Source organism: Dyella sp. NPDC103356, from assembly GCF_055584465.1.
Map to the genome: position 1 here is coordinate 747,629 of NZ_JBVJLZ010000002.1, position 54,677 is coordinate 802,305.

Sequence of the window (54,677 nt, forward strand, 5' to 3'; positions counted from 1 at the left end):
GCTTCAGCCCGCCGAACAACGGCGCCAGGGCGAGGTGCTGTTCACCGAATCGTTCGCCTGGGTGGCTGCGGTCGATTGGGAGTTGCGAGCGGGGCAGCCGTTGCCGCTGTCCACGCAAGGCGAGTCGTGCAGCATTCGGGCGGGAGCGGTGAATGCGCTCGATCAGGCAGGCATTGCCTGGACCGAGGTCTTCGTGGGCAAGGGGTCGTCTGTCGTGGGTGCGGCCGCTTCGGCGGGACTGGCTGTCGCGGTATTGGCGCGACGAGCGGCACCCGCAGGCACGATCGATATCGGTCCGGCACTGTCATTGCCGCCGTTACCGACCCAGGAAGCCGTGATGTATACGGCCCTCAATGATCGTCGTTCGCGCAATGCATTACACACGCTGGGAATCGCTTTCAAGAGTTTGACCCAGGTCTGACAAAGCCGATTTGCACGAGGATACGTGGGCGGTTTGCAGCCCGCGTGGGGACGCGTGCGGCCAACGATCCGAACGTACATCACGGGACGGGGATACGATGAAAATAGAACGATGGTCGATGATGGCTCTCTTGCTGGGCTCCGTCGTTTGCGGAGTTTCGGCGCGGCCCGTCGATGTATCGACGCGTTTGAAGTCGCTCGATGCATTGCTGGCAGAGCAGTGGGAGCACCAGCTGGAAGCCAATCCCGAGTCGGCTACGGTGCTTGGAGACCTGCGCTACAACGATCGCTGGACGGACGCCTCGCTGGCGCATGTGCAGAGCGAGCGCAAAGTCACGGAAGACTTCCTCAAGCGCTTCGATGCCATCGATACCACGGGTTTTCCGGGCGAGGCGAAGCTCAGTCAGGCGCTGATGGTGCGTCAGCTCAAGGAAGATCTGCGCAGCGTCGATTTGAAGTTGTACGAAATGCCGCTGGATCAGATGAGTGGCGTGCAGGTTCAGCTACCCAGTCTTATAAGCTCGATGCCCTTCAACACGACCAGGCAGTACGAGGACTATCTTGCTCGCCTGAAGGCGATACCGGTTGTGTTTGAGCAGACCATCGAGACGGCACGACAAGGCCTGAAGGATGGCCTGATGCCTCCGAAGTTCGTGTTGGAAAAGGTGCTGACACAGATCGATAGCATCGCCAAGCCTGCCGGCGAGGACAACACGTTCGCCGGCCCGTTGAGACAGTTTCCGGACAGCGTGTCGCCGCAAGATCGCAAGCGTCTGCATGACGCCATCATCGCGGCCATCGACAACGATGTGCGACCGGCATACTTAAAACTGGGCAAGTTCGTCGCGCAAGAGTACGCCCCGCGTGGACGAAGCGAGCCTGGCATCTGGCAGCTGCCCCATGGGGATGTCATCTATCGTTTCCGCATCGAACAGCAGACGACAACGACGGCAAGTCCGGAGAGCATCTATCGACTCGGTCTGGCGGAGGTTGCGCGTATCGAGGGGGACATGACGGTGATCGCCAGGTCCCTGGGTTATCAGGATCTGGCCAGTTTTAGAAATGCGCTCAAGAACGATCCCAAGATGCATCCCCGTTCGCCCGAGGATCTACTCGATCGGTATCGCGTATATATTGCGGGCATGGAGCCGGCGCTGCCCAAGTGGTTCGATTTGCTGCCTGAAACGAAGCTCAAGGTCGTGCCGTTCGAGAGCTATCGCGAAAAGCAGTCGCCACCCGCATCGTATCAACAGGGGACGCCGGATGGTTCGCGGCCTGCGCAGCTTTATGTGAATACGGGTGACTTCACCCATCGCACGACGATGGAGATCGAATCCATTGCCTACCACGAGGGTATCCCAGGGCATCATCTGCAGTTCTCGATCGCGCAGACGTTGCCGGGTTTGCCGCCGTTCCGCCAGCAGGCGGCCTATACCGCTTACATCGAGGGCTGGGCGCTGTATGTCGAGGGCCTTGGCAAAGAGATGGGATTTTACAAAGACCCCTTGTCCGACTATGGCCGGCTCTCTGGCGAACTGCTGCGTGCCGACCGTCTGGTGGTGGATACCGGGGTGCACTACAAGCATTGGACACGCCAGCAAATGGTGGATTACCTCCACGCTCATTCCGGCCAGGACGAACCGGATATTCAGGCCGAGACGGATCGATACATCACTTGGCCCGGTCAGGCACTCGCCTATAAGGTCGGCCAGTTGAAGATGGTCGAGTTGCGTGAGCGGGCACGGAAATCGCTCGGCGATCGTTTCGATATTCGCGCGTTCCACGATCAGATTCTCGGTAGCGGCGCCTTGCCACTGGATGTACTTGAAGAGCGCGTCGATGCCTGGATTGCGTTGGTGAAAAGCGGTGCGGCTGGAGCACATTCGGTGGGGCGGGCTTCGTAGCACTGATCTATTGAAACCTCGAGAAACCCCTCCTATTCGTCATTCCGGCGCAGGCCGGAACCCAGTGGCTTTGTGATGGGTTGTCGCGAGCACATGCAAAGCCGGCTTTATCGCGACAACTGAAAACCGATGCCACTGGGTCCCGGCCTGCGCCGGGATGACGAGAATTAAAACTGAGATTATTCGAGGCTCCCTTCAGTCGTGACAAGTCGCGACGGAATCGTATGTCGTGTTTGAAGCCTCTCCTGCAACGATTGCCTTTTCCGCCACAACGCCGAACGGTCATTTCTATGCACTGGAAAAAGAGCATATACATCGCCACCGCCCTGGCCGCGCTCATCATCGGCATCCGTTTCGTGGGAGGCGACCGATCGGCCAGCACGGTGGCTCGTACGGTAGATGCCGGTGTACCCGTCAAGATCGCTGTCGCCACGCTCGATGACATCGATCTTTCATTGACCGTGGTCGCCCGTACGGAGGCCTGGTCGACAGTGAACGTTCGCGCCCGCGTCTCCGGCCAACTTGAATCGCTGGGATTCAAGCCGGGTGCGAAAGTACACAGGGGTGAGTTGCTGGCGCAGATCGATCCGCTGCCGTTCAGGGCACAAATTGATCAGGCACGCGCAAACGTAGCCAGCGACCAGGCGAAGCTCGACAAAGCGCAGGCCGATCTACAGCGTTACGCGAAGGTTCTGGCCAAGGGCTTTGTGTCGCGTACCGACTACGATACCTACAAGGCGAACGTGGAGGTCAGCCATGCCAGCCTTCAAGGTAGTATCGCCGCGCTGGAGCTGGCCAGGCTTCAGCTGAGTTACGTGCATATCGTAGCGCCGTTCGATGGCGTTGCCGGCCTGCCACAGGTATGGCCTGGCGCCCAGGTGAGCGCCAACGCGACCGACATCGTCGTTCTGAACCAGATCGAGCCGATCCGGGTGACTTTCAGCCTCCCCGAGGGGAGCCTGGATGCCGTTCGCCAAGCGCAGGCGCAAGGCAGTGTCCCCATACAGGCACAACTGCCCGGCGACGGGAGTGTGGCATTGCAAGGAATGTTGGATTTCATCGACAACACGGTAGATCCAACGACCGGCACGATCGTGCTCAAGGGCCGTTTCGAGAATGGCGATGACCGCCTCACTCCGGGCCAGTTCCTGCAGGTAAAGCTGCCCACCCGTCGACTCAATCATGTGGTGAGCGTGCCAGCGTCCGCACTACAGAGCTCGGACAAGGGCGACTTTGTGTTTGTGGTGGGTGTCGACGGTAAAGCGCATCAACGCTATCTGGCCGCCGGGCCGGGCAGTGCAGGGCGAATCATCATCAACAAAGGCTTGCAGGCCGGCGAACGCGTGGTGACGGATGGTCAATTGCTATTGACCGACGGTACTGCCGTGCACGCGTCGGACGGCGTATGAGATCGCACCTGTGAATCTATCGGAACTGTGCATTCGTCGCCCCGTTATGACGACGCTGCTGATGGCGGCGCTGGTGATCTTCGGCATCGTTGCTTATCCCAGGTTGGCGGTAAGCGAGCTGCCGAACGTTGATTACCCCACCATTCGCATCAGTGCGAGCCTGCCGGGCGCAGCACCCGAGACCATGGCCTCGGCGGTAGCGACGCCGTTGGAATCGCAGCTCTCGACCATCAGCGGGGTAAGTTCGATGAACTCGTCCAGTTCGTTGGGTACCTCGACCATTACGCTTACCTTCGATCTGGGCCGCAATATCGATGCCGCCGCCCAGGATGTGCAGTCGGCTCTTTCCGCGGCGCAATTGCAGCTACCCAAGGACATGCCCGCGCCGCCGGTCTTTCGAAAGGTGAACCCCGCTGCCGCACCGGTGCTGCTCCTGGCCATGACCTCGTCCACGCTGCCGCCGGCACAATTGGATGAGTACGCGGAGACTCGATTGGCGCAGCGGCTGTCCACGATCGACGGCGTTGCCGAGGTGCACGTTTATGGCTCGGCCAAATACGCCGTGCGCATCAGTGTCGATCCCGACCGGTTGGCGCTTGCAGGTATTGGCCTTGACCAGGTGCAGAAGGCCGTTGCGGATGCCAATGTGAATCAGGCTACCGGGACGCTCTACGGTGACAGCCAGCAGTTTGTCGTGCGAAACGACGGCCAGCTCCTGCGCGCGGCGCCGTATAACGATGTCGTGGTGGCTTATCGCAACGGGGCGCCCGTCCGTCTGGGAGATATCGGCGAAGCCAGGGACAGCGTGCAGAACGACCAATTGGCGAGCTGGTATAACCATGATCGCTCGGTGCTGCTCGCCATCCAGCGCCAGCCGGGTGCCAATACCGTCGATATGATCGAGCATATCAAGGCAGTGCTTCCCGGCTTTATCGCAAGCCTGCCGCCGTCCGCGAAACTGTCCGTGCTTTACGATCGATCGCAAACCATTCGAGCTTCCGTAGCTGATGTGCAGTTCACGCTGCTGTTGGCCGGCATACTCGTCGTGCTTGTGATCTACCTGTTTCTCGGTAACCTCTCGGCAACATTGATCGCCGCTGCCGTCTTGCCGATTTCCATCGCGGGCAGCATCGGCGCGATGTATGTACTTGGCTACAGCCTGGACAACCTCACGCTGTTGGCACTGACGCTGGCCGTTGGTTTTGTGGTCGATGACACCATCGTGATGCTCGAAAACATCGTGCGTCATATCGAGGCCGGCCTGCCGCCGTACGACGCCTCCATCAAGGGGGCGCGCGATATTGGCTTTACGATATTTTCGATGACCTTGTCATTGATCGCGGTATTTATCCCGGTGATGTTCATGGAGGGGATTGTCGGACGCCTGTTTCACGAGTTTGCGGTAACCATCAGCGTAGCGATTCTGATCTCAGGTCTGGTCGCCATGACGCTGACCCCTATGTTATGCAGCCGGTTCATCAGGGCGCATTCGCCGGAGCATGGTCACCGATGGATCGTGGCGTCCGATCGTGGTTTTGCCGCCATGCGGGAGGCATATATCCGCAGCTTGAACTGGTGCCTTGCGCGGCCACGATGGGTGCTGGGCATGTTTGCTTTGAGCCTGCTCTGTACGGCATGGTTGTTCTACGACGTTCCCAAGGACTTCATCCCCGCCGGCGACAGCGGCCAGTTGCGCGTAGTGACGGAAGGCCCGCAGGACGTTTCCTTTGGCGGCATGGTGACACGCCAGCAGCAGCTGGCCGAGATCGCAGGCAACGATCCGAACATCGATGCCTATATGTCATCCATCGAAGCGGGAGGGTCGACGATCAACGATGGCGACATATTGTTGAGGTTGAAGCCGGCCAGCGAGCGCAAACTTACGCCGGAAGAGGTCATTCAGGAGCTCCGACCAAAGTTTGCCAAGGTGGTTGGCATGCGCGCTTACATCATCAATCCGCCGCTGATTCAAATCGGTGGCCTGCGTTCCAAGTCGCAGTACCAGTACACGCTGCAATCGCTCGATCTCAACACGCTGTATGCGTGGTCCAGTAAAGTGACTGCCGCCTTTGCGGCGTTGCCCGGTTTTCAGGATGTTGCCAACGACTTGAACCTCAACAGCGCGGCCGTAGCGGTCGAGGTGGACCGTTCCAAGCTTGGGCCGCTGGGCTTGACCATGGCGCAGGTGCAGTCCGCCCTGGGGGCTTCGTTCGGGCAGAACCAGATATCCACCATTTACGGCACGGCCACCCAGTACTGGGTGGTGATGGAGGTCGAGCGCAAGCTGCAAAACGACCCGTCCGTACTGTCGAAGATCTACGTCACCTCAAACAATGGCAAGTTGATTCCATTGAGTACGTTGGCCAGCTTTGTGCGCAAGGCGCAGGTGCTTACGGTCAACCATCAAGGTGAATTGCCCGCGGTGACCGTTTCCTTCGGCCTGGCACCAGGCGTCAGCTTGAGCGATGCCGTGAAAGCCATTCACGGCGCGCTGGATCATATTGGCTTGCCCGCGAGCGTCGGCGGCAGTTTTCAGGGGACGGCCCAGGCGTTTCAGCAGTCTATGCAGGGTATGGGTTTGCTATTGCTGCTGGCCGTGCTGGTTATCTACGTGGTACTGGGCATTCTCTATGAGAACTTTATTCATCCGTTGACTATTCTTTCGGGCCTACCCGCGGCGGCGGTCGGCGCGTTGCTGACGCTTCTGCTGTTTCATAAGCCGCTCGACTTGTTCGGCTTTGTCGGTATCGTGATGTTGATCGGTATCGTGAAGAAGAATGCGATCATGATGATCGACTTCGCACTGGTTCGTCAGCGCGAGGGAGGACTGTCATCGGCTGATGCGATTGTCGAAGCCTGCGCGGCGCGCTTCCGGCCCATCATGATGACAACGATGGCGGCGTTTGCCGGCACCTTGCCTATTGCAGTGGGCGCCGGTGCGGGGGCGGAATCGCGGAGGCCTTTGGGGTTGGCCGTAGTCGGCGGTCTGCTTGTCTCGCAGGTACTCACCTTGTATCTCACGCCGGTCATCCACCTGTATCTCGATCGCATACAGCAGCGCTTTCGTGCAGGCGCCTTACGTGGCGATGTCCCCCGTCCCGGTGTCTCCGCCCTCGAATAATTGAGGGCGGAGACATCGATAGCGCTATTGGACGATATTTGCCGTGACGTGATAAACGCGCCCACCCCAACCATCGTTGGGGAAGGAGTCGGACACCTTCAGGTAAACCGGCTTCGCCCCATTCGTGGCGGCGCCAAGGTACGGTGTCAGGTCGATGCTGCGGTCGGCTTTGTTCGAACCGTCGGTGACGGGCTGGTTCTCCTGCAGCACGGTCGTCCAGTGTGCGTTGTCGGTGCTGACCTGCACCAGGAATTCGGCGTCGATGGTCAGGGTGACTTGCGCCGAGGTGGTGTCGGCGGGGAAGGGGAACCGATAGGTGAAGTGCGCATTGCCGTCGGCGAAACGGTTCTGCACACCGTTGCTTTGCGAGCCATCGGGATCGAACAGCCACGGAGTTTCGTTGACGGTGCCCGTATCGAAGTCGATCTTGTGCGCGACCAGCACGTCAGCCTGAGTAGTGAAATGCAGTCCTGCTGCCATCAGGTTCGCGGTGACCATGTGGTGTCCATCCGTTGCCAGGCTTGGCACGGCGACGCTCAGCGGAATGGTGTCGCTGACCGGCGTCGCGTTGCCGTGCGGCTGCAGGCGCACCAAGGTGGCTCGTGGTGAGACGCTCCATCCAGCGGGTGCATCGATGGAGGCAAGCGTTTGCAGCGGGAAGAATCCGGTGGCCGATACGCCGAGATCGATAGCGATCGTTGTGACGCCCGAGGCGGTCGGCATGATCACCGGTTGCGCCGGCGACATGGTCGCGGCCAGCGACTCCAGCGGTGTCCTGGTGGGTATGTCGCCAATCAAGGCGCTGAGCGCGCTGGCCTGGGTGCGCCAGTCGAACACATTGGGGTGATCGTCGGTGGTGGCACCGGACCAGCGCGTGCCGAGTCGGCCGGCGGCGTCGCGATCGTTGCTCCAGATGCTCTCGGCTTGCTGATCGAGGAACGCTGCGTACTGACGATCGTGAGTGGTATCGACAAGGTCGGTCCAGTAGCGCATGAAGATGCCCTTGAACTGCTTGCCGTTGTCGTCGCAGGTCTGGTCCGTGGCATCACAGGTTTCGGTCAGGACGCCATCGGTGACCAAGGCGCTCGAACTCATGGCGGCATCGGCCAGTCGTTGCACGCTCGCCAGGATGTGCGGATCCCTGGTGGCACGCCATAATTCCAGGCCGGCGCCTATCGCCATGCCCTGGTTGTAGGTCCATACGTTCTGGCCGTTGTTGGTGCAGGTATCGGTGAGGCCGTCGTTGACCAGACCGTTGGCGTTGATCATGCCGCTGCCCTGAAACCAGTCCCATGCGGTGCGCGAGCGAGCCAGCCACAGCGTGTCGCCAGGTATCCGGTTGTGCAGCTCGGCGGTGAGCCGGATCCACAAGCCGTTGGTGACGGCGTTCTTGTACGTGCGCTCGGCGTTCCACCAGACACCGCCGCCGCAGGTGCTGGTGTCCCAGTAGCCATTCACGTAGTTGGCGATAGTGACCGCCATCGCCAAGTACTTCGGGTCTCTGGTCAGGTCATAGGCCTGCAGCCAGGTCAGGCCCCACCATTCGGTGTCGTCGATGGCCCGGCTGGTGAAGTTGCCCAGCAGAGGATCGCCCGACAATACGCCGGCAGGGAACACGCCTTTGTCTTTTTCGAACGTGTTGTTCAACTGGGCGAGATAGCGGCGATCGCCAGTGCGTTGCATGTAGTCGCCAATGGTTTGCAGGGCGACGGCCGAGTTCCACCAACTGGACGGAAACCAGGCCTTGTCCGGGTCGTAGGAACTCATCAATACGTCCGCTGCCACCCGGGCACGTGCGACGGCTGTCGGACCATCGGTTCGTGAACTAGCTGCTTGATCGGCCGCTGCCGCAGGAAAGGCGGCAATCAGCGCCGCCAGGCCGGCTGCGGCCAGCAGTGTCCTCATTCGTATGCGTATTGCTTCGAGATTCATGATCGGAAGCGCTCCTCACAGATACCCACGAAGGGGAGGGAGGTCATATCTCTCCCACTATTCCAAGACCGGACTGTGGGCGGTGATCCGGCTCGAAAACGTGCAGGCATGGAGCCGTCTAGATGGCCATGTCTTGTCTAAATGCATCCGCAAATACGCCCAGCAGCACACACTGCCGCGTGGCTTGTGCTCCCCTGCGGACCTGCGTGATTCCTGGGTTTAGATCGATCTAAATTAAATCTCAAAAAAAAGGTCAATGACCCGATGGACGCAGTGTCCGAATGCTGAGCGATCAATGCCTGTGATCCACTGTAACCCGCTTTTGCGGTGTGATGCTTGCTGCATCGCAGAAGGGCGCAATGAGAGCGGGAATAGGGAGGAGCTGTGTCGTGTGAGGTGCGTATACGTTTGCTTGAGCGGCGCGTACTCGAAACGTCCACTAAATATACGGTGTTCCTGCTAGCGCAACGTTGACGCCAGCGAAGCCGCGTTCCATTACGCGCTCAAACGCCAGCTTGGGTTTTCGGCCTTTACGAAAGTCGGCAAGCGCCTCGCCATACGCCACCACCAAGGTGCCCATGAGCATGGTGGCTGCAAGGCGGGCATCGGAATCCGGCGTCGGCCTTTCGACGGCGTCAGCAAGCATGTCAGCGAGATCGTCGGCGAGTGTTCCCTGCAGTTCGCGTGCGCGAATCGTAAGCGCCGGGCTTTGTGCAACCGTTCGCCAAAACTGGACAGGCCGCTCGGACATTCTGAAGAGTGGATGATCCTCTCTCAGCAACGTAAGCATCAGCGCCTCAAACGCATGCACCGGAGATTGCTTGCCACGCTCGGCCAGGGATCGCCGAACCAGATCGCGCAATTCGTCTTCGCGATCGAAGACCAGGTCTTCCTTGCGAGGGAAGTAATTGAACACCGTCTTTCGCGCGACCTCGGCTTCACGCGCGATGTCGTCAACCGAGACGTTTTCAAAGCCTCGTTCGACGAAAAGGCGAGTGGCGATGTTCGAGATACGTTGCCGGGTCTCCGCTTTCTTGCGGGAGCGGAGGCTGTCCTGGGGGATGTCGCTGCGAGTCATGGCATTTATTTTACACTGAGTGTAATATTTTCACTAGAGTGGCGATGACCCCAACGCCTGACCTATCGAGAAGACATTCCCATGATCCATGACGTCGTGATTGCCGGAGCCGGTCCGGTCGGCCTGTTCCTCGCATGCGAATTGCGTCTTGCCGGCCTGTCCGTTCTGGTATTGGAGAAATCCTCAGACCCTCGAACGCCCCTGAAACGCTTGCCCTTTGGCATGCGTGGCTTATCGATACCCACCATGGAAGCCCTCTATCGTCGTGGTCTGCTGAGCGACATCGCTTCATCGTCACCGCCGAAAGAGGGGGCAGCCCGTAGTGGGGGCGCACATTGGATGAACCAGTCACGCGGCCCCGGCGGCCATTTCGCGGGTATCCAGTTTTTTCAGGATGCAGTCGACGAGTCGGCATGGCCATACCGCTTGCCCAATCCAGCCGACTCGACGATGGTGGTCGAGCTGGAGTCGTTCGAATCCGTGCTTGCCCGTCGCGCGATCCAGTTGGGGACGGACATCCGGCGCGGCGTGAGCGTCGAACGTTTCGAATCTTCAGATGACGGGGTCACCGTTTTCACCGGCGAAGACACCTTTCAGGCGCGTTGGCTTGTGGGTTGCGATGGTGGTCGCAGCGTGGTTCGCAAGGCTGGCGGTTTCGCGTTTACGGGGACTGATCCTGAGTTCACCGGTTACTCCGTGGACGTGGAACTGGCTGAACCCCACCCGTTACAACCCGGCCGCCATTACACGGACAGCGGCATGTACACCTTTGCATCGCCCGGAACGATTGCGATGGTCGAGTTCGATGGAGGCGCCAACCATCGCATCGCGCCGATCACGCTCGAACATGTGCAGGCGGTGTTGCGCCGGGTCTCGGGCAGCGAGATCGTTGTTTCCGCTCTGAAGCTTGCCACCACCTGGACCGATCGGGCCTATCAGGTCAGCGCCTACCGCAACGGCCGCGTGCTGCTTGCCGGCGATGCCGCGCATATTCATTCACCACTGGGTGGTCAGGGTCTCAACCTGGGGTTGGGCGATGCGATGAACCTTGGCTGGAAACTCGCTGCCATCGTGCGTGGCGATGCACCTGAGAGTTTGCTCGATACTTATCAAAGCGAACGTCAGCCGGTCGGGGCCAGTATCCTGGATTGGTCACGCGCACAGGTCGCCATCATGCGGCCGGGTAAGAGCTCGCGTGCACTCGGAGCGATCATTCGCGACCTGATAGATACGCGCGATGGCGCGACCTATTTTGCCGAGCGCGTATGGGGCGTATCGCTGCGCTACGACCTTGGCGCAGCGCATCCTCTGGTTGGGCGAAGCGTTCCTGATTTCGAGTTTTCCGATGGCACTAGAGTGGGCGAATGGCTTCGAACAGGAAACGGCCTACTCATTGATTTCGAGGCGAGCGAAGCACTAAAAATGCTGCCGACTCGATGGAGCAGGGGAGTCACTTATATCGCCAGCGACACAAAAGACCAACTGGGCTTAAAGGCCATCCTTGTGCGGCCCGATGGCGTCGTTGCCTGGGCCACCGATGCCGCGCCAGAACTTGATGAGGCTGCCAATGCCATGGCGCGATGGTTTGGCGCCCATTGATCGAGGCACACTCTGGCGCTGCTAGTTCGTCGGTACCGAGCCAGGATGCAGCTATAGCCCGCCAGGATGGGGTGCGATGTTGTAGTTCACACGAAAGAAGTTGTGCGGGTCATACTGCTCTTTAACTTGCCCAAGTCGGGCGTACTTCTCTGGGCCGCCAAAAGCTTCAACCACTCGATCCATCTCGTCGAAATTAAGCAGATTGACGTAAATCCCCTTGCCGATCCATGGCGCAAGGGTGCTGAGGATTTTTCGGGTTCTATGGATATAGTTCAGATCATCACGTGGGTCATCCCACTTCATGCCGAGAACCAACCACATTGGGTACTGCCGGTTCGAGAACGCGCTTTCGTCTTCTGCAACGTCGCCAATTGCCCCACCCAAGGCGATGATCTCGATTTCACCGCACATCGGCATCGTTTTCCAGAAGTCAACGAGGATATCGATCGCCTCGTTAGTTAACTTCGAAATATGCGCTTCCTTGGTGTAGTAACGGTGACCATTGGCGAACTCTTCGTCGATGAGGCGTTGGACAGTGCCCGCAAACGGTAGCACCGCTGCGGACTTCGCGCATGGCCGACCAACTTCGCCGAGGCGTTCAACAAGCGCCACACCGTCATGATCATTGGCATCGCCGAGCCACATGGCGATCAGCATTAATAATCGTTTTCCGACGAGTTCTGATGGCACGAACGGTAGGGCCGGCATGTGACGTTTGAACGCGACATGCCAGCCCACATCGCGGCCAAGCGAAGGAAAGAGCGACGCGTAGCCGCGTAACGCTTCGGCAGCATCTTCTGGTTCATATAGGGCTACGCCGACGCGCATCATCGGCCCGAAAACGTGGGCTCGAAACGTGAATCGTGTGACTACTCCAAAGTTACCGCCGCCGCCTCTTAGAGCCCAATACAGGTCGGGATGATGAGTCGCCGAAGCGATGACGATGTCTCCGCTGGCCAGCACTACTTCCAAGGACTCGAACTGGTCGCAAGTCAGGCCGTACTTGCGGGCGAGCCAGCCTATGCCGCCACCCAGGGCCAGGCCGGCAATGCCGGTTTCAGACATGACTCCAGCCGGCACGATCAGTGCGTGGCTCGCCGTAGCCTCGTCGACATCACTTAGCAGGCAGCCTGCCTCGGCATGGACCAACCGACGTTCAACATCTACCGTGACGCGACGCATGCCGCTCATGTCGATGGTCACGCCGCCGTCGCAGAGCGCTTGGCCCGACACCGAGTGCCCCCCGCCGCGGACGGATAACGCCAATCGGTGGACGCGAGCAGCATTTATCACCGCGACCACATCCTCCGAACAGGTGCATCGGGCGATCAGGCTCGGGCGCTTGTTTACCATGGCGTTCCATACTGCGCAGGCGGCTTCGTACTCAGGGCTTTCCGGGCCGATCAGTTGCCCCCTAAAAATGGGGGCAAGATCGGCTATAAGCTCAGCGCGTAATGCATCATCAATGGTGCGTTGCTCGCTGAGGGCAGGGTGGGTCCGATCCCGGGATTTCATATCGATCTCGTGTGTCGTTGTTCAGATGGCTTTCTCATCCCAATTCAACAAGGCATCCAAATCGGGGCGAAGAACGACGCTTTCCTGCTCATTCGGATCAGTCCGAGCGACAATGACAACAGCGGGCTCTTTGTCACTGATATTGCGCTGCGCGTGAGGTGCGCCCGCCGGAATGTAAAAAAAGTCGCCGGCCTTGGCTGTGTGGCTTCTTTGCAGTCGATCTCCGTATCGTTGCTCCACGGCGCCGCTCAGCACATAGACCGCTGACTCATGGCCGTCATGAACATGAGCGAGCGCCTTAACGCCAGGCGGGAACGACACAACATGCATGCAGAGCCCCTTTGCTCCAACGGTGTGAGTGGAAATTCCATCGAAATATGAAATGCCTTGGATGCCAGCTATTTTCTCTTGACTCGAAGCTGCTCCTTGGACTAACACACAAGAAGGTTCTTTATCCTTCAAAAATTCTGGAGTTTTCATCACATGCTCCCGCGGCTAAAAATTCAAACAGACGTCGAAGCTGCACGCAATTTTGGCCAGCCTTAAAATCGGCAGCCAGCATTGTATTTATCACCACTAATAAGGCTATACCGATACTTTCATCACGCATGCGACTCTATCCTGTAGAAGACAAGGAAGATCGAGATTATTTAGTAAATTGAATTTTTCCTGATTTACTAATCTCTCATCGCCTACAGGAAATAGTGGACTTTGAAGGGGCGATGCAGCTCAGACGTGGTAGATAGATAATCCACCGATCTAGGCGACCATGGGTTTTCATAAATACTCCACGGCGCCTTGATGTGATGTTTACGTTGGATAGACAGACAGGTGTTATAAAACGATCACCGTGGCGACGGAGAGTTGCGGTTGATGACGGCTGAAATCCCACTCGCGTGCGGGCCTTTGACTGTGTTGCCGCGCATGCGCCATCCGGTCCATGGGCCTTGGCAGCCGAGCCATCTTGAGTATTGGGATAACCCGACCGGCCGGCGTGACGGCACATGCAGGCGATCCGTGGGCAAGGGAGTTGTCGTCTTTCCCTTGAACTTGTCATCCGCCTTGATCAATAGATTTATACATAATAATCAATATGTTATAAAATCAAAGGGCCTGCCCAGGAACCCATTCGGTGAAAAGATGACACTGTTACCGGGATGATCGGGGAAAAGTGACATGATTTGAGGGCAGTCCGATCACCCGGATCTCAAATCGCCCATCTGACCAGATGAATGCGGCCTCTGGAGCTCATCGATCCTGCGTTACCAGCTCCCGAGCCACAAATGGAACCTGGCCCGCCGGTGTACACCGTTCTCCTGGTAGTCGATCGAGAGGCGCTGCGTGTTCTGGCCTTGGCAAATGAGTAGGTGGTGAGGACGATCTTCCAAGAACAATCGGCTATGACGCCCTCGCGACAAAGGCCGCGATTCATCGACCTTTGTGCTGGTCGAAATATTTTGATCGCCAAATACTGCTTAGCAGTGTCAGGCGACAGTTACGGCAGCGTCCCTGTCGATGCCCACAGGTAAAGAAATCTGGCAGGTAGCCGATCACCAGGTCGAACTGGTCAACATGGTGCCATCTTGAATACTTTCTTGGCTCGCGTTTGCGTTAGCGTTAGGGCATTTTCTGTAAGGCATTTTGCCGAGTTTAACCGCTTTGATTTTCTTCCTATCGAGGCGATCCGCAACGGGCTGACTCTATTTTTTTCGTGGTCCTTGCCTACTGCTTTTTTGGTGTATGTCAGTACGAAGTGGGCTTCGTTGGGGTACTTCCAGTATGTTGAAACTGCAATCCCGGAAGGCCTGGGCCCGCACTTGTGGAACATAACGGGCTCGTTAGCGGCAATTGTGTTTGGGCTCGCACTCTTGCTGCCTCGATGTCTACGCATTGCTTGGTTGGCTAAGTATCTATTCCAAAATACTTTTGTTGCCGGGTCTCTAATGTTAGGCATTCTTATTGGTCAGCTGTTAGCGCTGTCCTTTCCTGGCGCGTGGGGTCTGCTTGAAAGAACTTTTGCTGGGCTTTTTGCTTCATTTTTGACTGTAGTTGTCTTCTTCTTAAATTTCCTACTCTGGTACCTCGCGTCGCTCCTTCCAGAAAAGACTCGGTTGGTTTCAGCGTGCGTCAGTGACGACGCGCTGCAACATGGCGTATCCTCGCATCAAATCATGCATAAGTGGCGGCGAGTTACATGGAGGATTCGAGTTCCCATTGCCATTGTAGTCATGGTTCTTCCAATAATTTTTACACTTTCCGCGACCGCCCCAAAACCGTTGGACTCATGCGTGCATGAAAGTTCCGGGCGCTAGAAATCTAGCGTCGTGAAACCGCTTCTCGATCGAAGTCCTCTCGGATATCTAATCATGCTCGCTTGCTCGTTGGCGTCTGCTTTTGAACGCGTCTGAGTACCGCGTAATGAATTCGGACATGGCACCACGGTACCGAAGCACATCAGAGTTGAGTGATAAACCCAATTCTCGTGTGATTACCGTGGCGTAACGCACCTGAGCTTCCGTGGGCGGCTTGAGGTCGATGTCTAGACATTCTTCTAGGCTGCGACCAAAGCAGAGTGCTAGGCGCACTCTTAGCGCATCCATTGAACCCGCATGCGAGGCTCGGTCAAGCTGAAGCTCCCATGCCTCCCGGACGCTCTCTTCTATCGGGAGAGGGATCTCGCTGTCTTCGCCAAATACGAGTAACACTGGCATATATAGAGAAGCCCGGGTGAGCGCCGGCGCGGCTTGCGGAAATACTACGAAACTCGTAGTATCGCGCGCAAGGCAAAGTTACGAATCTCGTAGGCATCAAGCAGCGAGTTCGTGTCATGCCCCGTGAGCCCGATATCCAGGCGATCTTCCAGCACCGCCTAAAGTGGGCCCGCGAGAGAAGGGAGCTGTCTCAAAAGCAGCTAGGCATTCTTGCAGGACTGGACCCTTTTGTGGCTAGCACACGTGTGAATCGTTACGAGCTTGGTGTTCACAAGCCCGATCTGGCCACCGTGAATCGATTGGCGGATGTGCTTGAGGTGCCCGCCGCCTACTTCTTTGCTCATGATGATCGGCTCGCACGTATGATCTTGGCATTTGATCAGCTGCCGGTCAGTCAGAAGGATGACCTTCTTAAGAAGATTGAGCCGCAATAAATCGGTCTCGGCTCGGCCGCGCATGGTGCTAGAAAGCGAGCGTTGAACGAAGTTTTGCTTTGAAGCATCAAGCCGGTGGCACCTGCCACGGGTCACCAAACCAGCCGGCCGACAACGTGTGCTCAGTTTTGTTGCGCTCGGTAAAAACGCCGGCCAGCACAAGTCCGATGTCGCCTGATGCGCGATCCACCACGATACGAAGGCAAGGAGAGCCACTCATTCCTTGCAGGCGCGGTGCGTTGTGGTTAGTCGGTGCCCACGACTCTGTCAAGACTTCACCAGAGTAGGCAAAGCGCAGGACGCCGGGGTCTGTAAGTTCGGGCGGTGTGTGAAGCGCCATGCCCAAGATCTGTCGGTCTGGTTCTTTGCCTTGGCGAAAATCCAACACCTTATTCCGCGATGCGGGGTAGCCCATAATTACGAAAGACTCTGTACGGATAAATTTGTCACGGGCTGCGCGAGGATTCCATAGTGAGAAGCCTTCGACGTTGGTGATGCCGTAACTTAAAAAATGCGATGCCGGGATTGACCATACGGCTATATCGCGGCTTACGTCGAGATTTCGTTGGCCCACATCGCCAAGTGCGATGCGTAGTTTGCCAATGGTGACGTGCCCTACCTCGAAGCTAAACTCCTCAAACACGTGAGCGGCAGTGATGAGCCTCACTACGTCTGGATTTTCCGGCCATACAACGTAGAAGCCTGTGCCTACTGAATGAAATTGGCCAGGATGATGCGGTTTGGGCATGAGAAAGGAGGCGAGGGCATCTCGATGTGGATCTGCCAAGTCCAGGATGACATTTTTCTTAATGGCATCCGGGATAAGGTGAAATAGCGTGAGAAAAGGGGAGGTGGGGGCGCTTACTGGCATGATCGGGGTATCGGCAAGCCGGTCCTGTGCTTAAGCGGCCTGGACGTGAGTCCTTACGTAACGACGATGAAACTGTCTTGCCCAATTGGTTCTTGCTGGCGAAAAGTTGTCGAAGTTTTCCAAGATTGAGTTAATTGGATTACCAAAGATGGATATCTTGGAACGCCAAAATGTGCGTTTCTTTTACGACGCTAGCCTGATTACTGACGACGCAAAAAAAAAGCCTAGACGATTGTGGGAATTTGTGTAAATTTCCGTCACTTAGAGAGTGTTAGATGATGTGCCAGATCGTGCCCACAATGGTCGCGAGTCACGGGTATTGTCTCTCCCCGGATCCTGAGCACGTCCTCAATCCGTTTCTAGCCACGATCCTGAGGAGTATCTCGAAGCCGAGCAATCAATATAGGGCTGCACCATTTGAGGCGCTAAAAACGACTACGCCCGAGGCTTTTGCCGAGCCTCGGGCGTATAGAAAGCGGTAAAGCGACCAACTTTTCCGAAGTCTCCCCCTGAAGCCAGGGGTGTGTCAAGCGCAAATCGGCCAAATCGAGCATTTGGCGGGGGGCGCGCGTCTCTCCATCGGTCGTAACGGACGAGGTTGCAGTCGCCTCGCGGATGTCCGTGCGCCTAATTTTGGAGAACTTCTATGTCTAGCCACTTTGTTAGTTGGGCCAATGGGCCCTTCAGCGTGCTTCAACTCGAAGATTGGTTGTATGAGGCGAGAGCGACTTCTCGCTTGATACGGTGGATGGATGATATCGAGCGCTCGGGTTTAAGGAGGCCCCTATGAAGCGCGCAATAATGCCCGGAGATCGCTACGCCGTTGATGGCCATGTTGTCGTTATCGCGGGCGTTCATTCCTTGCACGTTGTCGAGGTGCGATATGAGGCAACCGGTGGAGTCGCTACCGTGCCTCGATACAAACTTGAACCTCTTGCAGATGTTGGGCGTTCCTCCGATCCAACAGTCATCACAGATGATGAGTGGAAGCGGGCGTTAGGACTATTCAAGGCGCTCAGTCCTTATAACGAGACATCTGCACTACCTCGCGATGTAGCACGAGCGATTAGTGCTCAATTTGGCATATCGACGCGCCACGTTCAAAGATTACGTGCAAGGCTTATCCGGGAGCCTGTAGTGAGCGCGATGGCCAGGCAAGGGGGAGGGCGCCCTGTCGGCTGCATGACGCTGCCAAAGACAACCGAGCGTGTCATTGCACATTGTATCCAAAAACACTACGCGCGCAGAGAGCCCATTTCAGTTGCGCTTCTTGCGCTGCGTATTCAATCGCTGTGTCGACGTTTAGGAATAAGAAAGCCCAGCGCCAAGGCCGTGCTCTCCCGAGTCAAGCACGAAGAAGGGTTGAGCCTTGATATCAGGCGCTTAGGGGTCAAGGCCGCTAAACAGATCGGAGAGCCGCGGGTAGGACGCCTACGCATCACACAGGCGCTCGCCATGGTGCAGATCGACCATACATTAGTCGATTTAATGGTGCTTTCGCCGGATCGAAGTGAAGTGTTGGGTCGCCCATGGCTTTCGGTTGCTTTCGACATAGCAACCCGGTGTGTGGTCGGCATCTATCTCTCAATGGATGCGCCGTCCTCTGTTTCAGTAGCTCTCTGCATTGAGCATGCTGTCCTCCCTAAGCGAGAGAATGAGCGCGATAGGGAACTGTGGCCGATGCACGGGCTGATGGAGAAATTACATCACGACAATGGCAAGGACTTGCGTAACCAAGGCTTAAAGCGTGGTTGCGAGGAGCATGGAATCAACCTTGTGTGGCGACCCGTGCGAACGCCGCATTATGGCGGACACATCGAACGACAAATGGGCACCTTGATGCAACTCATTCATGGGCTGCCGGGAACGACCTTCAGCAATACGAGGCAGCGGGGGAATTATCCCAGTGATGCACGAGCGACGATGACACTATCTGAGGCTCGCGATTGGCTTGTCGATGCAATATGCCGTCTTTACCATGCCCGGCCGCATCGAGGGCTTGGTGGTATCCCGCCATTGATTGCCTGGGAGAGGGCGTGGCGTGCACCCGACGGGCAACTCGTTAGTCCACCTATGCCCGCGCGAATTAGCGAGTTCAAGATGGACTTTTTACCGGTAGCTAGGCGTCGTCTCCAACGAACCGGCATTGAGTTCAACCGTTCGCGTTATTGGCATCCAAGTCTTGCTGAGTTCATTCGTCCGGGGCGAGAGGTGATATTTCGATACGATCCTCGCGATCCGATGTGCATCTGGGTGGATACGGGAAGACCCGATTTTGTCGTGGCGCGCGCAATTGCCGGGAAGGCTATAGGGGAGCATGCGGTCTTACGGATCGATCAAGATACGCAAAATTCTCTCAATGATCGAATCGACGTGGGATTCGCATGCCGTGATGCCATTGAGGAAAATGCGGCTGCATTGACGCGAAGTCGGCGGCGACAACCATCCGCCAAAAATGAAAGCTATGTGGCCAACATCAGGGGCAAGCGCGGCGGTCGCAAGCGCGGATCTACCACCACGCCGTCTACGGTCAGAGCAGCACCGCTGATGGCTCCGAGTGGACGCCCTCTCATCGTTGAGGATCTCGATCAATGAGCGATGCAATAGTTCATCTAACACAGAGTGCGAAAGATGCGCTGAATTTACCTGTAAGTGAGCGTTGTCGTCGCATTCTTGCGGACAAATTTGTCGTGCATGATCAGATCAATCAGATCTTGGAGTCGCTAGATTATCGGCTAAAGCGGCCGCCGAGTTCGCGCGCGTCGGGGTTGATTGTTTCAGGTGGATCCGGGGCGGGAAAAACAAGCCTAGCCGAGGCCGTCTTGCGACGGTATACCAATGTGCCACCCACGGAGGCGAGGTCGGCCACCCGATACGCCGTGCTGATAAACATGTCTGAAGCGCGAGAGGCGAAGCAAGTGCATTTGCATCTCCTGCAAGCTTTAGGTTGTCCTAACGGGATTCGTTACACAGGTGAGGCGAGACGCGATCTTGCATTCTCACTTGCCCGTGAAGCGTCGCTTAAATTGATTGTCATCGACGAGATCCAAGACATTCTCATTGGAACCCCGCGACAACAGCAGCTGTCATTGGAAGTCATTAAGAGCATGATGAACGGCTTGGGCGTAACAGTGTTCGCGCTTGGCACGCCTGAGGCTGAGCACGTTATGGCAATGAATGAGCACCTACGGGAACGTTTTGAATTTCATAGCCTGCCCAAATGGAAGGCGGACAGCTTCCTGGCGGCGTTTCTACGTGCATTCGAGTCGTCATTGCCTATGGCTGAGTCGTCGAACCTTCATCATCAGGCGACGATGCGTTATCTCGTTAATACTTCTGGCGGTGTGCTGACGCGAATTGTAGAGCTAGTTACTCGCGCTGCGGTGCTGTCGCTGCAACACGGACATGAGCGCATCATGGACGAATTTCTAATGAAGGCAGACAAGCACTATCCCCAGCTGACCTGGGACGAAAATATCGGGGTGAAACATGGCGATGAGTGACATACTTGCCATGCAATTACAAGATAGATGGTGGATTGCTTCTCCTGGCGTTGATGAGTCCCTGCGCTCACTTGTTGAACGAGCTGACCGTTTGTACGGCGTGTCGCAGGATGACGTAAGGACATGGCAAGATCAGGGCGTACGACTAGGCGATACGAGGCTCGATGTTCCAACTGCCAGTGAATTAGTCCGGTTGGCACGTGTTCTCAGTGTTCCTGCTCGCGCGCTATACGAACATCGCTTGGAAGATGGCCCGCATTTATTGGTGCGAGAGGAGCGGCGAGCATACTGCCCGCAATGCCTCAAAGAAGATCGCGTAGCCGGTCGCCCGCGGACATTTCGGCGCGCATGGGCGCGCATTTTTGTGGTCAGTTGCGATGAGCACAATATCGCTCTGCAATGGGCAGAGCCACGGCTGGCGGCAATCGCCGACGTGGAGCTGGAGTCTGGCTTAAGCCCCTCAACTCAACCGGAAAAGACGATTCTCGCACTCGTTAACTGGTTCGCTCGCACGTTAGAGGCTTGCTTATGGCGGGGTGAGCCTTGGCCCCGCGATTGGCGGGGTAGTCCGCAGGCCGCTCGTGCATGTCTAATTCGGTGTTTGAGCAACCTAACCGGAGATCTCGCGTTACCACCTGTAGCGCAACTTTGGATTCAGCCTTCGTTATCGCCATTCGTCGCTTTTTCGCAGCGTAGGGTCCCTGCGCTTCGTGGTGCGCCGTGGGACGTGGTGCGCCGGATAGGGCGGCCCGCATGGCGTCGGGCCGCCCTTTGGTTAACTGCTTGGGAGGTGATTCCGGGCTTGCCTGCGCAATTAAAGCCAGAAACGATTCCTGTCGCATTCCTTGCTAGTACGGACCTTTGGTGGCACACCTTCCCATCGGCACCACGTATGCGGAAGTTGTATCGAACATATGCAGCGTTGAGGCGACTCTGTATTTGCCTTCCAGGTTGCTAGGTGCCGTAGCGATCTATGCATCGACCACGCGCGAAACATCCGTTGTTAGGAGTGATCGGTGCCTCCTCGTTCTGAAGAAAGCAATTTCATGAATGGTGCATTTCGAGATCGCGCATTACGCATACCACCAGCTAAGCAAAGATGTGTCGATGCTTTCCATGTTCTCCATTTTAGCGTCAATTGAAAAGAACAAGGATACAGTTGGCAAAAGGTAGAACGAGGTGGGACCAAGCGATAGGTGTGTTGATTTGCTTTAGCCACAAGGAGGGCGTAGCGTCGACGTGTCGTAAACAAACGCCTTGTATTCCGATGCCTACTGAAACTCACCACGGGAGGCCGGGCTCGGCCATTCCCGTGGCCGAGTATGTGCGCATGTCCACGGACAAGCAGGACACCTCGGTGGCGAATCAGCGGACTGCTATTGCCGCCTACGCCAGTGCCCATCACATGGTGGTGGCACAAAGCTACGTGGATGAAGGGCGTAGCGGACTTGACCTGGAAGGCCGCCCGGCGCTTCAGCGTCTCCTGGATGATGTCCAAAAGCACTGCACAGGATGCACGGCCATCCTTGTTCTGGATGTCAGCCGCTGGGGACGCTTTCAGAACGTGGATGAGTCTGCTTTCTACGAATTCCTCTGCACCCAACACGGTCTACGCGTCATCTACGTCGCCGAGCCCTTTACAGGAGGGGAAGGGCCGCTACATGCGGTCCTCAAGAGCCTGAAGCGTTCGATGGCTGCGGAATACAGCCGTGAACTCTCGGCCAAGGTCTTTGCAGGCCAAGCTCGGTTAGTTCGCGCGGGCTTCGCCATGGGCGGTCCCGCCGCCTATGGGCTGAGTCGGATGCTGGTCGACGCTTCGGGTAAGCCTCGATGCATCTTGAAGCCAGGTGAACGTAAAAGCATCGCCACGGATCGCGTTCGCCTAGTGCTCGGGCCACGTGATGAGGTAGCTGTCGTGCGCTGGATGTTTAAGCAGGCGGCCGCCGGCGTCAGCATGAATGACATCGCACGGCGGCTCAATCAGAAAGGGAAGCGCCCCGCGAGAGGGGGCCCGTCTTGGAGCGCATCCACGATTCGAGGCATGCTTGAAGACGAGCGCTACTTGGGCAAACTCGTCTTCGGGCGAGACCCGTCACGGAGACTCTCTCAGCCCGATCCATCACAGCCGGAGCCCGAGCCTATTCGTATGGATCATGCGTTCCCTGCCATTGTTACGCAGGAGTTGTTTGATACTGCCCGTGAACAGCGCGAGCTAAGAGCTAGGAGGCTTACGGACGATGAGATGCTGGAAGCCTTGCGCGAGCTTTGGCAGCGCGAGGGCCGTATTAATTTCCATCTGATGGCCACCGATCCAAAGACACCCACCTCGCAAGCCTATCTCCACCGCTTCGGGAGCTTGCGAGCAGCCTACAAACGCATTGGCTACATCCAGGAACGAGATCTAGATTATGGAGACATCCGTGATCGGATTCGGGTGTGGCTTCCCAGTGTGATGGGATGCGTGCGAGAAGCCCTTGAAGACGATGGCTCAACAGTGACCCAGGAGGGGCGCACACTCCGCATTGACGAGACCTGGTCCGCATCGTTCCATTTGATGCAATCGTCTCAGGCTGGCCACGGGAATATTCGCTGGATCGTGCCGCGCTTCCGTAGCACGGCGGACATTCTGGTTGGCATTCGCATGGACGTGAGAGGGGAGCGGCCCCTGGACTATCTGATTCTTCCGGCCGTTAGCGCGAAAACGTGGCCGGATGTGATCCAGAACAGTCCCGATGCTGGTGCTCGCTTCTATCTGTTCGATTCGCTTCGCGTCCTTCGTGAACTGGCCGCCCTCTCCATGGGAGTTCCGGATCATGCATGCGACGGATAAGAGACGTTGGATACGCGAACAGCAGATGATCGCGTCGCTGGATATGATTTACCACCTTTGTGCGCGTCATTGCCGGTCCATTGCGGCGGCCTGCTTGCGCCTGCGTGACGATCCCATTTATGAGGACGTCTTGGGGCGTGACGGATACCGGCTATCTTCGGTTGCCTCAAAGCTTCTTGAAGAACCTGCACATGCTCAAGGCACTCCCATGTTGCGCCTTGCGGTAACGCGGCGATTGCTGCTTCAGGTGATGGATCGCAAGGAGGTCGTCGTGTGGCTGGCGCGAGATCATCCAGAAACATTGTCCATTCTGCTCAATGCGGCCGATTTCGATGGGCTTGGCGTCGGTGATTTTGAGGAGGATCCGGTGCCTGTAGCGAAGCGAGAGAGGAGACGCATCAAAGCTGGCAACTTTCGTTGAATCCAGCCGAGGCGTCGCTCTTGGGTCAATATCGCCATGTTGAGCTCATGCATGAAGGTGCTTGATGTAGCCTGGATGGCTATTTGAAGTCCAGACTTGATGGCGAATTCTAGATTAAGGGCCGCCGCAGTAAGGGCGGCCATTCCCAATCTCTCGGCACGTCTAGCGACTTCCCGTGATCTGAAGCATGCTTCAACATGCTTTTTTTCGATGAGAGAGGTCACTGTCGAGATGGCGCAACTCAGCAGCAACTGAACATCTTTCGTCATGTTGGCTTCCTTTCTTCCGTGCAAGGAAGCCTATGAACTCGGCTTAGCATGGACCATAGGAATGTTCCGAAACTTCAGTCGGAGCAGACCCATAGGAGCGGCTTCTCATTCCCCTCGCCAATCTACTAGGGCTAACACATCTTCGCTTTGCCGCATCCTGACGCTGAGGCGACGATTAGTGGTCGTTATCGAGGGTAGGGGGCTGAGCCGTCACCTATCGTCTACCGCCGCAGTTCCCTTGACCAGGATCAAGACGCCTTCCTCTCCTTGCGATCATGCTTTTCATGCGTCGAACTCCCTGGCCACGAGGATCATCATGAAAAGCGAACCCCTGCCTCCTTTACCTAAATCTACCTTGATATTGAGTACGGTCGTTGTCGCTAGTGCATCTCTTGCCTATATGAGCGAGTCGCTGGCTTGGCGTTGGGGACTTGGGCTGCTGTGCTTGGCGGCCATCATTCTATGGACGACGTTTATTTTTCGGCCGACCGGGAAGGGCAAGTCGCCAGCCCCTTAGCTCGTCTGGGCAGTCTGGCGTGTCCGCTGATAAGATAAATCCGGACATGGCCTGTGCGATATCCTATGACGATGTCTTCCGAAGGTAGCCGGTCCCATCCGCATCTGCTCGTTGTTGACGACGACGACGAGATCGTTGCGCTCATTCGCCGGTATTTTTCAGCCCAGGGCTTCACCGTCAGTGCAGCGCACGATGGATCCAGCGCGAGAGAACTCCTGTCTCGGGAGTCGGTGGATGTAATTCTGCTAGACCTGGGCTTGCCTAAGGAAGACGGGCTGGAAGTCTGTCGCCAACTTCGCATGCACTGGTCCGGCGCCATCATCATGGTCACCGGGCGCGGTGATGCCGTCGACCGCATTGTCGGCCTTGAGCTGGGTGCGGATGATTACGTCACCAAGCCCTTCGATCTGCGGGAACTCCTGGCACGCGTACGAAGCGTCCTTCGACGACTGGCTGTGCGGCCACCGGTCACGCCCGTCCCAGCCGTCGATACACAGACCATGACGTTCGCCGACTTCGTCCTGGATCTGGGACGCCACACCCTGTCCCGGAAGGACGGCGAGGAAATAAGGCTCACCAGTGGTGAATTCGACCTGCTGCGTGTCCTGGCGCAGCATCCCAACCGGGTGCTCAGCCGTGACCAGATCATGGGGTACCTTCACGGTCACGGCGCCGGTCCGTTTGACCGTGCGGTGGATGTCCAGATCGGTCGCTTGAGACGCAAACTGGAAGAAGACCCCCAGCAGCCGCGCTTGATCAAGTCGATACGCGGTACCGGATATCTGTTCGCTTCCCCCGTCCTTTCCGGGTAGCTGCCATGTTCCGCGAACTGTTTGATATCGCACCCGATGCCATGCTTGCGGTGGATGAAACGGGTCATATCGTGCGGGTGAACGGCCAGGCCGAAAGGCTTTTTGGCTATGCCGAGCGGGACCTGGTCGGCCGGCCCATCGAGATGCTGATTCCCGAGCGTGCACGCGCCGCGCACAAGGGGCACGTGGCCGAGTACGCGCACAATCCGCGGGTACGTCCCATGGGCGCCGGGCAGGAATTGACGGGCTTGCGAGCCGATGGCTCCGAGTTTCCCGTCGAAGTGGCGTTGAGCCCGGTTCGTTCGGAGAACAGTGCTCTGTATGTCGCGGCGATCCGCGACATTTCGGAGACGCAGCGCGCCCGTCAGGCGATGACGCGCGCACGCCATGACAGTGCGATCGCACAAATCGGGCAGCTGTTGCTTGCTGCACCCAATCTGGGGGAAGCGATCGAGGTGATGACGCAGCAGGTAGCTGCCGCTTTGCAGGTGCAGGGTGTGGTGTTGGCCTTCAAGGAGGGCTTGCACGAACGCATGGTTGTGCATACGTCACTGGGCGTATCGATGGATGTGGTGGACACGATCAATCGTAAGCTCCCCTCGGGTTTGATCGAGGCGCTTTCGATGGACAACACGCCCCGTATTTTCGAGCCAGCCATGTTGTCGGCCAGTGCGGCCGCGTCGTTTTCCGCTGCCGCCATCGCTCCGCTACTCGATCCGATGCGGCCTGCTGGTGCGCTGCTGATATTTTCTCGCGCTGCGCGTGAGTTCGATCATGATGCGATGCACTTCCTGCGCTCGTTTGCCCTCATGCTCACGAGCGCCATCCAGCGCATTCAGACGCAAGATCGGCTACTGCACGCGCAGCGTCTGGATGCCGTCGGGCAACTGACTGGCGGGATCGCGCACGATTTCAACAATCTCCTGACAATCATTTCAGGCAACTTGCAAATACTCGAGGATGAGCTGAGCAGTCGTCCGGATGTACTGGATGTGGTCGGAGCGGCCCGACGCGCCGCGACACGCGGCGCGGATCTGACACGCAAACTGCTGGCTTTTGCCCGACGGCAGCAATTGTCGCCCCAGGTCTGTGTGGTGGACACGCTACTGAACGACCTCGGCGACATGCTGCGACGCACGCTGGACGATGCGATCGACCTGCAGATCCATTGTCCGAGCGACATACCGCCGATCTTTGTGGATCCGGGGCAGCTCGATGCGGCGCTGGTGAATCTCGCGATCAATGCCCGGGACGCGATGCCGCGTGGCGGTAGGCTATCGATTGCGGTGACCGTCAGGGACGAGCGGCCACCTGAGCACGAAGCCGCAGCAACAGCGACCTACGTCGTCCTGGCTGTACGCGATACCGGCATGGGCATGTCACCGGAGGTGCTGGCCCACGCCTTCGAACCGTTTTTTACGACCAAGGAGCAACACAAGGGCACCGGCCTTGGCCTGAGCATGGTGTATGGCTTCGTCAAGCAATCGGGCGGGCATTTGACGATCGAGAGCAAGCTCGGTTATGGCACTTGCATCGAACTGCATTTACCGGCGGCCGAGTCCGTTAGCGTGATGGGCCAACCCGGGAGCACACAGCATGCGCCGGCGCCGACTGACCAAGGTGTGGTCCTCGTGGTGGAGGACGAGTCCGACGTTCGCGATGTGGCGTTACGTTTTCTTCGATCATTGGGCTACAGGGCGCATGGCGTGCGCGATGCCGAACAGGCCTTGGACACGCTTGACCGATGGCCGGATGTCACGCTGGTTTTTTCGGACATCATGCTCGGTAGCGGCATGACCGGCATGGCATTGGCGCAAAGGCTGCAGGCGACGCGACCGGATCTGGCCGTGCTACTGACTACCGGTGATGCGCGTTCGTGGCAGGCCGAGAGCCATGGCCATCATGACTACGAATTGTTGCCCAAGCCGTATCTTCGCGATGACCTGGGCATGGCCTTGCTGCGTGCCATCCATAGGCAACGCGCTTCGCGTCAATGAACGCGTTCGGCCTGCTCGGCCAACCGCGACAGCGCGACGGCGTCGATGATCTGCACTTCACGCAGGTGGACACGGATAACGTCCAAGGCGACTAGGTGCGACAGTGCGCGCGTGACGGTCTCGTGTTTGAGTGCCAGGAAGCTGGCGATGTCGATGCGGCTCATGCGCAGCACGAAATGCCGATCGCTGAATCCCAGCGCTTGATACCGCGCAGCCATCTGAAGCAGAAACGAAGCGACGCGTTGCTCCGCACCCAGCGTACTTTGCGCGAGCATCCAGCGCCGGTCGTGACGGATTTCCTCGGCCAGCAGGTCAGCCAGGCGCGCCTGGAGTGCCGGGACCGTGGCACAGGCGCGCAGCAGACCGGCGTAGGGCACCTCCCAGACCACGCTGGTATCGAGCGCCACCGCCGAGCAGACATGCACACTCGAGCCAATCGCTTCGGCACCCAGCATGTCCCCGCGCATGCGAAAGGCCGTCACGCGCTCCCGTCCATCCTCGGACACCAAGGTATTTTTGAGGAAGCCCGCGTGTACCAGAAAGATCGATCGGAAGGGCTGGCCGGCGCGATACAGCGATTGGCCGGCGTCGAGCTTGTGCATCTGGACCAGCATGTGAGTCCGCAGGGTGTCCAAGTCGAACCCGGACAGCGGCGGCCGGACCTGCTCGGTGGCGCTCGATGGCGGTGTGCAAAGGAACCGTTCCTGCAACGCTGCATTCATGATCGTTCTCCCCGGTATGCGCTGATGCCCTGGGGATGAAGTTAGCGGTCATTGTCGACGCGCGGATGAGCGCGCGGTAACGCTGAGTAACGGTTTGTAACTGACATCGGAACCGCAGGGCGCGCGGTCGCGCCTTGATGTATATCAATGCGAACCGTCGCGGTCGGCCTAGATTCTCCAGCCATAGAAGCTTGCCTGGCCGCCATGATCACCCAAGACACTCCCTCTCCCTTTGTCGACCCTGCCGCGGTGGAAGCGTGGGACGCATGGTTTCGCTGGCGTGAGCATGATCGGTTGCAGGACATCACGATCGACGGCACCTGGCAGCGCGTGGCCCGTGCATTGACCACGGCCTTGCCCGCTGATGAGCGTGCCCAGGCCGAGCAGGACATCCTAGAGGCGTTCCGCGCGTGGGAGGTGTTGCTCGATGAGCGCGTCCTGGCCACCGCCGGGACGGGCGCGCCCGATTGGCCCAGCGACGGGCTGACAGCCGTCGTGAACGTGGCCACCTTTGTGCGTGGTGTGGGTGGGCTGCCATATATTGATCTCGCTGGTGTGCGGCGCGCGGCGAGCCTGGCCGTCACCTTGACCGATCTGGCGGCGTGGGCAGCCGATGCCCATCGAGGGCGGATCCTGCACCCGCGTATCGGCATCATCGGCTTTGGCGATGCCTTGGTCTTGCTGCGCATGAACTATGGCAGCGCGGCGGCGTTGCGCGTGGCCGCCCAAGTCGCCCAGGGATTATTGGTCGGCGCGATCACTGGCTCGATCGAACAGGCGGCGCGTTACGGGGGATTGGTGCGTGCGGGCGAGAGGCGGTCGGTGCAGTGGCTGTCCGAGCTTCCTCCCGCGCTGCGCGACATCGGCCAAAAAGTTGGGTTGCGACATGCGACGCTGACCGCCATCGCGCCGCAGCCGCAGTTGGCCCTGTTTGCCAACGGGGTGGCCGACGGTATCGATCCCGCGCTGCGCAAGCCGTGCGAGCGCCGGGTGGGTGCGGGGCAGAGCGCGCGCATCATCCCTTCGCTCGGCTACGCGCAAATCGTGCTTTCCCTTCATGGCCTGACCGCCGAGTGGCCGAGCCTGTCGGCGGAACAGCTGGCTTCCGCGATGCGAGAAACCGTGGACATCATGCAGCCCTGGATCGATCGCCCCATCACTCAACCGCGCCTCCCTGTCGAGGTGTCGGACCACGCCATCCGCCCCTGCCTGTCACCGCCGTGGCGCGGGGAGGTCCTTTAAAAAAAAGCCGCCATAACGGCGGCGGGTGCGTGCATCGCACGAGCTCAGAAGGCATGGCCTCAAAAGTGCGAGCTCGCCGATAGGTTAGGTCAGGCACGCGATGTCGGCTTGATCGCGATCAATAACGTGGCACACGATCCTGGAGCGCAACGATGCGAGCTCAACAGATAGGCCATTCGCGGGTCATCCAGACCCAAGCGGAGGTCCCCTTGACCGAGGCGGCGCGCATCATGCGTCAACACCAAATCGGCTGCCTCGTCGTGACGGCGGCATCCTCGGAGGGAATCATACCCATCGGCATACTCACGCACCGCGACGTGGTGTTCCGGGCGTGCGCGGTTGCCTGCGATGTGAGTGCCCTGACCGTGGGCGATGTTATGTCTTCACCGGCGGTCTGCTGCCGCACGGACCACTCGGTGGACGAGCTGGTCGCCATCATGCAGGGCAACGGTACGCGTCGCCTGCCGATGATCGATGACGCCGGTCGCCTTGCGGGCATCGTCTGCAGCAACGATGTGCTGGGGGCGATAGGCGAACTGCTTACCGGGTTGGCGCAAGCCGATAGCGCCGGCGGCCGGCAAGATCGACTGGAGATCTGAGATGCGCGGCAGGTTTACAGGGGTGGGTCGCATCGTGGTGCTCATCGTGCGCCTGAGCGGGGCGACGGTGTCGCTCGCTGCATCCGCGGCCTATTTCTGGCATCCGGAAATCGCACCACGGGGCCCCAGGGTGATCGTGGTCAGCCTGAAGGAACAACGGATCTTCGTTTACAGCAACGGCACGCTGATCGGTGCGGCACCGGTCAGTAGCGGTAAACCGGGCTACGACACACCGCCGGGGGTGTATCGCGTCCTGCAGAAAGAGCGCGAGCACTATTCCAATCGCTACGACAATGCGCCCATGCCATTCATGCAGCGCCTGACCTGGGACGGCGTGGCGCTTCATAGCGGCGAGGTGCCGGATCATCCGGCCTCGCACGGTTGTATCCGGCTGCCACCGGCGTTTGCCCAACGGCTGTTCGCCGCGACGCGTGCAGGCGATGTCGTCGTCGTGGCCGGCGATGGTGCCGCGCCCGTGGACCAGCTGTACCCGGCCGTGGTGGCCCCCATCAATCTGGCCGGGCAGCCGATGCTGCTCGATGGGCAGGACGCCTCGTCGCTTGCGGTACTGGACACCTCGCCGTTGAACATCGTCGTCAGCACCCATGATCTGCGCGTGTATGTTCTGCAAAATGGCGTGCTGCTCGCATCGTCCCCCATCACGGTGGATGCGAACTACCCGTTCGCCGGCACGGTGCTGTATGTGCTCGATCCGCCACGGACGAATACTGTCCGCGGTGTGCATCATTGGTTGGCCTATCGGTTGGCCGGGGATGGCGCGGTACCGGATGCTTCCGATGTCGCTCAGCACATCCGCGCACCGGAGGTCTTTGGTGCGCCCTTGCGTCAGGCGCTGCAACCGGGTGCCGCCGTCCTCGTCACGGACAAGCCGGGGCGTCATCGCGACGTTGCGGACGAAGGCGAGCAGGACAATGACGTGCCACCATGAGTGATATCACGCGATCAGCCCGGACGCGGCGATCGCCATGATGGCCGTCGCTGTCCAGCCCAGCCAGCGCAAGGGGCCGCGGACGGTAAATTCACCCATGACGCTCGGTCGGCCCGACAGCCACATGATGACCGCCATCAACGGTACCGAGATCACGCCATTGATCACGGCCGACCAGAACAGCATGCGGATAGGGTCGATGGGCGAGAGCGTCATGAGCGTGCCCAACAGCGTGGCACCACCGAGAATCGCATAGAACACGCGCGCTTCGGCCGGCTTGCTGCCCAGGCCGCCGCGTACCCCCAAGGCTTCGGCCACCGCGTACGCCGCCGAGCCGGCGAGCACGGGTACGGCGAGCAATCCCGTACCGATGATGCCCAGGCAAAAAAGCAGCGCCGCGAACGGGCCGGCCAAGGGTTCGAGTGCCTGGGCCGCATCCGCCGAGCTGCGGATCGTCGTGACACCATGGACGTGCAGCACGGCCGCCGCCGTGAGCATGATGAAAAACGCCACGGTGTTCGAGTACAGCATGCCGATGTTGGTATCGGTGCGGATGCGTGCGAAGGCGTCCCTGGCCTGCGTCGGCACCTGCAGCAGCGGCGAAGAGTCCGGATCGGCCTCTTCCTCTTCGGCCTCCTGCGAGGCCTGCCAGAAGAACAGGTAGGGGCTGATGGTCGTGCCAAGCACCGCGGTGATAGTGACCAGGTACGCGTGGTCCACATGGTGTGGCCACACGTGGAGAGCCAGGGTGCGCCACGGGATGTCGACAATGCACGCGGTCAGGACATAGGCGAACAGACTCAGCGTCATCACCTTGAGCCAGGGGGCGTAACGGGGAAACGGTACGAATGTTTCCAACCCCAGGGAGAGCAAAGCCAGGCCCAGCGCGTACACGGTCGACCGGCCACCCGTGACCAGCGCGGCCGCCTGGCCCATCGCACCGATATCGGCGCCCAGATTGATGACATTGTTGATGAGTAACAGCCCCACCAGGCTGGACACGAGCCAACGCGGCATGATCCGGCGCATGTTGTCGGCCAGGCCGCGGCCCGTCACGCGTCCGACGTGCGCACTCACCATCTGGATGCCAATCATCAACGGCAGCGTGAATACGGCCGTCCACAGCACGCCGTAGCTAAACTGAGCGCCGGCCTGCGAATAAGTGGCCACGCCGCTGGGGTCGTCGTCGGCGGCGCCGGTGACCAGGCCCGCACCCAGTCGGCGCCACCAGTAGGGGGATTTCACGCATACAGCTGAAGAGACTGCAGCCATAACGATGGTGCCTTGAAGGGAGTCGCGTGAAGGCTAGCGATGCGCTGCCTGCGCCCACTTGATCGTCGTCAAGATGGCGCGCGCGCGCCGGGGCAACACTGCCGTCGAACTTCAGACAGGGTGATGCCTCATGAACATGTTGCATGGCCGGTTTCACCGGCAACGTATTCGCACCGCCGCTCACTTTCGCGATGCCGCACAGGTCCAGGGGCGATCCACTCCGCCGGATGTGACGCAGGCGCCGTTCAAACATATCTGTCTTCCGATCGACGGCACCGAGGCATCGTTCGACGGTGCGGCCAAGGGCGTCGCGTTGGCTGCCGCCATGCAGGCCAAGGTCTATGTTTTTCATGTGCTGCCGCCGTTGTCGACCGTGACCTACCTGGCCGACCTGATCCAACAGCTGGATGCGACGTACCAGAAGGCGGCCATTGCCCGGGCGCAGCAGTACCTTGATCGCGTTTGCGCGATGGCCGACGCGGCGGGCGTGGCGTACGCATCGGGCTATGCCTTCGACCAGCGCCCGTACTGCGCCATCGCCGGCGCCATCGTGCGTGAGCGCTGCGATCTGGTGGTGATGGCGACCGAGGGTGTGTCTGCCCACGTTCCCTGGCGGCATGCCAGCGAGACACGCAAGCTCATCCAGACGACCGATGTGCCGGTGCTGGTGTTGCACTGATGGCCTGGCCGCGCCTCCGACCGTTTGTGCCGTTCCTCCTGGGGCTATCGACCTTACTCTTCGGTGGTGCGCTGCATCTGACGCATCGGGAGCTGTGGGCCTCTCGCCTCTGGGCGGTCATGGCAGGGTTCGCCTGTGTGGGGCTGCTCGTGTCGATGATCCGCGCCTGGCGTCGCGGCCAGTGGGGCGTGGATGGGATCGCGTTGATCGCGATGGCGGCGGCGTTGCTTTACGAACAGACGCTGGTGGCCGCGGTCATCGCGTTGATGCTGTTGGGCGGCCAGGCGCTCGAGGCCTATGCCAATGGCCGCGCGCAACGTGAACTAGCGCGGCTGATCCAGCGTGCCCCGCAGCGTGCGTGGCGTTACTGTGGCGCGACGCTGGAGGAAGTGGCGGTCGAGCACGTCGAGAAAGGCGATCGGTTGTTCGTGCGCTCCGGAGAAGTCGTTCCCGCCGACGGCATCGTGGTCGAGGGCGCCGCCGTGCTCGACGAATCGGTCCTCAGCGGCGAGGCGATGCCGGTCTACCGGGCGCGAGGGGAGACGATACGCAGCGGTGTCGTGAATGCCGGCGCGCCCTTCGACCTGCATGTGACTGCGCCCTCGGCGGAAAGCACGTACGCGCGCATCGTTCGCCTGTCACGCGAGGCATGCCAATCGCGCGCACCGATGGCGCGTCTGGCGGATCGGTATGCATTGGCCTTCGTGCCGTTGACGCTGGTGGCCGCCGGTGTGGCTTGGTACGTCAGCGGCAATCCGTTGCGCGCCCTGGCGGTTCTTGTGGTGGCAACGCCATGCCCGTTGCTGTTGGCGGTGCCGATCGCCATGGTGGCGGGCATGTCGCGCGCTGCCCGCCATGGCGTGCTGGTCAAGAGCGGCCGCGGGTTGGAAACGCTGGCACAGGTTCATCAGCTGTTCGTCGACAAGACCGGCACGCTCACCGTCGGTCATGCCCAGGTGTGCGACGTGGAAACCGCCGGCGCGTGGGCACCGTCGACGCTGCTGCAATGGGTGGCCTCGTTGGCGCAAGGGTCCAGCCACGTCGTGGCCAGGGCGATCGTGACGCATGCGCGAAGCCAGCAGGTTCGCCTGGATTCGCCCACGGACGTGGTCGAGACGGCCGGTGCCGGTGTGCGGGGTCGCGTGGACAACCACGACGTGGCGATGGGGAGCTTGCGTTACCTGGGTGGGGACAACTCCGTCGAGTCGCTCTGGGTACGCCGTCTGCTGAACCGTGTACGGCATGACGATGCCGGATGCACGTTTGTCAGGGTGGACGGCGTGCTCACCGGTGCGGTGGTATTCAAGGATCCGTTGCGCATCGACACGCCACGTTGCGTACGTCGGCTGCGCGCTGCGGGCGTGACACGTATCGTCATGCTGACAGGTGATGGCGAGGCGCGCGCGCAGGCGATTGCCGAAGAAGCGGGTATCGATGAGGTTCGGGCCAACCTCACGCCAGAGCAGAAGCTTGCCGCGGTCGTGGAGGCCAGCGCGAAGGCGCCAACCCTGATGATCGGCGACGGCATCAACGACGCGCCCGCCTTGGCGGCAGCGAGTGTCAGCCTGGCGGTGGGATACGAACAGGGCGTGAGCGCTGCGCAGGAAGCGGCGGACATCGTGCTGCTGGATGCCCGTTTGGACCGCATACCCGACGTGCTTCACATCGCGCGCGACACGCGCCGCATCGCTCTCCAATGTGTCGTCGCCGGCATGGGGCTATCGTTCGCGGCCATGCTGCTGGCCGCCCTGGGATGGCTTGCGCCCCTGGCCGGCGCCCTGGTGCAGGAAGGCATCGACGTGGCGGTGATCGTCTATGCCCTGCGCGCGCTGGGCCTGCGGCGCGGCCAGCCGGTGCTCGCCGCCGACATGCGCGGTCGGCTGGATCGGGAGCATGCCGAACTGGCACCGGTACTGGATCGCATCCATCGGGCGGCGGAAACCCTGGGACAGGCGACCCCCGCCCGGGCCCGGCACGAATTGGCCGATATCGTCGATCTGCTCGCTCATAGCGTGATCCCGCATGAGCGCAACGATGACATGCAGCTGTACCCCGACCTGGCTCGGCGACTGCCGGGAGACGACCCGCTCGCGAGTATGAGTCAGACACACCGCGAAATCTTCAGGTTGTGCCGGTTGCTTGACGGGATGAACGTGGCCGGCGACGACCCGGCGGTGAACGCGCCGGGCGAGATACAGCGCCTTCTGGTACGTCTGGACACGGTACTGCGGCTGCATCTTGCCCAGGAAGACGAGCTTTTCGACAGCCTGGGCGCCCCGCCGTTACGCCGTTTGGCGAGCTCTTGATTTCGGTCAAGACGCGCTTGGGCGTCATCGACTAAAACCAACGAACGCGAATACACGCGACCTTGCCGGGAGCACGACATGTCATCTCTGCCTACCTCAGCCGCCACCCAGGCCTATGCCGCCATCGCGGGTGATCATTGGATCGAAACCCTGCACGACGGCAGCCATGTACTGATCCGTCCCTTGCAAGACGACGATCGGGAGCGCGAGCGTCGTTTCATCGAGCGGATGTCACCGACCTCGCGTCACTTTCGTTTCCTGGCCCAAGTGCGAGGCGCGAGCGATGCCCTGCTGGGTCAGCTGATGAACGTCCATGAACCCGATAGCTGCGCATTCATCGCGCTGGTTCATGACAATGGTGAGCTGCGCGAAGTCGGCGTCAGCCGCTACAGCGCCGCCACCGAAGGCAGTTGCGAATGCGCGGTGACCGTGGCCGAGGACTGGCAGCACCGGGGGCTGGGCGTCGCCTTGATGCAGCACCTCATCGCCAAGGCGCGCGCCGCCGGGTTCAAGACGATGTATTCCATCGACAGTTCCAGCAACAGCGCCATGCGCGAGCTGGCCGCCTATCTCGGATTCACCCGGGGCCTGGATCCCGATGACAGCACGCAAGTCATTCATTCGCTCCACCTGTAAGCCGAGGCGTCACGCATGACCACGCAGCATGCCAAACCGAGGGTTGTCCCCGCCATGCATCGGACAGCGCTTCCGGCCGCACCGGTGATCACTGGTATCCTGGCGCTGGTGACCTCCGGCGCCCCCTGGAGCGCCGCGGCGACGACCGCGGTCAACCTGGCGGCGGCCTGGGGAAGCTCGTTGACCGGTTGCCTGCTGGAACCGCGGCCCGCACCACGTCGAAAAAGCGAGCCGACGGTGATGTCGCTGCTTTATGACCCGCCGGGCGTTCCGGCCGACGCCAGCGCGAGCGGGGACTTCGCCGCGTTCGCGCTGGAAAAAGGCGTGCACCAGGTGCATTGGCGTTGCGTCGACGAAGCGTTGCCTGCCTTGCTGTCGCAACTGGGCAACTGGCACGACCTGGCGGTGCTCGAGCATGCGCTCGTCAAGAGCGCAGGCATCACGTCCCGCTTTGGTAAGGCGGTGTGCGTCACGCGGATGCCCTGCTTGATCCTGCCCTCCAGCGATGTCCCTGTATCGACGTTCGATCAGGTAGCGCTAGCGTGGGATGGCAGCGATTCGGCCACGCGCGCGATCTATTCGGCGTTGCCGGTGATCGCCCGGGCGAAACAGGTCTACGTGTTGGACGGCTCCCTGGAGACGCATCGACGGCGCGGCGCCATGCCGCACTTTGATCCGTACCTTTATCTGTCGCAGTTCGGCATCAAGGTCCATGCCCGCATGATCCATACCGATGCGTGCGCCGGGGCGCCCTTGTTGGAAGAGGCTGCTCAGCTGAAAACCGATGTGCTGGTGATGGGGGCCTACAACCACCCTCGCCTGGAAGAGCATGTGCGCGGCGGAGCGACGCGCTTTGTTCTTGAACATGCCACGGTTCCTGTATGGATGAGGCATTGAGATGGCAGTCATCACGCGAGATTCGGTGGTCGAGCTTCCGTCGCGCGAAATGCGTCAGAGCAAGGGAGCGACGATGACTGCACGAGGCCAGGCGGTGACTGGTGCGCAGGATGTGCTCACGTACGGTTGCCATGGCGCGGGCTGGGAGGTGACCGGCTCCTGTCATCTGGTGCAATGCGGTTCCCAACGGGTACTCGTCGATTGTGGGCTGTTCCAGGGTGGCCGCGAGCTCGAGGTCGCCAACCGTGAGCCGTTTGGCTTCGATCCCGCCTCGATCGATGTGGTGATATTGACGCATGCGCACCTGGACCACTGCGGTCGCTTGCCCCGTCTGGTCCGTGAGGGTTTTCGCGGGGCAATCATCGCGACGGCCGCGACGCGTGAACTGGCCGCGCTGGTGTTGGCCGACGCCGCCCGATTGCAGGCGGAAGACACTCGACATATGGCCGGGCGGCCGCCGCTCTTTACCCCCGATGATGTCGACCGTTGCCTTGCAACGTTCGATACGCCCGCGTCCTACAACGTGCCCTTGAGGCTATGCGAAGGAGTGGTGGCAACCTTTATCGATGCCGGACACATCCTGGGTTCGGCCTGCGTGCTGCTGGAGCTGGACACTGGCTGTCGCCGCCGTCGCATCGTCTTCTCAGGCGACGTAGGCAGTGACGCGCGCCCGATCCTGCGTGATCCGACGCCTGCGCCGGAGGCGGATTATGTGGTCATGGAAACCACCTACGGTGACCGTGCCCATCGCTCGCTCCCCGACTCGGTAAAGGAACTCTATGGCGCCGTGGCCGAAACGTTGGCTCGTGGCGGGAACGTGGTCATTCCCACCTTTGCCTTGGAGCGCGCGCAAGAGGTGCTCTATTACTTGCGTCAAGGCGTTCTGGAAGAGGCGCTGCCGCGAAGCATGCAGGTGTTTCTCGATTCGCCCATGGCGATCTCGGCGACGGCTATTTTCAGGCGTCATCCGGAGTGCTTCGACGCGGACTTTCTTAAGACGCTCGGTCAGGGCGATCCCTTTTCGCCCCCGAACTTCCACATCACTCACGACGTGGGCGAATCGATGGCCATCAACGGCATGCGCAGTGGCGCGGTGATCCTTGCCGGCTCGGGCATGTGCAACGGGGGGCGAGTGGTACACCATCTGCGACACAATCTCGCGCGCGAAAAGTGCAGCGTGATCTTCGTCGGCTACGCCGCCCAGGGCAGTCTGGCCCGGCGCATCATCGATGGCGCCAAGAGCGTGCGTATGTTGGGCGAGTCGGTACCGGTGCGTGCGCAGTGCTGGACGATCAACGGTTTTTCGGCGCACGCCGATCAGGCGGGATTGCTTGCCTGGCTGGGCACTGCGCCGCGTCGCGGCGTTTTCCTTGTGCATGGTGAATACGAGCGCGGCATGTCCGCCATGGCCACCTGCCTGACTGCCCGGGGCATCGCGCACCGTGCACCGGCGCGTCACGAGACGATTGCTTTGGCGTGATGGGCTGAGTTGATACGCATCAATGCCGCCGGGCTGGCCAGCGAGCATGCTGACTTCACCTTCTGGTAGATGAGGTGGTTATGGCCAGCACACACGAAGTGCGTCAAGCGCGCCGACAGGTCTGGATTCCCCGCGCGTTGTTAATGATTGCCGTAGGTGCCGCGGTGCTGTTGCTGATCACGTTGCCGGACCCCTTTCCCGCTGTCCTTCAGTGGCTTTGCGGTCTCAGCGCGGTGGGGTATGTCATCGCCTTGTTTGTCATGCGCGATCGCCCGGCATGAGTACGCACGACGTGGGGAGATTCATTCATGTATGACCTGATCATTCATGTCGAAGATATGCGCGACGATGCGCCCGTCGTTCAGCTCGGCCTGCCGCTTGCGCACCGGCTGGGTGCGTACGCGACCGGGCTGCATGTGATCGACATCGTGCCCGCCTCGCTCGCCCTCCCGGACGTGGCGGCGGTGCTCGCCCAGATGGAAATCGAAGCCGAGCAGCGCACCGGCTGGTGGGCGCGTCTATGCCGGCAACATCAGGTGGAAGGATGCTGGGAGGTCGCGCGCGGCCCCTATGCCAGTGCCTTGGCGCATCGCTCCTGCCTAGCCGACCTGACCGTCAGTACGTTGCCGAGCCTGGATACCGGTTATTCGCTGGGATTTGACTACCTGACACACGTGCTCCTCTCCGGTGCGTCGCCGATGCTGCTGCTTCCTGCCGATCCGGTGCCGGATCCGGAGTATCGCCACATCATCGTGGCCTGGAACGGATCACTCGAGGCGGTGCGGGCGCTCCGCGCAGCCTTGCCGTTTTTGCGACGTGCGATCGCGGTGACCGTGATCGACGGTTCCACCGAACCGCTGCCCGGACTATCGCCGGCGCGGTTACCCCTACGCGAGTGGTTGAAACGCGAAGGCGTCGACGCACTGGCCATTCGCACGGTAGAGATGTCCGGGGAAGCGATTGGACCGACGTTGCTGGATGCCGCGGCTGACGCGCATGCCGATCTTCTCGTGATGGGAGCGTGGGGACATTCACGCTTCAGCGAATGGATCTTGGGGGGCGCGACGCGCTACATCCTGCAGCGCGCCAGGTTGCCCGTGCTCATGGCGCATTGACGCGCGCGTGTCGAGGGAGGAAGCGACCGCGATGCCTTGGCACGCGGCCGCTTTTTTTGACCACTCAGCGGCACACCAGGACCGGAATATCCCCTTGCACGAGGACGTCGTGCGTCTCGCTACCCAACAACAGCCGGTGGATGCCCTGCCGGCCATGGGATCCCATGACGATCAGGTCGCAGGCGTGTTCCGCGGCGACATCGAGAATGGCCTGTGCCGCGCGTTCGCGGCACAGGGCCAACCGTTGGCAGTCTCCCCCCGTTTGTGCCACGACCGTTGCCGCGGCATCGAGGTAGGTGTGCGCCTGACGCTCCGCTTCGATCGTGTAGTCGATGTCCACCGACGCGAGCATATCGGCCAGATAGGCATGGACATGCAAGGGCAGCACGACATGCAGCACGGTGACGCGAGATTGGCAGGCCGCCGCCACCCTGGCGCCGAGCGCGACCGCGCGAAGCGACAGTTCCGAGCCGTCGGTGGGAAGCAGGATATGTTTGAACATGGGATGCTCCAGAAAGGGATAAAACTACATGTCCAGGACGATGCGTCCGTCGATGCGACCCGCTTGCATGTCTTCGAAGACCTGGTTGATATCGCCTAGCCGCGCGTGATGGATATGCGCCTGCACCTGGCTGTCGGCGGCCATGGCGATGGCTTCGGCCAGATCCTGCCGCGTGCCGACGATCGAGCCGCGTAGCGTGATGCGCTTGAGCACGACGTCGAAAATGGGCGTGGCAAATCCACCGGGTGGAAGGCCGACCAACGCGACCGTGCCACGGCGACGTACCATCTGGAGCGATTGCTCGAATGCCGGCGGGGATACCGCGGTGACTAGCACGCCGTGGGCGCCGCCGCCGGTATGTTCAATGACCTTAGCGACCGCATCGGCGGCGTTCGCCATGACGGTGGCATCGGCGCCCAATTGACGGGCCAGGGCGAGCTTGTCTTGCGCCACATCCAACGCGACAACTTTCAGTCCCATCGCCTTGGCGTATTGGACTGCCATGTGGCCCAGCCCGCCGACACCGGAGATAGCGATCCATTGGCCCGGCCTGGTGTCGGTTTCACGGATACCTTTGTACGTCGTTACTCCCGCACACAGCACCGGCGCGAGTGCGCTGAAATCCGCGTTCGGGGGCAACCGAGCCACATAGTCGGCGTCGCCAAGGGCGTATTGTGCGAAGGTGCCATTCACGCTGTAGCCGCTGTTGTGCTGTTGCTCGCAAAGTGTTTCCCAACCGGTCAGGCAGTGCTCGCAATGGCCGCAGGCATCGTGGAGCCAGGCGATGCCGACCGCATCGCCCATCCTGACGTGATCGACGCTAGCGCCCAGCGCCACCACCACGCCGGTCCCTTCGTGTCCGGGAATGAACGGCGGCGAGGGTTTAACCGGCCAGTCGCCACGCGCGGCATGCAGATCGGTGTGACATACGCCGGTGGCGGCGATCTTTACGAGCACCTGGCCCGGCGCTGGCGAAGGGATCGGCACCTCATCGATCGTGAGGGGCTGGCCAAACGTATGAACAACGGCGGCTTGCATGGTTTTCATCGGTCACTCTCCGGCGTGGACGGTTGCCGACCACCCTAATCGGGCGATGCAACCGCACGTTGATGCCGGTCAAGTGGAAGCATGTTGTCCTGCACTGGAGGTTTGGCGATCTCGGGGCGTCGCAGGGGGGGGCATACGCGCCTGGCGCGCCACGACGGACGCGTCGGACGCACACTCGGTTTGGCACGGGGACGCCGTCGCCATGGTGCCCGCGACGAACTTCACCCCGGTCATCCAGTTATCGATCGCGGTATCCACTTGTGTACGGGTTTGCTGGAGGTACTGACCGATCCACTGGCGCCATGCATCCATGGCCTGATCCACCGGGCTCAGACCCGTCGTCAGAACGGTAGGTTCGGCGCTGTCCCGTGATACGGCGGCGGGGAGCCATGCTCGGCCCGACCCTGGCCGCAGGGTCTGCCACGCGTACCAGCCCAGGCCCGCATAGATCTCCGGCGAGACCATGGCGCCAAACAGGTGGCGGTTCCACTCGGTCATGGCGTCGATGGTGCATGCGCACGCATCCAGCCAGGGGCTCGCGGGCGCCGCAGCGGGTGTAAATGGATCAAACGGCAGGACAAAACTATTCCATGCATAGCTCATGGCATGTACCTCCCTACGTTAGGGTGAATGCAGCTTCCATGGTCGTTATTCCTTGGGTCTCAGTGAGACAGGAACAAAGGAAGCTCTGCGCGCTCGAGCAGTTCACGTGTCACACCGCCAAGCACCCATTCATGAAGGCGTGAATGGCCATATCCTCCGGCGACCAGGACACCGGCTTGCACGTGCGTGGCATGCGCCATGAGTATCTCTGCGACGGGTGTGCCATTCGAGCGTCGGGCGACCCAGGATGCTTGGATACCGTGCGCGGACAGGTGGCCCAATAAGGCCTCCATTTCCATGTGCATATCGTCGGGCGCATCGACGGTCACCACGTCGACGGTCCCTGCGTGTTTCAGTAGCGGCAGGGCATCATGCAAGGCGCGTATAGACTCGCGTACGTTCTTCCAGGCGACCACGGCTCGTGACAGGTGTCCCGTCAACGCACCATGACGCGGGACCACCAGTAAGGGACGCCCGCTGCGCAGCAACAGAGGGGCGAGATTTCGCCGAAATCCGCTGGCGTCATCGTTGCCGCGATCCTGCGAGGCCACCACGATAAGGTCGGCGCACGGGGCTTCGTGAACCACGGTACTCCAGGGCGAGACATAGAGCGCATCCACCACGTTGATGGTTATCGGCACCCCGTGGTGACTGAACTTCGTCCGCCACTTAGCGGCCATCGACTGTGCGGCATGGCGAATCTGATCGTACACCTCGCTCATGTCATAGTCGGGCAGGATCGACCAGGCGTTATAGGCAGGGATCGGTAACTCCGCGATCTGCAGGCCGCGCACGCGCGCCTGCATGGATATGGCCAGATCGCTGGCCACGCGCAAGGCATCTTCATCGTCAAGACCGCCCATCAAGGGAACCATGATGTCTTTCCACATAACGCACCCCGCCTACGAGTAGAAGATGGCTGAGTTACCCGCGGCGCAGCAGCCGTATGCCAAAAATACGCGCGCATCGGGGCGGGACGTTGATGCACATCAAGTCCGGCGTCCATGGTGTGGAGTATTCCAGGGGAAACTACGGCCCTCGACGATCTGCGCGCCGGGCGATTTGAAGGCGCCGCCGTCCTGACAGCGGTCTGACGCAGGTGACCTGCGCACGGTTGCGTATGAGTAGTTGCCCTGGCTAAAGCGGCCTTGATCGATATCAACACACCGTCTGCGGCAAATCCGAACAATAGAACCCGGCTCCTTATGGAGCGATGCCTGAACGACAAAGCTCTCTGCCGCCGCATGCTGGGTGAACTTCATGGCGAGATAAGCGATAGGCGCGAGCGGAAGGCGGCGAGACGTGCGCATGATCGAAGACCGTATGCGCGTCGGAATAGCTCTGTCACCGATGTGCGCGAGCCGAGCATGGATGCGAACAGCAATACTGAAACAACCACTTTTCTGGGTGAATCTCATGACAACGACATGGGTAATGGTCGCCGATGCCAGTAATGCACGTATCTTTGCCACGGTCGAAGAAGATGCCGGCCTGACTGAGGTGATTTGCTTTTCGCGGCCGCACGATAAGCATGGGACGGAAAAGAGATCCAAGAAGACGGACCGTGTGCGGGATCAGGCGGTGGACTATTTTGCGAGGGTTATTGCGCACGCGCTGGGGGCGGGGCTCGAGAGCCGCCAGTTCGATCGCATCGTGCTGGTCGCCCCGCGGAAGTTCCTTGATCGCCTGAACCTTCATCTCGATAGCAAGGTGTTCGACATGGTCGTCGGGGAAGTCCAGCACGATCTGGTCGACCTGTCGCCGAAAGCCTTGCAGGAGCGCTTAAGTCGGGTGCTTCCGGATGAAATCGCCGCCTGCGAGGTCTGACGACATGACCGACACGCACAGTTTGGCGCCACCGTGCCGTATGCCCGGCATCGGCATAGCGTCTTGTCACGGTCAGGGGATGTTGGATGTCCTTGTCGAGGCTGAACAGCCGTGCAGTGATGTGGCGTTATTGCGGTTTGTCTTCAGTCTGGCGCGCCAGTACAACGCGCATGTCACAGGCATGCATGTGGTCGCGCTGGATGCGCCGCTTCTTGCGGTTCCCGAGCCCACCGATCTGCTCGATAGCGAAGAACTCATGGCCTGGGAGCGATCAGCGTGGTGGCGCACCCTATGTTGCAGTAACGGCGTGTCCGGTGACTGGGAGGTCCATCGCGGCATCTATGACGACGTCATGGTCCGGCGGGCCACGTTGGCCGACTTTGTCATAGGGCGGCTGGTTCGTGTTGAGTCGCATCTTTTGCCGTTTCCCGGTCGGGGCGTAGCGCGCCACGCTACCCCTGTCATTGTCGTGCCCGACAGTTGGCAGGGAATGTCCGGGATACGCCGGATCGCCTTGGCCTGGGATGGTTCATTAGGGGCTGCGCGCGCGATCAAGGCAGCGCTTCCTTTACTGCCCAAGGCGATGGAGGTCATCGTGCTTTGCGACGAAGGCATGGTCCAGGCGAGCGATATTCACTTGTCGTTGCCCGTGCTGCCCTGGCTGAAACGCCATGGCCTGCCCGTTCGCCATCATCCCTTGCGCATCCAGGGCGAGGTGGGTGCCGTGATTCAGCAGCAGGCGCTGGCTGTCCATGCAGACCTTCTCGTCATGGGCGCTTGGGCACATCCCCAGTCGACGCCGTACACATTGGGCGGCGTAACGCGATACATGCTGCAGCACAGCCGGCTACCGCTTCTGCTTGCATGTTGAATCGAGCCTGGCAAAGGAGGCGTAGCTCAGTTCAGTTGATGCATATCAAGGTGGCCGCGCTTGGCAGATGTTTCCATGATTCACCGGCTTTCCCGGCTAAGGAGTCTTCCCATGATTCATCGTCACGCTATGTTTTGCGCCATCGCCGTCCTCGGGCTGGCTGTTCTGCCTTCGCTTCCGGCGCGGGCGCAATCTGCCGAGCTTGAGTGCACCATGAAGTTCTCACTGAACGAATGGTCGGTCGTCTATAAGCACGCCACAGGTAAAGGCGTTATCACGTGCAAGAACGGCGAGACCCGAGATGTCGTGATTACGGCTAACGGCGCCGGTGCCACTATCGGTAAATTTCAGATCGACAATGGGACGGGCAAATTCACCCACGTCCGTACGATTGACGACGCGATCGGCGCGTACGTCGCCGGCCAAGCTGACATGGGTGTCGTCAAATCGGGCGCGGTCCAGCTATTGACGAAAGGGACTGTGTCACTCGCGCTGGCTGGAGCGGGTGAAGGCATCAACTTGGGTGTCGACTTGAGCAGATTTTCCATCAAGGCTGCAAAATAACCTTCTTCTATTGTGATCCACATGAGAGCCTCCGTTGGGCCCACACGCCTGACAGGGCTCTCTTGCATCATATCTCACGCACTGCTGTACGAACTCATCGATCGTGGGTTGCCATCATGTTGGGTAGTGATCGGGGTGTTGCCTCCCTTGGTGCACGGGGTGACCATACGGATTCATCGGGTCGCGACAAGCGAGCCTGCGCGTCACGCCAAGGACGTAGAGATCACCAGCGATGCACCGAGACACCAGGTCACCATGATTAATACCGGCCACCTTGCCCAGGTGATCTCCATGAAAGCGATCGCGGCAAAGGCGATGTCGTAGCGGCTGCGCACCGCACTCACCCATACATGATTATAGAATGCCGAGGCAAGTAGCCCTACGATGATCGCGTTGACGCTGGCGAGCAGGAGTCGTTGAAGTCTTTGGCGAGTTGATCAAAGAAAAGACGGCGCAGGTCAGCTGAATGATGAGATGAACATTGTTGGCTGCAGAAAACTCATCATGATTAGGGCATCATGGTACAGATCGTGCCCCTTCATTTGTCGCTGTTGGGCGACTCGCATTCTCTGATGCCGAGCCAGCGAATGGTTTCGTTCGCGACGTTTTTGTTGGGCTCAATGACGGTGGCCTCTAGGACACCAATGAGTATGGCCTTCGTAACATTGACGATGCTCGGGCCGTGATATTGCAGAAAATTGAACGAAATAACTGTCAGTGCGCCAAGCGTGTTTGGGATGCGTGGTGTGGTACAAGCAAGAGGGTAGGCAAACTCACTAAGTCCTTCTAGATTATTTCTAGCAGTGCGCGGCAGATCCAAATTCCAAGAGCGGCCTGATGCGGCAATGCAAAGGTCGCTGACGATTGGTAATGTATGCGGGGCGACGTTGGAGACTGACTCCGGCGGGTGCCGCTGCATTCCACCAGGAGTAGCTATGGATCGTACGACTGCGCTTTCGTTGCTGGCGGCTATCCTTAAGGAAATTACCCTTTCGGATGGAAGAGCAGCGACCGATGTATTTCCCGGCCTGCGCGAGGTTGACGCTAAAGTTCGAGAGGTCCGACACGTGATTGAGGGCGTGGAAGGATTGCCAACGAACATGCTGGCTCAATTTGATAGAGATCCTAACTTCGAAACAATGAGTCGCCGCGTCAGGCTTGAAGCACTGGCTGCCCACATTAAGAGTGCGCAACGCTTCTTGATTGCGGCGCCCAATGCTCCGGTAAAGAAGCAAATCATTGCGCCACCCGACGTATCTAGACTGACTATTACGGTTCCATCACTGAAGGAGTCGGTCGAGCGTCGATGGCGTGAGGCGCAGAAGTGCGTACACACCGGCTGCTACACCTCGGCTATCATCATGATGGGCAGCGTGCTTGAAGCACTACTTCTCGCGCGTTCGCTGCGGCATCCCTCGGTGGCTTACCAGTCGGCGAAAGCGCCGAAAGATAAGAACGGAAAATCACCAGCTATCCAGGACTGGACACTCAACGTCTTGGTGGACGTAGCCGTAGATGTTGGCTGGCTAAAGAGTGATCGCGGGAAATTTGGCCATGCGCTGCGTGAATCCAGGAACGTTGTACACCCATGGGTGGAGGTGTCGATGCAGGCAAATTTCGATGAAGCGACGTGTCGTACGTCATGGGAGGTTCTGCGCGCGTCCGTCGATGACCTCATTCGTTCGGTATGAAACGCAGGCCAAAGGCCAGGAGCAAAAATCAGAGTGAAGCACGTGCCTAAGCATTTCCCTTGGAGAACTACGCCAAAAACCATAGCCAAACCCCGCAAGAACTAAGCGTTGCTCAGGTGGCTGGCGACCGGCCTTGAGGTAGCTCCACAAGGAACGCGTTGAACACCCGCCGATCCTCCTTACTCGAAAGGAGTACAAGCAATTGACTCAGGTTTTCCTGAGTCAATAGTAACCGCCCAAGTGCAACCACTCCTGCGGCCTGAGCTAAGTTCGGTTCGATGACTTCACTCCACTTAGCAAGATCCCGCAGCGTTTTTTCCTTGGCGTTATCGATGTCCATCGCTTTCACGGCTGCTAGGTTGGCCATGTCGACCACAAGCAGCCGCCGTAAGTCGTTCTCCTTATATAAGGCAGCGATGCCGTCGAGTTGGCCGATCACCTCCTCGACATAGTTCTCACCAGGCTGGATGCGCTGGCCCATAGCGCGCATGCGCTCCAGGTCTGTGGCCTTGGCGACGCTCGAACGGGTGAGAGCACCACTGCGTCTCCGTACGAGGCCGCCGACGATAAGAAGGACAGCCAAAGGCAGTCCCTTGCGCGAGTCGACTAGGTGACTGGTATGCCTATTGACCCATTTGGCGCCGTTCGGTTCATCCATGAGCACGGCGATGCGTTCCTCGATAGTGGGAATGCGGTGCTGGAGCGCGACCAGGATCTCCCTGCGCTCCTTGTTGCGCAGGTCGCGATTGAATGCCTTTGCCATTCGCTCGAACGCGACCTCGAAATACCTTTTGCCGCAGTCTTTACCTATGTTGGTCTCACGCCCATCGCTGGTCGCCACCAAATAGCCCTTGCCGTGGGATGTATGGCACGAGGACAGCCCGCAGGGAAGGAACGGGAAGAGGGCGTAGCTACCAATAATACGGTCGAGTTTGACTGCCTTTGGATCGAGGTCGGCAACGAAACCTGGACGGGTCAGGACGTCGTCCCACGATTCCAGACGCACCAGCCCTTTCTCGGTGTTGAGAGTAATCATCCGTTGTTCCCCATGTTCTTGCGGCTAGCCTACACATCTTCTCTCGGGGTTTTTCAAGTGCATGTCAAGTTTGCTTGACATGCGGCTGGTCTCCGCTTTGGTGGTTTAGCGCGAGTGGACTAAAGAGCGGATGCCACCAATTCGAGGCTATGGACGGCCGCATATTGCCGCCTAAAAGGAGCCAAGGAAGCGCAGCACGAAAGGCGTTTAGCTAACAAGTTGGCAGGACTGGGCTTTTTTCGCCTTCCCATTGCTGCGTGGCCATGCGCAAGAGCACCGGAGCCCAACGAGTTCGGCGCCATCGCCTAATCATCCAGCTTTATAGTAGAGCACCATAGCGCGCGAACGATGGGCAAGGATCTAGTAGCACTGGTACGCTTCTTGTGAATGCGCGATGGCGTTGCGATGGATGCAGAGGACCTTGGCTAAGCGTGCGACTTGATTTCCCCACCTGCGACGGAACGTACATTTCGTACGACCAACTTGCTCACTTGTGGGCTAAGGCTATGCGAACCCCTTACGGTGAGCAGATTGTTTTCGACTTCTCGAAGTGTTTGAAGTTGGGTCCAATCGGAATGGTCCTGCTTGCTGGGCTCTATCGAATCCTGCGAGGTCGGGGTGTTCCTGTTCGGGTAGACATCGCTGCCATGAGTGACTCGGTCTACTTGCGCTTCCTAGAAAGTGGCTGCGCACAGCATATGATCTCCGGAATGTCCGCTCCGTCAGGCGCGTTATTTCGGCATGATCTGATTGATAACCACGATTCGATCATCGAGTTTCTGAAAGAAAAGTGGCTTGCACCTGCCAGCTTGACCATGAGCCCCTTGTTGCAGAATGCATTCATTAGCCGGCTATGGGAAATCTATGCCAACGCTTTCGAACATGGCGACTCGCAGCACGGCGTGTACACCTGCGGTGAGCTTGCGTCCGATAACACGTTGCTACTCACCGTGGCGGATTTCGGTCGTGGCATACCGTCAAACGCTGCGTTGAAGCTGGGGCGCCAATGGATTAATGGTAGGGAGGCGTTGAGCTGGGCGTTCACACGAGGAACCACGACGGCGGTTCATGAACGGTACGCCCGGGGCCTTGGTCTTGATCTGATAAAGGATTTTGTCAAAATCAACGATGGGGCTGTGGAGGTTTATAGCCATCATGGTCACGGAAGTGTAACTCGCTCTATGGAAGAGTTTCGGCACCTTCTGCTATCCATTTCGGCAACGATCATTCATTTGAAGATTCGCTGTGACAACATGCACTACATGTTCGAGGAAGAGCTTTCACAAGAACAGCCGGCCAGCGGAACCCCGATATTTTGAAAGGTAACCTATGAAGATTTCAGTGATCGATATTTCGGGCCGAAACGCTGTGTCCTCGAAAGATGGCGAAGCACTTTACAACCTCATCATGCAAAACATTGCTGATGATCACATCGAGCTGGACTTCTCCGGCGTCGAAGTATTTTCTACGCCATTTTTCAATCTTGGGATTGGTCGACTGCTCGCTCGCTTGTCAACTGATGAACTCAACAGGAAGTTAGAATTTCAGCATCTCTCGCCGCTGGGGTTCCAGACTCTTCGTCGGGTCATTGACAACGCTAAGAAGCATTACGCCGCATCTGCGCCCAACTAACGGAACCATCTTCGGTGAATGCACGGATCATGAACCGCCCAGTGAAGGCTCGGGTGTACGACATCAGAGATGCAAATACCGCACTTCCTCCGGAAGTCTTGGTCGACACTAACGCGTGGCTCTGTACACAGTACAGCCGGTTCTCGCTACCAGGCGTTCGAGTCGAAACACCGGACTATGCGGACTTCATTGCCCGATGCCTGAATGAGAGCTGCGTTTTGCGTCGCAGTTCTTTTACATTGCCCGAAATGAGCCACATCATCGAGAAAGAGGAGGTGGCTGTTTCGAATAGCGCTTCGGGACGGAGGATTTCGGTAAAGGACTCACGATATGACACCCAGCTACGACGCAAAGTACTTGTTGAGATACTGACCACCTGGAGGGGAGTGGAATCTGCAAGTCAGTCTTCGCACGGATTGAACGTCACGGCCCAAACTCCCACCGTTATGCTTGGGGACATCAGTCAGTACAAGCTTGACGGTTATGATCTCTTTCTCTTACAGGAAGCCCGCTTCACTAATACCCTGGCCGTCCTGACGCATGACATCGACTACTTGTCGGTACCGGACTTATGCGTTTTTACCGCAAACGCCGCTAGCGTTGATGCCGCTCGGAAGGCAGGCAGGTTGCGCACGATCTGGCAGCGACCTGCGTGTTCTAGCTAGCCACCGTGCCTTAACAGTGGGTATGGCGGTACCAGTCACCGCTTACTTTAGTAGACGGGCCGCGGGGTTGTCTTCCGCTTGTCCGCTTTGAAAATACCCGATCACGCTCGCTACCGAGCGATGCTCTGTCATCGCCATCACTGCCGGCAGGGGGATGCCTTGCTTGCCCGCCTCGGTAACAAAGCCCGACCGCAAGCTGTGTGCGCCAAAGTTCCCCTCTAAGCCAGCCATGGCAGCCCGCCGTTTGACGATCGTCGCGACGGAGCCTGGCAAAAGGGCAGGGCCGACGCGATCTTTCCATATCCGCCGAAAAATCGGTCCATTGCGGATCCCCGCCGCTTCCAGCCAGGCCGTTAGCGCCTGGCCGCTGCGCCCCAGGATTGGCTTGTCCGGAGTCGAATCCACCGTCACGCCGGCCTGTTGCGTCTTTGAATACTCCAACCGGTAGACATAGCCATCCTCGCCGGTTTTGCGTAGGTCACGCATATCCGCGGCCGCGATCTCACTGCGCCGGCGCCCGCCGCTGGCAAAGCCAAAGCAGAGCAGGGCGCGATCGCGTCGGCCTTCCAACGAATCGTTGCAAGTCGCCAGCATGGCTTCAAGCTCCGGGCGCGTGATCGCGGTTTTCTTGACCGGACGCTCGCCGCGTTTGACCGCCGAGCGTCGAGCACGGCTTAGCAGTGTACGGATGCTAGCCAGTTCGCAGGGGTTGGGCAGCCGCTTTAGCTTGTGGGCTGTCGACAACACGGCCACACGCTGAGTGACCGTCGATAGCTTGAGCGACCCAAGCTTGGCCTTGAGGCCGGCCGCGACCAGTGCTTGGTCAATCGCTGGCGACAGCTCGCTCACCAGGCCGGTCTTGTTCTTGCGCTGAATGTGATCGACGAGGAATTGGATCACCACAGCCTCCGTGACCGGCAACGTTAATTCGACGCCGAAGCGCGCTTGGTGCCAGCCAGCCCAGTAGCGCAGGGCGGCGGCGTAGCTGCGAGTCGTGTTGGCTGCCGCGGCTTCAGCCAGCAGTTCACGCACTGCGTCGGCGGCCTGTTGCGCCAGTTGCTCGGGCAGCACCAAGCTGGAGGCGGATTCGGCCACAGCGGGCAAGATGTATTTTTTCTTCATAATATGTAATGTATATTACGAAATGAGGCCTGCACTGGTGATAATCATCACTTATCGTGAGTACGTCAAGGTAAGGGCAGGGCGTCGATCGAGGAGACCGGGTATGGCACGCGGGATCACCCAAGAGCAGGTCAACACCGCCGCCGACTCGCTGTTGGCCGCCGGCGAGAATCCGACCGTGGAGAAAGTCCGTGTCGCGTTGGGGACCGGGTCACCGAATACGGTCATGCGCATGCTCGACACCTGGCGTGTCGACCTGGGCGAACGGTTGCGACGACTTCAGACATTGCCTGGTATCCCGGTCGAGGCGGGGCAGGCGATGACCGAGCTGTGGCGCGTAGCGGTCGAGCATGTCGATCACCTCCTCCAGGCGCGGCTCAGCGACGATCGCGCCGCGCTGACCGCCGCCGAAGCTCGCCTCGCGGATGAGCGAACTCGTTGGGCCGGCACCCTAGCTGAGGCCGAAACGGCGGTTGCCCAAGCGCAGGCACGCCGGGACTTGGTAGAGCATGCGTGCGCCACACTGGATGGTCAATTACGAGACAGTCATGCCTTACGCGACGACGTGCTGCGGCAGCGGGATCGCCTACAAATATTGACGGATCAGCAGCGTGCAGAGATCGATGTACTACGCGTTGAGCAGGCCTCGTTAGAAGCAGTCATACGCAGCGAACGTGAGCAATATGCGGCGCATATGCGCGATGTGGAAAATCGCGCTCATCAGGAAGTGGACCGCGCGCGTCAGGAAGCTAAGGCGCTTCAGCAACGGCTCGATAGCCAATCACGCGATCACGCCAAGGCGTTGGCGAGCGCGACGGAGCAGAATGTCACCTTGCAGGCTGCTCGGCAGGAAGCCGAACGGCAAGCAGCGCACCATGCAGGACGCGCTGCCGCCCTGGAAATAGCATTCGCTCAGCGAGCGGCGACCGACGCGCCTTCCAGAGCACGAAAAGCTAAAGCGGCTGCGAAAACGCCTGCGCGACCCAAGGCCACAGGGCGGCACAAGAAGTAGGCTCCTCTGTATTATTCAAGAGAAGGCACCCGTTTGCGCTCGTCGTATAAGTTGAACGAGGAGGTCACAGCCATCGTCTGTTTCCAAATAGTCAGACGGCAAGTGCCCGCCCAGAGCCGGCAAAGGATGGCTTAGCCATCCATCAAGCCATGAGGCGGCATCAAATTCGATTGAGTTTCCGCTTTCATGGACTACATCCTGCAGTACGGAAAGGATGTGCTCGCGGCGCTTTGCTATTTGGTCGGCCATTGGTCACGAGCTCGGCAGGAACGGAGGTTAAGGCAAGCATGCCGGGATCGCATGGGAATCGCACGCGCCCCGGCAAATCAGTGAAGCTCGGGTGTAAAAAGATGACATGGTTATGGGAGGTGACATAGTTAACCGGATTCCGGCGCGCGTCATCGCCATTGGTCTGCGGAATCATTAGTTAGCTAAACCGTCCTAGTCAGTCGATTGGCACGGTCATTCCTGCGACACAGGTGCTCAATGCGAGCAAAAGATGACCGAGTATTAGGGGGTGACATGGTTAATTGGCAAGGTGACATAGTTAATGGGTAGACGACATAAGGCCTTGCGGATATGCTTTCTGTAATTTGACATAATATACATTATGCGCAATTACAGATGTGGTGCGACATTGCCTGTTTTGGCTATTTTCCTTATCAGAACCGGCGCTTTGGCTCGTCTCCCCTGAAAAAGATCAGCCGGACACCGTGCCCAAACTGGACCCTATAAACGGCCCGAGCACGCGTCGCTCTGCTCAGGACAACGCCGTAACCAAGACCCGCCTGCCAAGTAATTGTGCCTATACGCGGATACCGCTGCCGATCTTCGCTTTCGGCTCGCGACAATGGCAGAAGTTCGCCTGGATCGAAGGCCCTTGGTTGCCCTCGGGTGCTTGAGTCGGACTGCGTTTGGGTCTGGCTCGAACTGCCTCCTGGAATCCTGTCCTTGGCGGATTCCTCGGCTGCTAGCGCGTTCACTCGGTCCCGAGCCAGTTCCCATGCGCCTTCAGCGGCCGGATTCGAAATCCAGGTCCGATTGGTTTCCGAAAACAGAACCTGGTTCCTGAAGCCTTCGGCATCAAATAAGGTGTCCGGGCTTATTTGGGAAAGGTTGATTTCGATCATCCGATGCCCGCCTTGGCGAACCAGGGCCGCTTTGGCGTCGTCCACGGCATGGCTCACTCGGATCTCGATGAGAAGCTCTCCCTGCTCGTCTCTGGCAGCGATGTCTGGGCGAAATAGTCCGAAGTCCGGCTCGAGCCGACTGTCGCCGAGATCGACGGTCTCGGCCGGCCAAACAATCTTGTCTCCAGCAATCAGGCGGCCCGAAACGGTCTGGGCGATCGGCGGATTGGGGAATCCTGGCAGCCCCGCCCAGATAGGCAGAAGTATCATAGAATTCTCATAAATCAATCGTTTAGCACGGTTATGTATTGCGGATTCTAGATTCCCGGAGCACTCGCCGGTGGCCCTATGAGAGAAATGTGGCCTCCTCTTTCCATGCCCATGCTTTGCCACGAGCGGAGCCGCACAGGCCGGACACACGCAGCCGCATGCCTCACCGTTGTCGACTTCGAGTGGCGCCCATATCCGCCCATCCCGGAGACCAAAGGGTATTTGAAGGTGGAGTCGCCCTATTTCTGATTGGCACATCGTCGTCTCTCCCACACACTTGAGGTGGAAAACACGATCGGGGGAAGGTCATGGACGAAAACAGGGATAAACCGGCCGAAACCGGCCATTCGCACCTTTGGGCAGCCAGGTTGCTTGTCGATTGGCTTGAGCGAGAAGGCGGAAATAATAAGTTCAGACGGGCACTTATCGTTCTGGCCGATATGACAATGGCCGAACTCGAAGCCTCCAGGCGTCCACCGGTAAGTGAAGTGGAGCAGCTCGCGAATAACTACTTCAATAAATACGGTGGCAGTCTGCGCGAAGCTACTGCCGGCAGATGGCTGCGTCGGGAGGAGGTCGAACGCTGGTGGAATTCGAGAAAATCATCCATTGAGCAATGGTTTCGGGCGGCCGGATCGCCTTGGATTCCAGCCATCACCGTGGCCAGCGGCGGCGGCCGCGGCAATTCGACCGAATATAGCTTCCGGTTTGATGAGATGCCGGAGTTGAGCGATGAGCCCGTTGACTCGCCATCGCAGCCGTCATCCGACCCCGGCTTCGGAAACTCAGTTGCTGTTGCCTATACCCGCGAGCCGGCCGAACCCATTTTCTGGTTGCGGTGGTTATTGAAACACCCCTTCCCTACCCGATCGTGGCGCGGAATCGTTCTCATCGTATGCCTAGGAATCGTCATGGTGACGACACTCTTGCTTTGGTACACGCTAGCTTTCGTATTGATTGCTCAGCGATCAATGTCGTTTCAACTTATTACGTCAATTGCATTCGGTGCAGGTATCGCATCGCTAACCTGGTGGAGCGTTCGTTCGCTTTGGGAGTTGCCCCTTGAGCGCATAACTATTGCGCCCGACCTGATACTCAGCCTGCAGCAGACATATGCACAGTTGCGCCTGACACGCGACAAGGACCGAAAAACCGGCCCTGGGTGGCTCAGTCTGGTGCGACATTCGTCCACCTGCCCTGTTTGTTCGGGGACGATCGAAATACGCGCGGGTAAGGCGGCATACCCTGGCCGCTTGGTTGGTAGATGCTCGGATAATCCGCGCGAACATGTATACAGCTTCGATGCGGTGACATTGACTGGGCGGTTGCTTGTTCCGAGGTGAGACTAGTCGATGGTCCAATAATGTTTCTGGACTACCCCCGATTTCTCGGACGGTTTAAATCGTCACCGTGAGCATACGCTCAAAACTGTCCGGCGATTGATAGTCAAGACTGCTGTGCAAGC

Annotated in this window: 48 protein-coding genes (1 of these 48 cut by a window edge); 31 read left to right on the plus strand and 17 right to left on the minus strand. The window is 59.3% G+C overall.

Going from position 1 to position 54,677, the window contains the following annotated elements; translation table 11 throughout:
* The 4 genes from ACZ6WW_RS06740 to ACZ6WW_RS06755 all read left to right on the plus strand — a co-directional run.
* Positions 1-421, plus strand: the 3' end of a protein-coding gene (locus ACZ6WW_RS06740; RefSeq protein WP_281848648.1) for a LysR family transcriptional regulator. The gene continues 434 nt to the left of window position 1, outside the view; only the last 421 of its 855 coding nucleotides appear in the window; its start codon lies beyond the left edge, outside the window; its stop codon occupies positions 419-421.
* Positions 422-539: 118 nt separating this feature from the next.
* On the plus strand, positions 540-2,324 hold the full coding sequence (locus tag ACZ6WW_RS06745; protein WP_465273510.1) for a DUF885 domain-containing protein: 1,785 nt from the start codon (positions 540-542) through the stop codon (positions 2,322-2,324).
* A gap of 290 nt (positions 2,325-2,614) precedes the next feature.
* Positions 2,615-3,733, plus strand: coding sequence for an efflux RND transporter periplasmic adaptor subunit (locus ACZ6WW_RS06750; RefSeq protein WP_465273511.1), 1,119 nt, complete (start codon positions 2,615-2,617; stop codon positions 3,731-3,733).
* Between the two features lie 10 nt (positions 3,734-3,743).
* Positions 3,744-6,854, plus strand: a complete 3,111-nt coding sequence (locus ACZ6WW_RS06755; protein ID WP_465273512.1) for an efflux RND transporter permease subunit — start codon at positions 3,744-3,746, stop codon at positions 6,852-6,854.
* 24 nt (positions 6,855-6,878) lie between these two features.
* Here the strand turns inward: ACZ6WW_RS06755 and ACZ6WW_RS06760 are convergent, their stop codons facing one another.
* Together ACZ6WW_RS06760 and ACZ6WW_RS06765 are read right to left on the minus strand one after the other, a co-directional pair.
* On the minus strand, positions 6,879-8,786 hold the full coding sequence (locus ACZ6WW_RS06760; protein WP_465273513.1) for a glycoside hydrolase family 76 protein: 1,908 nt from the start codon (positions 8,784-8,786) through the stop codon (positions 6,879-6,881).
* Positions 8,787-9,225: 439 nt separating this feature from the next.
* On the minus strand, positions 9,226-9,864 hold the full coding sequence (locus tag ACZ6WW_RS06765; protein WP_465273514.1) for a TetR/AcrR family transcriptional regulator: 639 nt from the start codon (positions 9,862-9,864) through the stop codon (positions 9,226-9,228).
* 81 nt (positions 9,865-9,945) lie between these two features.
* Between ACZ6WW_RS06765 and ACZ6WW_RS06770 the strand changes: the two genes are divergently transcribed.
* Entirely contained in the window at positions 9,946-11,463 is a 1,518-nt protein-coding gene (locus ACZ6WW_RS06770; protein WP_465273515.1) for an FAD-dependent monooxygenase, read from the plus strand.
* Between the two features lie 51 nt (positions 11,464-11,514).
* Here ACZ6WW_RS06770 and ACZ6WW_RS06775 read toward each other — a convergent pair whose 3' ends face one another.
* From ACZ6WW_RS06775 to ACZ6WW_RS06785, 3 genes are read right to left on the minus strand one after another with little or no spacing between them, the layout of a single operon-like run.
* Positions 11,515-12,978 carry an FAD-binding oxidoreductase gene (locus ACZ6WW_RS06775; protein WP_465273516.1) on the minus strand — a complete coding sequence of 488 codons (1,464 nt, stop codon included), beginning with the start codon at positions 12,976-12,978 and terminating at the stop codon, positions 11,515-11,517.
* Between the two features lie 21 nt (positions 12,979-12,999).
* Entirely contained in the window at positions 13,000-13,458 is a 459-nt protein-coding gene (locus ACZ6WW_RS06780) for a cupin domain-containing protein (RefSeq protein WP_465273517.1), read from the minus strand.
* Positions 13,430-13,588, minus strand: a complete 159-nt coding sequence (locus ACZ6WW_RS06785) for a hypothetical protein (protein ID WP_465273518.1) — start codon at positions 13,586-13,588, stop codon at positions 13,430-13,432. The genes ACZ6WW_RS06780 and ACZ6WW_RS06785 overlap by 29 nt, the downstream gene beginning before the upstream one ends.
* Before the next feature lie 2,217 nt (positions 13,589-15,805).
* On the opposite strand from ACZ6WW_RS06785, the gene ACZ6WW_RS06790 reads away from it, so the two are divergent.
* Positions 15,806-16,123 (plus strand): helix-turn-helix domain-containing protein, encoded by a 318-nt coding sequence (locus tag ACZ6WW_RS06790; RefSeq protein WP_465273519.1) that lies wholly within the window; start codon positions 15,806-15,808, stop codon positions 16,121-16,123.
* 67 nt (positions 16,124-16,190) lie between these two features.
* Here the strand turns inward: ACZ6WW_RS06790 and ACZ6WW_RS06795 are convergent, their stop codons facing one another.
* Positions 16,191-16,994, minus strand: coding sequence for a hypothetical protein (locus tag ACZ6WW_RS06795; RefSeq protein WP_465273520.1), 804 nt, complete (start codon positions 16,992-16,994; stop codon positions 16,191-16,193).
* Between the two features lie 786 nt (positions 16,995-17,780).
* On the opposite strand from ACZ6WW_RS06795, the gene ACZ6WW_RS06800 reads away from it, so the two are divergent.
* The 7 genes from ACZ6WW_RS06800 (at position 17,781) to ACZ6WW_RS06830 (ending at position 27,343) form a co-directional block, all read left to right on the plus strand.
* Positions 17,781-19,589, plus strand: coding sequence for a transposase (locus ACZ6WW_RS06800; RefSeq protein WP_465273521.1), 1,809 nt, complete (start codon positions 17,781-17,783; stop codon positions 19,587-19,589).
* A complete protein-coding gene (locus ACZ6WW_RS06805) occupies positions 19,586-20,497 on the plus strand; it encodes a TniB family NTP-binding protein (protein WP_465273522.1) in 912 nt (303 codons plus the stop codon). Before ACZ6WW_RS06800 ends, ACZ6WW_RS06805 begins: the two co-directional genes overlap by 4 nt.
* Positions 20,498-20,507: 10 nt before the next feature.
* Positions 20,508-21,455 (plus strand): TniQ family protein, encoded by a 948-nt coding sequence (locus ACZ6WW_RS06810; RefSeq protein WP_465273570.1) that lies wholly within the window; start codon positions 20,508-20,510, stop codon positions 21,453-21,455.
* Positions 21,456-21,764: 309 nt separating this feature from the next.
* Positions 21,765-23,327: a recombinase family protein gene (locus tag ACZ6WW_RS06815; protein WP_465273523.1), complete on the plus strand. Its 1,563-nt coding sequence runs from the start codon at positions 21,765-21,767 to the stop codon at positions 23,325-23,327.
* Positions 23,311-23,748 (plus strand): hypothetical protein, encoded by a 438-nt coding sequence (locus ACZ6WW_RS06820; protein WP_465273524.1) that lies wholly within the window; start codon positions 23,311-23,313, stop codon positions 23,746-23,748. The genes ACZ6WW_RS06815 and ACZ6WW_RS06820 overlap by 17 nt, the downstream gene beginning before the upstream one ends.
* 851 nt (positions 23,749-24,599) lie before the next feature.
* Entirely contained in the window at positions 24,600-25,346 is a 747-nt protein-coding gene (locus ACZ6WW_RS06825; RefSeq protein WP_465273525.1) for a response regulator, read from the plus strand.
* 5 nt (positions 25,347-25,351) lie between these two features.
* Positions 25,352-27,343 (plus strand): PAS domain S-box protein, encoded by a 1,992-nt coding sequence (locus ACZ6WW_RS06830; protein WP_465273526.1) that lies wholly within the window; start codon positions 25,352-25,354, stop codon positions 27,341-27,343.
* On the opposite strand, the gene ACZ6WW_RS06835 is transcribed toward ACZ6WW_RS06830, so the two are convergent.
* Positions 27,337-28,065, minus strand: a complete 729-nt coding sequence (locus ACZ6WW_RS06835) for a cyclic nucleotide-binding domain-containing protein (protein ID WP_465273527.1) — start codon at positions 28,063-28,065, stop codon at positions 27,337-27,339. The genes ACZ6WW_RS06830 and ACZ6WW_RS06835 overlap by 7 nt on opposite strands.
* Positions 28,066-28,269: 204 nt before the next feature.
* On the opposite strand from ACZ6WW_RS06835, the gene ACZ6WW_RS06840 reads away from it, so the two are divergent.
* The 3 genes from ACZ6WW_RS06840 (at position 28,270) to ACZ6WW_RS06850 (ending at position 30,855) form a co-directional block, all read left to right on the plus strand.
* Positions 28,270-29,307 carry a hypothetical protein gene (locus ACZ6WW_RS06840; RefSeq protein ID WP_465273528.1) on the plus strand — a complete coding sequence of 346 codons (1,038 nt, stop codon included), beginning with the start codon at positions 28,270-28,272 and terminating at the stop codon, positions 29,305-29,307.
* A gap of 152 nt (positions 29,308-29,459) precedes the next feature.
* Positions 29,460-29,906: a CBS domain-containing protein gene (locus tag ACZ6WW_RS06845; protein ID WP_465273529.1), complete on the plus strand. Its 447-nt coding sequence runs from the start codon at positions 29,460-29,462 to the stop codon at positions 29,904-29,906.
* A gap of 1 nt (position 29,907) precedes the next feature.
* The gene (locus ACZ6WW_RS06850; RefSeq protein ID WP_465273530.1) at positions 29,908-30,855 is read left to right on the plus strand and encodes a L,D-transpeptidase family protein; all 948 of its coding nucleotides are present in this window, start codon (positions 29,908-29,910) and stop codon (positions 30,853-30,855) included.
* Positions 30,856-30,861: 6 nt separating this feature from the next.
* Here the strand turns inward: ACZ6WW_RS06850 and ACZ6WW_RS06855 are convergent, their stop codons facing one another.
* The gene (locus tag ACZ6WW_RS06855) at positions 30,862-32,100 is read right to left on the minus strand and encodes an NRAMP family divalent metal transporter (RefSeq protein WP_465273531.1); all 1,239 of its coding nucleotides are present in this window, start codon (positions 32,098-32,100) and stop codon (positions 30,862-30,864) included.
* Positions 32,101-32,257: 157 nt separating this feature from the next.
* Between ACZ6WW_RS06855 and ACZ6WW_RS06860 the strand changes: the two genes are divergently transcribed.
* The 7 genes from ACZ6WW_RS06860 (at position 32,258) to ACZ6WW_RS06890 (ending at position 39,240) form a co-directional block, all read left to right on the plus strand.
* Positions 32,258-32,806 carry a universal stress protein gene (locus tag ACZ6WW_RS06860; protein WP_465273532.1) on the plus strand — a complete coding sequence of 183 codons (549 nt, stop codon included), beginning with the start codon at positions 32,258-32,260 and terminating at the stop codon, positions 32,804-32,806.
* The gene (locus ACZ6WW_RS06865; RefSeq protein WP_465273533.1) at positions 32,806-35,112 is read left to right on the plus strand and encodes a heavy metal translocating P-type ATPase; all 2,307 of its coding nucleotides are present in this window, start codon (positions 32,806-32,808) and stop codon (positions 35,110-35,112) included. The genes ACZ6WW_RS06860 and ACZ6WW_RS06865 overlap by 1 nt, the downstream gene beginning before the upstream one ends.
* 78 nt (positions 35,113-35,190) lie before the next feature.
* Positions 35,191-35,748, plus strand: a complete 558-nt coding sequence (locus ACZ6WW_RS06870; protein ID WP_465273534.1) for a GNAT family N-acetyltransferase — start codon at positions 35,191-35,193, stop codon at positions 35,746-35,748.
* Between the two features lie 15 nt (positions 35,749-35,763).
* On the plus strand, positions 35,764-36,645 hold the full coding sequence (locus ACZ6WW_RS06875) for a universal stress protein (RefSeq protein ID WP_465273535.1): 882 nt from the start codon (positions 35,764-35,766) through the stop codon (positions 36,643-36,645).
* Positions 36,646-36,718: 73 nt separating this feature from the next.
* Positions 36,719-38,125, plus strand: coding sequence for an MBL fold metallo-hydrolase RNA specificity domain-containing protein (locus ACZ6WW_RS06880; RefSeq protein ID WP_465273536.1), 1,407 nt, complete (start codon positions 36,719-36,721; stop codon positions 38,123-38,125).
* 80 nt (positions 38,126-38,205) lie between these two features.
* Positions 38,206-38,406, plus strand: a complete 201-nt coding sequence (locus ACZ6WW_RS06885; RefSeq protein WP_465273537.1) for a hypothetical protein — start codon at positions 38,206-38,208, stop codon at positions 38,404-38,406.
* Between the two features lie 27 nt (positions 38,407-38,433).
* Entirely contained in the window at positions 38,434-39,240 is an 807-nt protein-coding gene (locus tag ACZ6WW_RS06890) for a universal stress protein (protein ID WP_465273538.1), read from the plus strand.
* 64 nt (positions 39,241-39,304) lie between these two features.
* Here ACZ6WW_RS06890 and ACZ6WW_RS06895 read toward each other — a convergent pair whose 3' ends face one another.
* From ACZ6WW_RS06895 to ACZ6WW_RS06910, 4 genes are all read right to left on the minus strand, one after another.
* Positions 39,305-39,742 (minus strand): universal stress protein, encoded by a 438-nt coding sequence (locus ACZ6WW_RS06895; protein WP_465273539.1) that lies wholly within the window; start codon positions 39,740-39,742, stop codon positions 39,305-39,307.
* A gap of 24 nt (positions 39,743-39,766) precedes the next feature.
* Positions 39,767-40,789 (minus strand): alcohol dehydrogenase AdhP, encoded by a 1,023-nt coding sequence (gene adhP / locus ACZ6WW_RS06900; protein WP_465273540.1) that lies wholly within the window; start codon positions 40,787-40,789, stop codon positions 39,767-39,769.
* A gap of 69 nt (positions 40,790-40,858) precedes the next feature.
* On the minus strand, positions 40,859-41,392 hold the full coding sequence (locus ACZ6WW_RS06905; RefSeq protein WP_465273541.1) for a hypothetical protein: 534 nt from the start codon (positions 41,390-41,392) through the stop codon (positions 40,859-40,861).
* Between the two features lie 59 nt (positions 41,393-41,451).
* On the minus strand, positions 41,452-42,267 hold the full coding sequence (locus ACZ6WW_RS06910) for a universal stress protein (RefSeq protein ID WP_465273542.1): 816 nt from the start codon (positions 42,265-42,267) through the stop codon (positions 41,452-41,454).
* A gap of 433 nt (positions 42,268-42,700) precedes the next feature.
* Here ACZ6WW_RS06910 and ACZ6WW_RS06915 point away from each other — a divergent pair, with 433 nt between their 5' ends.
* The 3 genes from ACZ6WW_RS06915 to ACZ6WW_RS06925 all read left to right on the plus strand — a co-directional run bounded on the left by ACZ6WW_RS06915 (position 42,701) and on the right by ACZ6WW_RS06925 (position 44,654).
* Positions 42,701-43,219 carry a host attachment protein gene (locus ACZ6WW_RS06915; protein WP_465273571.1) on the plus strand — a complete coding sequence of 173 codons (519 nt, stop codon included), beginning with the start codon at positions 42,701-42,703 and terminating at the stop codon, positions 43,217-43,219.
* A gap of 40 nt (positions 43,220-43,259) precedes the next feature.
* Complete coding sequence (locus ACZ6WW_RS06920) at positions 43,260-44,090, plus strand: universal stress protein (RefSeq protein ID WP_465273543.1); 831 nt, start codon at positions 43,260-43,262, stop codon at positions 44,088-44,090.
* Positions 44,091-44,201: 111 nt separating this feature from the next.
* A complete protein-coding gene (locus ACZ6WW_RS06925) occupies positions 44,202-44,654 on the plus strand; it encodes a hypothetical protein (protein WP_465273544.1) in 453 nt (150 codons plus the stop codon).
* Between the two features lie 203 nt (positions 44,655-44,857).
* On the opposite strand, the gene ACZ6WW_RS06930 is transcribed toward ACZ6WW_RS06925, so the two are convergent.
* Positions 44,858-44,989, minus strand: a complete 132-nt coding sequence (locus ACZ6WW_RS06930) for a hypothetical protein (RefSeq protein ID WP_465273545.1) — start codon at positions 44,987-44,989, stop codon at positions 44,858-44,860.
* Between the two features lie 600 nt (positions 44,990-45,589).
* Here ACZ6WW_RS06930 and ACZ6WW_RS06935 point away from each other — a divergent pair.
* Complete coding sequence (locus ACZ6WW_RS06935; protein ID WP_465273546.1) at positions 45,590-46,345, plus strand: hypothetical protein; 756 nt, start codon at positions 45,590-45,592, stop codon at positions 46,343-46,345.
* Positions 46,346-46,457: 112 nt separating this feature from the next.
* On the opposite strand, the gene ACZ6WW_RS06940 is transcribed toward ACZ6WW_RS06935, so the two are convergent.
* Positions 46,458-47,381, minus strand: coding sequence for a hypothetical protein (locus tag ACZ6WW_RS06940; RefSeq protein WP_465273547.1), 924 nt, complete (start codon positions 47,379-47,381; stop codon positions 46,458-46,460).
* A 647-nt stretch (positions 47,382-48,028) separates the two neighbouring features.
* Between ACZ6WW_RS06940 and ACZ6WW_RS06945 the strand changes: the two genes are divergently transcribed.
* Together ACZ6WW_RS06945 and ACZ6WW_RS06950 are read left to right on the plus strand one after the other, a co-directional pair.
* Positions 48,029-48,700 (plus strand): ATP-binding protein, encoded by a 672-nt coding sequence (locus ACZ6WW_RS06945; RefSeq protein WP_465273548.1) that lies wholly within the window; start codon positions 48,029-48,031, stop codon positions 48,698-48,700.
* A gap of 10 nt (positions 48,701-48,710) precedes the next feature.
* Positions 48,711-49,013 carry an STAS-like domain-containing protein gene (locus ACZ6WW_RS06950; RefSeq protein WP_465273549.1) on the plus strand — a complete coding sequence of 101 codons (303 nt, stop codon included), beginning with the start codon at positions 48,711-48,713 and terminating at the stop codon, positions 49,011-49,013.
* A 707-nt stretch (positions 49,014-49,720) separates the two neighbouring features.
* On the opposite strand, the gene ACZ6WW_RS06955 is transcribed toward ACZ6WW_RS06950, so the two are convergent.
* Positions 49,721-50,800 (minus strand): site-specific integrase, encoded by a 1,080-nt coding sequence (locus tag ACZ6WW_RS06955; protein WP_465273550.1) that lies wholly within the window; start codon positions 50,798-50,800, stop codon positions 49,721-49,723.
* Between the two features lie 103 nt (positions 50,801-50,903).
* Here ACZ6WW_RS06955 and ACZ6WW_RS06960 point away from each other — a divergent pair, with 103 nt between their 5' ends.
* Positions 50,904-51,812 (plus strand): DNA-binding protein, encoded by a 909-nt coding sequence (locus tag ACZ6WW_RS06960; protein ID WP_465273551.1) that lies wholly within the window; start codon positions 50,904-50,906, stop codon positions 51,810-51,812.
* Positions 51,813-51,827: 15 nt separating this feature from the next.
* Here the strand turns inward: ACZ6WW_RS06960 and ACZ6WW_RS06965 are convergent, their stop codons facing one another.
* Both ACZ6WW_RS06965 and ACZ6WW_RS06970 read right to left on the minus strand, forming a co-directional pair.
* Positions 51,828-52,061 carry an antitoxin Xre/MbcA/ParS toxin-binding domain-containing protein gene (locus ACZ6WW_RS06965; RefSeq protein WP_465273552.1) on the minus strand — a complete coding sequence of 78 codons (234 nt, stop codon included), beginning with the start codon at positions 52,059-52,061 and terminating at the stop codon, positions 51,828-51,830.
* A 413-nt stretch (positions 52,062-52,474) separates the two neighbouring features.
* Positions 52,475-53,212 carry a hypothetical protein gene (locus tag ACZ6WW_RS06970; protein WP_465273553.1) on the minus strand — a complete coding sequence of 246 codons (738 nt, stop codon included), beginning with the start codon at positions 53,210-53,212 and terminating at the stop codon, positions 52,475-52,477.
* A gap of 308 nt (positions 53,213-53,520) precedes the next feature.
* Here ACZ6WW_RS06970 and ACZ6WW_RS06975 point away from each other — a divergent pair, with 308 nt between their 5' ends.
* On the plus strand, positions 53,521-54,555 hold the full coding sequence (locus tag ACZ6WW_RS06975; protein WP_465273554.1) for a hypothetical protein: 1,035 nt from the start codon (positions 53,521-53,523) through the stop codon (positions 54,553-54,555).
* The last annotated feature ends 122 nt before the right edge of the window (positions 54,556-54,677 follow it).

Excerpts from the sequence above, each read along its gene's own strand:
- ACZ6WW_RS06840 (WP_465273528.1), top strand. The coding sequence starts at position 28,270 with ATGATCACCCAAGACACTCCCTCTCCCTTTGTCGACCCTGCCGCGGTG.
- ACZ6WW_RS06960 (WP_465273551.1), top strand. The coding sequence starts at position 50,904 with ATGGCACGCGGGATCACCCAAGAGCAGGTCAACACCGCCGCCGACTCG.
- ACZ6WW_RS06865 (WP_465273533.1), top strand. The coding sequence starts at position 32,806 with ATGGCCTGGCCGCGCCTCCGACCGTTTGTGCCGTTCCTCCTGGGGCTA.
- ACZ6WW_RS06945 (WP_465273548.1), top strand. The coding sequence starts at position 48,029 with ATGAGTGACTCGGTCTACTTGCGCTTCCTAGAAAGTGGCTGCGCACAG.
- ACZ6WW_RS06920 (WP_465273543.1), top strand. The coding sequence starts at position 43,260 with ATGCCCGGCATCGGCATAGCGTCTTGTCACGGTCAGGGGATGTTGGAT.
- ACZ6WW_RS06915 (WP_465273571.1), top strand. The coding sequence starts at position 42,701 with ATGATCGAAGACCGTATGCGCGTCGGAATAGCTCTGTCACCGATGTGC.
- ACZ6WW_RS06875 (WP_465273535.1), top strand. The coding sequence starts at position 35,764 with ATGACCACGCAGCATGCCAAACCGAGGGTTGTCCCCGCCATGCATCGG.
- ACZ6WW_RS06820 (WP_465273524.1), top strand. The coding sequence starts at position 23,311 with ATGCATGCGACGGATAAGAGACGTTGGATACGCGAACAGCAGATGATC.
- ACZ6WW_RS06975 (WP_465273554.1), top strand. The coding sequence starts at position 53,521 with ATGGACGAAAACAGGGATAAACCGGCCGAAACCGGCCATTCGCACCTT.
- ACZ6WW_RS06790 (WP_465273519.1), top strand. The coding sequence starts at position 15,806 with ATGCCCCGTGAGCCCGATATCCAGGCGATCTTCCAGCACCGCCTAAAG.
- ACZ6WW_RS06910 (WP_465273542.1), bottom strand. The coding sequence starts at position 42,267 with ATGGTTCCCTTGATGGGCGGTCTTGACGATGAAGATGCCTTGCGCGTG.
- ACZ6WW_RS06780 (WP_465273517.1), bottom strand. The coding sequence starts at position 13,458 with ATGAAAACTCCAGAATTTTTGAAGGATAAAGAACCTTCTTGTGTGTTA.
- ACZ6WW_RS06810 (WP_465273570.1), top strand. The coding sequence starts at position 20,508 with ATGCAATTACAAGATAGATGGTGGATTGCTTCTCCTGGCGTTGATGAG.
- ACZ6WW_RS06765 (WP_465273514.1), bottom strand. The coding sequence starts at position 9,864 with ATGACTCGCAGCGACATCCCCCAGGACAGCCTCCGCTCCCGCAAGAAA.
- ACZ6WW_RS06800 (WP_465273521.1), top strand. The coding sequence starts at position 17,781 with ATGAAGCGCGCAATAATGCCCGGAGATCGCTACGCCGTTGATGGCCAT.
- ACZ6WW_RS06775 (WP_465273516.1), bottom strand. The coding sequence starts at position 12,978 with ATGAAATCCCGGGATCGGACCCACCCTGCCCTCAGCGAGCAACGCACC.
- ACZ6WW_RS06935 (WP_465273546.1), top strand. The coding sequence starts at position 45,590 with ATGGATCGTACGACTGCGCTTTCGTTGCTGGCGGCTATCCTTAAGGAA.
- ACZ6WW_RS06860 (WP_465273532.1), top strand. The coding sequence starts at position 32,258 with ATGAACATGTTGCATGGCCGGTTTCACCGGCAACGTATTCGCACCGCC.
- ACZ6WW_RS06965 (WP_465273552.1), bottom strand. The coding sequence starts at position 52,061 with ATGGCCGACCAAATAGCAAAGCGCCGCGAGCACATCCTTTCCGTACTG.
- ACZ6WW_RS06825 (WP_465273525.1), top strand. The coding sequence starts at position 24,600 with ATGACGATGTCTTCCGAAGGTAGCCGGTCCCATCCGCATCTGCTCGTT.
- ACZ6WW_RS06850 (WP_465273530.1), top strand. The coding sequence starts at position 29,908 with ATGCGCGGCAGGTTTACAGGGGTGGGTCGCATCGTGGTGCTCATCGTG.
- ACZ6WW_RS06835 (WP_465273527.1), bottom strand. The coding sequence starts at position 28,065 with ATGAATGCAGCGTTGCAGGAACGGTTCCTTTGCACACCGCCATCGAGC.
- ACZ6WW_RS06970 (WP_465273553.1), bottom strand. The coding sequence starts at position 53,212 with ATGATACTTCTGCCTATCTGGGCGGGGCTGCCAGGATTCCCCAATCCG.
- ACZ6WW_RS06885 (WP_465273537.1), top strand. The coding sequence starts at position 38,206 with ATGGCCAGCACACACGAAGTGCGTCAAGCGCGCCGACAGGTCTGGATT.
- ACZ6WW_RS06880 (WP_465273536.1), top strand. The coding sequence starts at position 36,719 with ATGACTGCACGAGGCCAGGCGGTGACTGGTGCGCAGGATGTGCTCACG.
- ACZ6WW_RS06955 (WP_465273550.1), bottom strand. The coding sequence starts at position 50,800 with ATGAAGAAAAAATACATCTTGCCCGCTGTGGCCGAATCCGCCTCCAGC.
- ACZ6WW_RS06950 (WP_465273549.1), top strand. The coding sequence starts at position 48,711 with ATGAAGATTTCAGTGATCGATATTTCGGGCCGAAACGCTGTGTCCTCG.
- ACZ6WW_RS06805 (WP_465273522.1), top strand. The coding sequence starts at position 19,586 with ATGAGCGATGCAATAGTTCATCTAACACAGAGTGCGAAAGATGCGCTG.
- ACZ6WW_RS06760 (WP_465273513.1), bottom strand. The coding sequence starts at position 8,786 with ATGAATCTCGAAGCAATACGCATACGAATGAGGACACTGCTGGCCGCA.
- ACZ6WW_RS06750 (WP_465273511.1), top strand. The coding sequence starts at position 2,615 with ATGCACTGGAAAAAGAGCATATACATCGCCACCGCCCTGGCCGCGCTC.
- ACZ6WW_RS06870 (WP_465273534.1), top strand. The coding sequence starts at position 35,191 with ATGTCATCTCTGCCTACCTCAGCCGCCACCCAGGCCTATGCCGCCATC.
- ACZ6WW_RS06745 (WP_465273510.1), top strand. The coding sequence starts at position 540 with ATGATGGCTCTCTTGCTGGGCTCCGTCGTTTGCGGAGTTTCGGCGCGG.
- ACZ6WW_RS06795 (WP_465273520.1), bottom strand. The coding sequence starts at position 16,994 with ATGCCAGTAAGCGCCCCCACCTCCCCTTTTCTCACGCTATTTCACCTT.
- ACZ6WW_RS06890 (WP_465273538.1), top strand. The coding sequence starts at position 38,434 with ATGTATGACCTGATCATTCATGTCGAAGATATGCGCGACGATGCGCCC.
- ACZ6WW_RS06770 (WP_465273515.1), top strand. The coding sequence starts at position 9,946 with ATGATCCATGACGTCGTGATTGCCGGAGCCGGTCCGGTCGGCCTGTTC.
- ACZ6WW_RS06905 (WP_465273541.1), bottom strand. The coding sequence starts at position 41,392 with ATGAGCTATGCATGGAATAGTTTTGTCCTGCCGTTTGATCCATTTACA.
- ACZ6WW_RS06845 (WP_465273529.1), top strand. The coding sequence starts at position 29,460 with ATGCGAGCTCAACAGATAGGCCATTCGCGGGTCATCCAGACCCAAGCG.
- ACZ6WW_RS06925 (WP_465273544.1), top strand. The coding sequence starts at position 44,202 with ATGATTCATCGTCACGCTATGTTTTGCGCCATCGCCGTCCTCGGGCTG.
- ACZ6WW_RS06830 (WP_465273526.1), top strand. The coding sequence starts at position 25,352 with ATGTTCCGCGAACTGTTTGATATCGCACCCGATGCCATGCTTGCGGTG.
- ACZ6WW_RS06815 (WP_465273523.1), top strand. The coding sequence starts at position 21,765 with ATGCCTACTGAAACTCACCACGGGAGGCCGGGCTCGGCCATTCCCGTG.
- adhP (WP_465273540.1), bottom strand. The coding sequence starts at position 40,789 with ATGAAAACCATGCAAGCCGCCGTTGTTCATACGTTTGGCCAGCCCCTC.
- ACZ6WW_RS06940 (WP_465273547.1), bottom strand. The coding sequence starts at position 47,381 with ATGATTACTCTCAACACCGAGAAAGGGCTGGTGCGTCTGGAATCGTGG.
- ACZ6WW_RS06785 (WP_465273518.1), bottom strand. The coding sequence starts at position 13,588 with ATGCGTGATGAAAGTATCGGTATAGCCTTATTAGTGGTGATAAATACA.
- ACZ6WW_RS06895 (WP_465273539.1), bottom strand. The coding sequence starts at position 39,742 with ATGTTCAAACATATCCTGCTTCCCACCGACGGCTCGGAACTGTCGCTT.